Source organism: Pseudochelatococcus sp. B33 (assembly GCF_053570585.1).
In genome coordinates, this window is sequence record NZ_JBSEFH010000005.1 from 114,345 (window position 1) to 172,015 (window position 57,671).

The window sequence follows — 57,671 nt, forward strand, 5'->3', positions numbered from 1 at the left end:
CGCCAGTAGCGCCAGATAGATCCAGCGCGCTCCTGCGCCCGCTTGCCCATCGTCCCGATCCAGAAACCGCCCCAGGGATCGGCGCGCCCGTCGTTCGATCGCAGGTGCGTAAGATCCACCGAAAACGGCGTCAGGAGTTCCCGGCCGCCGCTGGCAAGATCGAAGAGCCAGAGACCGGTTTCCGAGGCGACAAGCAGCCGATCCTTATCGACCCAGCCGGCCGCCGAGACATGCTCGCCAAAGTCCCATTCCCGCGCCGCGCCGTCCTCCTGGGTCAACAGGCGGAACCCCAGGATATCGAACCAGAAGAACTGTCCGCGAAGGGGGTGCCAGAACGCCCCCTCTCCCAGTTCGCAGCGCCGATCATCAAAGACATCCATGCACTCCTCCCCAGCTTATTGCGCGGACTTTACCAAACCGACGCCGACAGCGCGACCGGGGGCATGCTCATGCATGAGGCCGATGCTCCTCCCGTGCCGCCGCCCATACCTGACGAGCCGCGTCCGCATTGAGGGCAGCGATAGCCAGGCCGACGATGAGATCTGGCCATGCCGAAGACCACAGGAAGGCGGTCACGAGGCCGGCCGCGATAATGCCTGTATTGGCCAGCGCGTCATTTCGCGCCGACAGGAAAGCCGCCTTGGCGAGGCTTCCCACATGATGCCGGTAGGCTGCCAGCATGACCGCGCACGCGAGGTTGATCGCCAGAGCGCCGAGGCCAGCCAAGGAAAGCGCAAAGGCATAGGGCGGCACGGGATCGAGGAACTTGTCAAACGCGGTCCACAAGGTCGCCAGCGCCGGGACCAGCAGAATGGCGGCCAGCGCCATGCCAACGCGGGCACGGTTCCTGACCGACCACGCCGCCGCGAAGAAGATCAGCAGATTGACCGAGGCATCCTCAAGAAAGTCGACGCTGTCAGCAAACAGGGACACCGAGCCGATGGCAAGCGCAACAGTGAACTCGACCCCGAAATAGGCAAGATTCAGCAGCGCGACGATCAGGACGATTCGGCGAAATCCCGAATCCGGTTCGCTGTTCACAGGAGGCCCTTTCCGTCGAGCGCTCGGACCAGCCCGAGCCCACCGAAAAGCGCTCCGATGGACAGGACCACCGAAGCGGTCACATACACCGCCGCAAGCAGCGACTGCCCGCGCTCCCAAAGCAACGCCGTCTCCAATGAGAAAGCCGAGAAGGTCGTGAATCCGCCGATGACACCGGTCGTCAGGAACAGGCGGGCAGGCTGAGGCAGCCCGCTTTTGAGCGCCCAATATTCGGCAACGATCCCCATCACGAGAGACCCGACGATATTGATGAAGAGGGTCCCAACGGGAAAATGCGAGCCGAACAACCGGAGCGCGAGCAGGCCAACGCCGTGACGCGCCATGCCGCCAATCCCCGATCCGATAAATATCAGCAGAAAACCCACGCCCGCCTCTTCCTGCGCTCAAGGCGCGAAAGCAGGCGTCATCAGCAACAGCGCGGTTTTGGGGGAGACACCATTCCCTGTGGAGATCAGATAGCAGTTCTTCGGGCCACCTGCAATAAGCGACCGCTGCTCTCCCGCCCCTGCTTCCCCAGGCTCGGCGCTCATTCGTCCAGTGCCACGACGGATCGACCGGCGCGCCGGCTTGATCGTGGCGGAAATGTCTATATCTCTCTGGTGTCATCCTGTCGGGCGAGGCTTCGCCCGTGCCTGCAGATCGCCGAAGATGCCGGATACCGCCTCATGAGCCTCCCCACAGACAGCCGCGCCGCACAGCCCGAGCCCGATCCGTCGCACGAGGCCGGCAGGGGCGGCGGCATCCGCGATACCGTCAAGGTCGTGGTGCAGGCGCTGCTGATCGCCTTCGTCATCCGCACTCTGCTGTTCCAGCCATTCATGATCCCGTCCGGATCGCTGGTGCCGACGCTGCTCGTCGGCGATTATCTGTTCGTGTCCAAATTCTCATACGGCTACTCGCGATATTCGCTGCCCTGGGGGCTCATCCCCTTCGAGGGGCGGATCTGGGGCGCGGAGCCGAAGCGCGGCGACATCGCCGTGTTCGCGTCGCCCAAGGGCGACGGGTCGGACTATATCAAGCGGGTGATCGGCCTGCCCGGCGACACCGTCCAGATGGTCGACAACGTGCTCGTCATCAACGGCGAGCGGGTCGGGCGCGAGCCGGCCGGCACCTATCGCGACACCGACCAGTGGGGCAAGCCCATCGACGCGCCGCTGATCCGCGAGACCCTGCCCGGCGGCGAAAGCCACATCATCATGGAACGCGAGGGGGCCGGAAGCTACTGGGCGAACACGTTCGTCTACAAGGTCCCGGAGGGGCACTACTTCATGATGGGCGACAACCGCGACAATTCGATCGACTCGCGCGATCTCTCTTCCATGGGTTATGTCCCGATCGAGAACTTCATCGGCCGGGCGGACATCATCTTCTTCTCGCTGGACGAGAATACGCGGGCGTGGCAGATATGGAAGTGGCCGACGGCGGTGCGCTGGGAGCGCCTTTTCAAGCTCATCCGGTGACATTTCCGCCCGGCCGCACGGCGTGCGGGGACGACCCCGCTTCCGATGTCCTGCGTCGACGCTTCCCTCAATCCGGCGGGGACGGCCCCGTCACGAACTGACTGGAGGCCCTCATGGGACAGACCGGAATGGCGTGGCTCGTGCTCATCATCGCCGGAATATTCGAAACAGGCTGGGCAATCGGCCTGAAATACACCGATGGCTTCACGCGCCTGATGCCCTCGGTGCTCACCGCGGCTGCGATGATCATCAGCCTCGTGCTGCTCGGCTGGTCGCTGAAGACGCTGCCGGTGGGCACGGCCTATGCGATCTGGACCGGGATAGGCGCGCTCGGCACCGTCATCCTCGGCATCGTGCTGTTCCAGGAGCCGGCGACGGTCATGCGCCTCGTCTGCGTCGGCCTCATTCTGAGCGGCATCATCGGCCTGAAGCTCGCTACTCCCTAGAGCGCCTATCGTTCAAAATCAAAGAGTTAGATCATTTCAGCGTTTCTATGAAATGATCTAGAACGCGCTCACGGCGGCGTCGCGCCGATGAACCACAGCCAGAACGTGACGGTGACGACCGAAATGAGCGTCGTCATCGACACGGCGTTCGACGTCAGCGCCTCGCCGGTGCGCGAGCGGGCGGCCATGAGGTAGGCGTTGATGCCGGTCGGCAGCGCGGCGAAGACGACGGCGACCGCCGCGAACACCGGCGGCATGTCGAAGACATGATAGGCGAGCACCCACGTCAGCAGCGGGTGGACCAGCATCTTCAGCGCGGTGACGACGAGGGTGGGCGCGAGATAGCCGCGCAGCCCATAGCGCGCGCTCGTCATCCCCATGGCGACGAGCGCCACCGGCGCAGCCGCCATCGCCAGTTGGCCGACGATCTCCCGCACCAGGCCGGGCACCGGAACATGCAGCGCGCGCACCACGCCGCCGAGCAGCATCGAGAGGATGATCGGGTTCGTCCCGAGGGAGACCAGGATCGATCGGACGCCGTATCCCGCGCGACCCCTCTGATCGCGCGACAGCAGCACCGCGGCGACGATCATGATGACGGGCAGGTGCACGGCAATCAGCAGGAACATCGGCAGCGCACCGGCCTCGCCGAACACCATGACGACGAGCGGCACACCGAGCTGCACGGTGTTCGCCTGCGCCGCCGCGAAGCCGTGAAACACGGCCTCGGCGTTATCGACCGCGAACAGCCGGCGGGCCAGCACCATCGCCAGCGCCCACACCAGCGCGACGCCGAGAAAATAGGCCGACCAGTAACTCCACGGGTCTGCCTCCGGCACGTCGCCCTCGGACAGGAGGCGGAAGAGGAGCGCCGGTATGGCGAGGGTCGCGACGAAGTCGGAAACGCCGGTCGAGGTGCTGTCGGAGAGCACGCGAAGCCTCGCCGCCAGCCATCCCAGCCCGATAAGGCCGAAAACGGGGAGAACGAGTGTCAGGATCTGGCCCATGGGGAGGAAGACCGGTCTGGGAGGGATCGGAAGTCAGCCGTAGCGCCGGCGCGCTTCGATCGCCAGCCCCGCGCCCACCGCCCCGAAGCGGTCGCCATCGATGGCCGTCGCGTTGGCGAAAGGCGAGAGAATGGCGCTGCGCACGGCGGGTATCAGGCTCGTGCCGCCGGTGAAGAACACGAAGTCGATATCGTCGGGCGACAGCCCCGCGCTGGCGACGCACGCGCGCGCGGTCGCGCCAAGGCGCGCGCGCAGCGCGCCGGTGAACGTGTCGAAGCCCGCGCGCGTCGACTCGATCCCGAAATCGGGAGCAACCCACGAGAGCCGGGTTTCCACCCGCTCGCGGTCCGAAAGCGCGATCTTGGCCTCCTCCACCGCGATCAGCACGCTATGGCCGCGGCGGGTTTCGACGACGTGCATGAGGCGATCGACCAGCGCCGGCTCGCGCGCCCCGAAACGCACTTCCCTGAGTTCGGCCATGCGCCGCGCCTCGTAGAGCTGGTGCACGCTCGACCATGTCGACAGGTCCCAGTAGGGGGCGGAGGGCACCTCGATGTCGCCGCGCTTCATCAGGCTGCGGTAGCCGAACCCGGGCATGAAGGCGTTCATGCTCAGCTGCCGGTCGAAGTCCGTACCGCCCAGGCGCACGCCATCGTTGGCGAGGATGTCGCCGCCCCTCTCCTCCTGCTGCTGCGCTCCTCCCGTCAGGCGTACGACGGTGAAGTCCGACGTGCCGCCGCCAATATCGGCGACGATCGCCACCTTCTCGCCGGACACGTGCCGGCGCTCGAAATCGAGCGCCGCGGCGACGGGCTCGTACTGGAAGCTGACCTCGCCGAAGCCGATGGCCTTCGCCACCGTCCGCAGCGTTTCCTCGGCGTGGTCGTCGGCCTTCGCGTCGTCGTCGACGAAGTGAACCGGCCGCCCCAGGACGACCGCGTCCAGCGACACGTTCTGCGCGGCCTCGGCACGGCGCTTCAATTCCGCCAGAAAGAGGCCGATCACCTCGGAAAACCTGATCCGCCGCCGGTAAACCGCCGTGTGCTCATCGATCAGTGCGGAGCCGAGGATCGATTTCAGCGATCGCATCAGGCGCCCGTTGAAGCCCTCCGTATAGGCCGACACCGCCGCGCGCCCGATCAGCAGGGCGGTATCCGCATCCGCGCCGAAAAAGACCGCGCTGGGCACGGCGGCGTGGTTCGCCTCCAGCGCGATCAGGCACGGCCCCGAGGCACCGTAGACGCCCAGCGTGGAGTTCGACGTTCCGAAATCAAGTCCGCAGGCCAACCGGGGCGTTGCCCGGCCGGACCGGTCCGCATCGCGCTGCATGCTCATGCTCATCTTTGGCGAAACATGCTGCGTGCATCAAAATCGCGCGCATTTCAATCCCACGCACGACATCGCTGACCGGCGTTGCGCGCAACCGTATTATGGCATCGCGCCCGCTGCCGGCGTTCCCGGCCGGTCAAGCCGGCAGGAACAGCGGCCCGGTGGCCTCGTCGAGTTCCGCGTCCCGTAACGCCGCCTCCCGTAACGCCGCCTGCCGGAGATCGCGCTCGCCCCGCTCCTGCCGGGCCATCTGCAGGAGCTGCTGCTGCGCCGCGGCGGAACGGTCTTCCGAACCGGGCGGGGCGGGTGTTCTGCCCTTGTCCCGCAGCAGCGCCTTCTCCTCCTCGTCCAGCAGCGCGAAGGCTTCCGCGACCGATGCCACCTCGACGGCATAGAGATCGCCGCGGACGATGCCGATCTGCTGCCGCGCGTCCGCGCGGGCGGCGGCGAGCGTTTCCTGCTTGAGCACCGGGCTGGCGTCGATATCCATGGTGGAGAGGCCGTTGTGCTTCACGTTGAAGACGTTGGGGCCGAAATCGTGGATCTTCTGCTGGTCGGCGGCAGTGTCTTCCGCCATATGGGGGTTCGAGGCCACCCACCCCATCAGCGCAAACGATATCGACCTGTACAGGCGGTGGAGGAAGCCGCCCCCGGATTTGTCTGCCGGCGGGGCATGCATGATCGCGTCGGTCTCGCCGTCGTTGTCGAACACCATCACCGTCGCGGCGGCCTGCCGGCGCTGCAGCTCGGGCGAGCGAAGACCGGTCGGATCCGAATTCGAGCGCGCGCGCGACAGCGGCGCCGGCGTCCCGATCGGAACGTTGGAGGAAATGCCGCCATCCGAAAACACATGCCGGGCGGCGGGGCCGGTGAATTGGGGAAAGGACACGCCGGTGGCGATCAGCGGATGCGCCATCGACGCGCGGGCGGCATAGGCAACGGGCAGCGACGGCGTGGTGTGCTGGTCGAAGACCACGTTCCTGCCGGTCGTCGCATCGTGAACGGACATGCTGATGTGCCTGAACTTCTCCGGCGCGAGCGCATGCAGCAGCGCCATGTCGGCGAACGTCACCATCCTGCCGGCGCGGCTGCGGGTGAAATCGGGCATTTCGGTGAGCACCTCGAGCCGCGCGAGCGCCTGGTCCACCTCCCGCCGCACCGCCTCGCCGTCCGCACTGCCGGCCTTTCCCGCCTCGGCCCGTCCTTTCAGGACGGTCGCCGCCACATCGCGGCGCAGGGTGTCGGCGTCACGGGTCCGCAGGAACACGCCCGCTTCCTGCGCCGTGATCTCGTCGAGCTTCCTGATCATGCCGGTGGCGGTGTCGTGGCTGGCGCCGAACGGCGCCAGCAGCGCAGCGACGACGCGCGCGGTGGGCCGGAAGCTGATGTCGGGATAGACCGCGTTCAGCGTGTCGTCCGTCGCCAGCAGTTGCCGCAGTCTCCCGGTCAGGATGCCGTTCAGCTCGTCGAGGCTGCGGCCGACGCTGAGCCACGTCGCCACCAGCGCGCCGGCGGAGCTGCCGGCGATGGTGCGCAGGTTATCGAGCTGGCCGGCATCCGCGAGCGCCAGCAGCGCTCCGCCCATGCCGACCCCTTTGGCCCCGCCGCCGGTGAGCACCAGATTTTCAATCGGCGGCACGCGCCGTATCAGGTTGAAGCCGCCATCGGCCTTGCGCACGATCTGCGGCGCCACCGGCGTGTGCACCCGGTCCGCCGCCACGGTCATGAGCCGGTGCATCGTGTCCGCGACCGCCTTGTTGATGGCGGCGACATTGTCGGCGCCGTCACCGCGTTCGATCGCTCCGCCGGTGCCGAGGTATTCCGGCCCCTCCCCCAGCGCCGCGCTCGCGGACGGCAGGTCGTTCAGCCGCTTGTCGAGGTCATGCATCATGCCGGCCTCGAACAGTTCTATGTCCTTGCGATAGCGCCCCAGGGTCCCGCACGGCAGGCATGGCGTGTCGCGATCCGGCGGCGCGCCGGCGGCCGTCGGCGGCTCAGTGGGCAGATAGATATCCGAGAGGCTGAATGCGGACAGTCGGGACCGTTCAATACTGGACATACGGCAACTCCCTGTCGGACGACGGCCGGCTCAAGCCGGACCGCGCTCAGTCGAGCCTTCGCCGATCGCGCCGCGTCGGATGGGGCTCCGCGATTGTTGATGAAGCATTTCTTGTTGAAATGGTTCCGGGAAGATCTTCGATGGGCAATACAAACCGGGCAGCAGGCACGACATGTCTGCTGGAAGAACACTCTCTATGGCTGGAATCGGAGGATGTCGGCGTCAGTATCGAAGTGTGAAAGCTTCAATTCCGCCGTGGCCATCCCTGGCGCTCGGTCTCCATCCCCTTGTCAGACCAGACTCCATGCTTTTAACAAGATATCTGAATACTTTGGCCGACATGAACATGCACCCGCATCAATATTGACAAAGCAACCTATGGCGAGATCGATGACAAATCCCCAGCGCATCTCCGATGCGCCGGCCGGCGCATGAACGGCCGGTATCGTCAATACCCATCGCTCAGCAAGAAAATCAGGATCATAAACAAGCATAAAAATACGCCATTACAGCAAATCCGACATAATCTGGAAGCTCAATAGCCTTTTCTGATGGAATATTCGTGCCTTTTTCTCTCCAAAAAGATCTAAGTTACTTTGAATAAGCTATCCACGGTAACAATGATACGCTGCATGACGGATACGTCAACCAAAAATTTCGTCGTGAAACACTTTCCGGCAAGCGTCATGCCGGCACCCGTGTCAGGGTGCCTTGCGGTCGGACGGAAAACAGCATGAAAGCATCGCGGAGCCCGGTCCGGTCGGCCCACGCGCCGGCGGCAAGAGGGGACGAGGACGATGCATTGCGCCCCGGGGCCGGCGATCACCGATCCGCGTATACCTCTTCAAGGAAGGCGAGCACGCCCTGCTTGTGCACGCGATCGCCGACCGCGAGGTTGTGATCGCGGCCGGGGATGTCGAGGAAGCGGCCGTTGGGGAGAAGCCGGGCGAGTTCCTCGCCCGAGCCGGCGATCGGATCGCGCGAACCCACCGCGACGAGCACGGGGAGCGTGATCGCCTGCACCTGTGCCACGGTGAGGGAGTTGCGCGAGCCGCGAATGCAGGCGGCGAGCGCGCGCAGATCGCCGCGGTTCTGCTCGGCGAAGGCGCGGAACATGCGCTCGGCGGGGTCGGTCAGCGTATCGAGTGACGGCGCCTCCAGCGCATCGGCAATGCGCGGTGGCAGGCCGCCGCCCTCGACGAGATGGATGCCGAGCCCGCCGAGGACAGCGGCGGCGACACGGTCCGGATGCGTCGATGCGAGCTGCGCCGTGTTGCGCGCGCCCATCGAATAGCCGATCACCGCGGCTTGCGCGATGTCGAGATGATCGAGCAGCCGGCGCGCGTCCTCGGCCATCTGCGCAGTCGTATAGGCTTCGGGGTCGTAGAGCTTCTCGCTCTGCCCGTGACCGCGGTTGTCGAGCGCGATCACGCGGTAGCCGGCGCGGCCCAGGGTCGTCGTCCACGCCGTGTTGACCCAGTTGACGGCATGGGTGGACGCAAAACCATGGATCAGCAGCACCGCCCGCCCGCCCGCGAGCGTCGCGGCCGGCGGCGGGAGGTCGACATAGCTGATGCGCACGCCGGCGGAAGAGAAGGATTCCATAGCTTGCTGCCCCGGACATTCGCCCTGCCGCCCGGACCGGGCCGCACTTTCCTGCGGCTCCGGCGAGCGATGCGGTGGTGGGCGGTGAGGGACTCGAACCCCCGACATCCACGGTGTAAACGTGGCGCTCTAACCAACTGAGCTAACCGCCCCGACCCGACCGCTCCGGGCACGAACACACACGCCTCACCCGGCCGGGCAAGGCGCGGCGATATTGGCATCCGCGGCCATGGGAGGTCCAGCAGGAAACACCGGACGCTCCGGACGCGTGGCCTGCAGCCGGAAAGCCGGCCTGCCACCGCGAAGACAGCACACCCGCCAACGCGGCGCAAGCCGCGTCGCGACCGTTGCTTTACGGCAAGCCGCCCCGATTTTCAAGACGACAACGCAGGCAGCGCCGGTTCGCCGGAGCACGGCCTCGGAAAGCGGACACCCCTGCGGGAAAGTGCGATGCTCAGTCAAACGGAGTCGATGGACCGGAATGGCGTTTCGACGAAAAGTCATCCCGATCCCGAGCCAGCCGCGAGTCACCGACTCGCTGAAATTGTCCAGCTTATTGGTCCGGTGCGTCCCGAAACCGGAAAACGGCATCCGTGCCCCTTGAAGACACCATCGGGATCATGCCTTGCCGGTTGCGTGGCCAGCCACTTGGCCGACCGCTTGGCCAACGACCCGGCCGGTCGATCCCGGCCGGCACGTGCCGCCGGGTCACTTGCTGTTGACGGCATCCTTGAGGCCAGCGCCGGCCTTGAACTTCGGCGTGCGGGACGCGGCAACGGCGATGGTCTCGCCCGTGCGGGGGTTGCGAGCCGTGCCGGCGGGACGATCGGCAACCGCGAAAGTACCAAAGCCGATGAGCTTGACTTCGTCGCCCTTGCTGAGCGCCGTGGTGATCGCCTCCAGGGCGGCATCCAGCGCATCGCCTGCCTGTGCTTTAGTCAGGCCGGCCTTGTCGGCGACAGCTGAAACGAGATCACCTTTATTCATTTGGTCCTCCTAAACCCGTCATCGCGAGTCACGGTTAAAATATGATATGAGCGTAATGGCGCTTCACCGGAACATGGCAAGCGTCACCGGATGCCGTAAATTATCAACGAAGGCAATGCCTTCCCACCGCAATTCCGCAAAAAAACCCTCCGGGAAGGTCCCGGAGGGGCGTTTTCAACAACTATTCGGGCGGCGCGCCGGCCTCAGTGGGCGAAGGATACCGCGATATCGCCTTCCTCGGCCGGCAACTGCACCTCCTTGGCGGGCGCGGGCGCGGCGTTCTCGGCCGCTTCCAGCACCTCCGGCTGGCGCACCAGCGCGTGCGCGAGCACCTGATCCATCCGGGAGACGGGAACGATTTCGAGGCCGTTCTTCACGCTGTCCGGAATTTCGACGAGATCCTTGGCGTTCTCCTCGGGGATGAGCACCTTCTTGATCCCGCCGCGCAGGGCCGCGAGCAGCTTCTCCTTCAGGCCACCGATGGGCAGCACCCGGCCGCGCAACGTCACCTCGCCGGTCATGGCGATATCGCGGCGCACCGGAATGCCCGTGACCGTGGAGACGATGGCGGTCGCCATGCCGATGCCGGCGGACGGGCCGTCCTTCGGCGTCGCTCCCTCCGGCACGTGGACGTGGATGTCGTGCGTGTCGAAGAAGGCCGGATCGATGCCGAAATCGCGCGCCCGCGAGCGGACGTAGGACGCCGCCGCCGAGATCGATTCCTTCATCACGTCCCGCAGGTTGCCGGTGACCGTCATCTTGCCCTTGCCGGGCATGGTGATGCCTTCGATCGTCAGCAGCTCGCCGCCGACCTCCGTCCACGCCAGTCCCGTGACGGCGCCGACCTGGTCCTCGGTGTCGATCTCGCCGAAGCGGAACTTGGGCGGTCCGAGGTAGTCGGCGAGGTTCGCCTCCGTCACGTGCGCGGCGTCCGTCTTCTTGAGCACGATCTCCTTCACCGCCTTGCGGATCAGGTTCGAGATCTCGCGCTCCAGGTTACGCACGCCCGCTTCCCGCGTGTAGCGGCGGATGAGCAGCAGCAGCCCCGCGTCGTCGATCTCCCACTCGCCCTCCTTGAGGCCGTGCTTGCGCGTGGCTTCGGGGATGAGGTGCTGGCGGGCGATCTCGAGCTTCTCCTCCTCGGTGTAGCCGGCGATGCGGATCACCTCCATGCGGTCGAGCAGCGGGCCCGGGATGTTGAGCGTGTTGGCGGTCGTCACGAACATCACGTTCGACAGGTCGTAGTCGACCTCGAGGTAATGGTCGTTGAACGCGCTGTTCTGCTCCGGGTCCAGCACCTCGAGCAGGGCCGCCGACGGATCGCCGCGGAAGTCCATGCCCATCTTGTCGATCTCGTCGAGCAGGATCAGGGGGTTGGACGTCTTGGCCTTGCGCATCGACTGGATGATCTTGCCGGGCATCGAGCCGATATAGGTGCGCCGGTGGCCGCGGATCTCCGCCTCGTCGCGCACGCCGCCGAGCGAGAGGCGCACGAACTCACGGCCCGTCGCCCTGGCGAGCGACTTGCCGAGCGAGGTCTTGCCGACGCCCGGAGGCCCGACGAGGCACAGGATCGGACCCGTCAGCTTGTTGGCGCGCTGCTGCACCGCGAGGTACTCCAGGATGCGCTCCTTGACCTTGTCGAGGCCGAAGTGATCGGCATCCAGCACCTTCTGCGCGAGATCGAGGTCCTTCTTGATCTTGGAGCGCTTCGACCATGGAATGCCGAGGATCCAGTCGAGATAGTTGCGCACCACCGTGGCCTCGGCCGACATGGGCGACATCTGGCGCAGCTTCTTCAGTTCGCCGAGCGCCTTGTCGCGGGCCTCCTTGGTGAGGCGCGTCTTCTCGATGCGCTCCTCGATCTCGGAGAGCTCGTCGCGGCCGTCCTCGTCGCCGAGTTCCTTCTGGATGGCCTTCATCTGCTCGTTGAGGTAGTACTCGCGCTGGGTCTTCTCCATCTGGCGCTTGACGCGCGTGCGGATGCGCTTCTCCACCTGCAGCACGGAGATCTCGCTCTCCATCAGCCCGAGCGCCTTCTCCAGCCGCTCGGAGATGGAGCCGGCCTCGAGGATCGCCTGCTTGTCGGCGATCTTCACGGCCAGATGCGACGCCACCGTGTCGGCGAGCTTCGACGGCTCCTCGATCTGCGTCACGGCGGACACGACCTCGGGCGAAATCTTCTTGTTGAGCTTGACGTAGTTCTCGAACTCGGCCACGACGGACCGCGCCAGCGCCTCCACCTCGACGTCGCCGCCGGTGGTTTCGGGCAGGGCCTCGGCCTCCGCCTCATAGAAATCGTCGCTGCGCGTGTAGCCCTTGACGCGGGCGCGCGAGGCGCCCTCGACCAGCACCTTCACGGTGCCATCCGGCAGCTTCAGGAGCTGCAGCACGTTGGCGAGCGTGCCGACCTCGTAGATCGCGTTGGTCGCCGGGTCGTCGTCGGAAGCGTTGATCTGGGTCGCCAGCAGGATGTGGCGGTCGCTCTTGACCACCTCCTCAAGGGCGCGGATGGACTTGTCGCGGCCGACGAACAGCGGCACGACCATATGCGGAAACACGACAATGTCGCGAAGCGGCAGAACAGGGTACGTTCCGATCGTTCCGGCGGGCACCGCCTGACGGGGCTTGGTTGTCGTCATGACCCGTATCCTTTCTCTTGCATCCGCGCCCCCGTTCCGGCAGGCCGCGGATGAATGGCCGGAGGCGCTCATCACTCGCGCAACTGCCTCCGGAGCACCGCTCCCCCCACCCTCAACCGAGGCGTGTCGGGGCTCGCGGCAATGCTGATAAATTGGAGAGCCCTTCGCCGGCTTTCAAGCTCTTCACAAGCAAGAAGTGTGCACAACGGCACCGGCGCATCAGGTCTGCACGAAACGCCAGAGAAAAGGCGCCGTTCCGGGGAAGCGGCGCCTTTCCGAATTTCAGGTGACGGTCCGCTTCGCCGTCATGCGCTCGCCGTCGCGCCCGCGTCCGACCGGTCCGTGTAGATGTAGAGCGGCGTCGCCTTGCCCTCGACCACCTCGGGGCCGACGACGATCTGCTCGACGCCCTCCAGGCCCGGCAGGTCGTACATCGTGTCGAGCAGGATGCCCTCCATGATCGACCGCAGGCCGCGCGCGCCGGTCTTGCGCTCGATCGCCTTGCGGGCGATCAGCGACAGCGCCTCGTCGTTGAAGATCAGCTCGACGTCCTCCATGTCGAACAGGCGCTGGTACTGCTTCACGAGCGCGTTCTTCGGCTCCTGCAGGATGCGCTTCAACGCTGCCTCGTCGAGATCCTCCAGCGTGGCGATGACCGGCAGGCGGCCGACGAACTCGGGGATCAGGCCGAACTTGAGCAGGTCCTCGGGCTCGACCTCGCGGAACACCTCGCCGGTGCGCCGGTCGTCGGGAGCCTGGACGTTGGCGCCGAAGCCGATGGACGTGCCCTTGCCGCGCCCCATGATGATGCGCTCGAGCCCGGCGAAGGCGCCGCCGCAGATGAACAGGATGTTGGTCGTGTCCACCTGCAGGAATTCCTGCTGCGGATGCTTGCGACCGCCCTGGGGCGGCACGCTGGCGACCGTGCCCTCCATGATCTTCAGGAGCGCCTGCTGCACGCCCTCGCCCGACACGTCGCGGGTGATGGACGGGTTGTCCGACTTGCGCGAGATCTTGTCGATCTCGTCGATGTAGACGATGCCGCGCTGGGCGCGCTCGACATTGTAGTCGGACGCCTGCAGCAGCTTCAGGATGATGTTCTCGACATCCTCGCCGACATAGCCGGCCTCGGTGAGCGTGGTGGCGTCGGCCATGGTGAACGGCACGTCGAGGATGCGCGCCAGCGTCTGCGCCAGCAGCGTCTTGCCCGAGCCCGTGGGGCCGACGAGCAGGATGTTCGACTTCGCCAGTTCGACGTCGTTGTGCTTGCTGGCGTGCGACAGGCGCTTGTAGTGGTTGTGAACCGCAACCGACAGCACCTTCTTGGCGTGCGCCTGGCCGATGACGTAGTCATCGAGCACCTTGCTGATTTCCTTGGGCGTCGGAACGCCGTCGCGCGACTTCACCAGCGAGGACTTCGATTCCTCGCGGATGATATCCATACACAGTTCCACGCACTCATCGCAGATGAACACCGTCGGCCCGGCGATGAGCTTACGGACCTCGTGCTGGCTCTTGCCGCAGAATGAGCAGTAGAGCGTGCTCTTCGAGTCGCTGCCGCCTGCCTTGCTCATGGTCCGTCTCCACTCGGTACTGCTCCGACAGCAATCGCCGGAGCGTCATCATGTGTTCATATAGACCCGGGGTATGCAAAAAGTAAGCGGTATCATCACGCCATTTTGACCATCCCCGAGCCGCCCTCTCAAGCCGCCACCGGATATCCCGCATGACGGCGGTTCGCCGGCAATGCACCAAGCGTGCGATCCGTTGGCCACGGACACCACACGCCTCTAGGAAACTACATTGCCGGCCAATTTGTCAATCCATTGAAATTTCTTAACCTTTTCCGACATCCGCGCGGGCGCCGACAGGCCCGGCCCGGCGCCGGTTCAGGCCTCGACCTCGGCGCGCTTCGACAGGACCTGGTCGATGAGGCCGAATTCCCTTGCCGCGTCGGCGGTCATGAAGTTGTCGCGTTCCAGCGCCGCCTCGATCTCGGCGATCTCGCGGCCGGTGTGCTTGACGTAGATTTCGTTGAGGCGGCGCTTCAGCGCCTCGATCTCGCGGGCGTGAATCAGGATGTCGGTGGCCTGGCCCTGGAAGCCGCCGGAGGGCTGATGCACCATGATTCGCGCGTTGGGCAGCGCGAATCGCTGGCCGGCCTCGCCCGCCGTGAGCAGGAGCGAGCCCATGGACGCCGCCTGCCCGACGCACAGTGTCGTCACCGGGCTCCGGATGAACTGCATCGTGTCGTAGATCGACAGGCCCGATGTCACGACGCCGCCCGGCGAGTTGATGTAGAAGTTGATCTCCTTCTTCGGGTTCTCGGCCTCGAGAAAGAGCAGCTGCGCCACCACGAGCGACGCCGAATGGTCCTCCACCGGGCCGGTGAGGAAGATGATCCGCTCGCGCAGCAGGCGCGAGAAAATATCGAAAGCCCGCTCGCCGCGGTTGGATTGCTCCACCACCATCGGAACCAGCGTGCTGTTGTAAACCTCGAAGGGATCTCTCATCACTGACCAAGCCTTGACTGGAGTGCGCACCCGTAGGGCGGCGCAACGGGTTGTGGGCATGTCCCGGACCTATAATCGCGGCAACAAATCTTCAAGACCTCCCGAGCCGGAAAAGCTCACGGCCCGAAAACCGCTTCCACAGGTTCGAAGGCCGGACATCGACCAATAAACGGAAAAAGCGTGATTCGCTCTATCGATCAGCGAACCACGCCTCTTCCTAACATTTAAGCTGTCACGGAGACAGCGGGCCGGCCGGAAGGACCGGAGAGCGTCCGCGCGTTCAGGCGGAAGCCGCATCCGTGCCATTCTCCGCCTGCCCCGCGTCCCCGCCGGTGCCGGCCTCGCCGGCATTGTCGGCGGAAGCCGTCTCGTCGGCCTCCGTGGCCTTCCTGGCGCGGCTCTTTGCCGCCTTCTGCTTCTCGGTGGGCTTGTTCTCGGCGGAACCCGCGCTCTCGTCCTCGTCGTCGGCGAACAGCTCCTCGCGCGTCACCGTCTTCTCCGTCACCGTCGCCTGGGCGAGCAGGTGGTCGACGACCTTCTCCTCGAAGATCGGGGCGCGGATTTCGGCCAGCGCCTGCGGATTCTTGCTGTAGAAGTCCCACACCGCCTTTTCCTGGCCGGGGAACTGGCGCGCGCGCTCCACCACGCCGCGGTTGACCTCGTCGTCCGTCACCGTGACGCCGGCGCGGTCGCCCACTTCCGCCAGCACGAGGCCGAGACGCACGCGCCGCTCGGCGATCCGGCGGTAGTCGGCCTTGGCCTCCTCTTCCGTCGTGTCCTCGTCCTCGAAGGTGCGGCCGGACTGCTTGAGATCGGCGAGAACCTGCTGCCAGACGCCGGCGAATTCCTGATCCACGAGGCTCGGCGGCAGGGTGAAATCGTACTGCGCGTCCAGCGCGTCGAGCAGCTTCTTCTTCACCTTGCGGCGCGCCTGGGCCTTGAAATCGCGCTCCAGCGAGCCGCGGATGACGTTCTTCAGCGCATCGAGCGAATCGAAGCCGATGGTCTTGGCGAGCTCGTCATTGATCGCCGCCTCGCCCGGCGCCTCGACGGCCTTCACCGTGACGGCGAAGCTCGCCTCCTTGCCGGCCAGATGCTCGGCCTGGTAATCCGCCGGGAAGGTCGTGACGATGGTGCGCTCCTCGCCCTTCCTCGCGCCGATGAGCTGCTCCTCGAAGCCGGGAATGAAGCTGCCCGAGCCGATCTCGACCCGGATGTCCTGGCTCGTGCCGCCCTCGAAGGGGGTACCGTCGATGCTGCCGACGAAGTCGATCAGCACGCGGTCGCCCGCGGCCGCCTCGCCGTCCGTCTCGGTGAAGGGGCGGCTGTCGCGGGCGAGGCGCCCGATGGTCTCGTCGACCTCGGACTCCGGCACTTCCGCCACCTCGCGCTCGAGCGTCACACCCTCCAGCGGCTTCAGCTCGAAGGTCGGCAGCAGTTCCAGCGCCACGCTGAACGACAGGTCGCGCTTGGCGGCGATGATGGCGTCGATCTCCTCCTTGTCCTCCGGCAGGGACACCTTGGGCTCGCCGGCGAGACGCAGGGAATTGTCCTCGATGATCTTGCGGTTGGCCTCATTGATGGTGTTCTGGACCACCTCGGCCATGACCGACTGGCCGTAGAGACGACGCAGATGCGCGACCGGCACCTTGCCGGGGCGAAAGCCGTTGATGCGCACGCGCCCCTTGAGGCCCGCGAGCTCGCTCGACAGCTTCGTCTCCAGTTCGGCGGCCGGAACCACCACCTTGAACTCGCGTTTCAAACCCTCTGACAGAGTCTCGGTCGCCTGCATGGTACAGCTTCTCAATCCATATTCGCGTTCAGATCAGCCCGGTGGAGCCAGATTGCCCGGCGGGATCATGGTGCGGGCGGAGGGTCTCGAACCCCCACGACTTGCATCACAGGAACCTAAATCCTGCGCGTCTACCAATTCCGCCACGCCCGCAACAGAAGGTCCGCTGCCGCAGCGAACCCCTCTCCGGGTCGCGGCTCTATATCACGGCCTGCGGCTATTGCAGCAAAAAAATGACAGTTCGTCGATATCTTCGCCCCTCGCGTCCCGCCCGCGTCGTCTGTATGAATGGGGCGTCGATGCCGGCTTGGCGGGCACGCGGCCGCGTCCGTCGCGATGGCGATCCGGCAACCATTTGCAGGGAAAGAGTTTTCGATGACACTCACACGCCGCCGGCTGTTCGCGACCTTCATGGCCACCGCCGCAGCCTCCTGCCTGCCGGGATCGGCGCGTGCCGGGACGGCCGCGCCGGCGCGGCGCCTGCCGCCGGTGCTGAGAGCCGCCGATTCGGCGCGATCCCTCGACGCCGGCGGACCGGCCGCGGACCTGTGGACCTACAATGACAGCTTTCCCGGCCCGCTGCTGCGCCTGCGGCAGGGCGAGACGCTGGCTCTTAGCCTGCACAACGCCCTGCCCCAGCCCACCTCCCTGCACTGGCACGGCGTGCGGATCGAGAACGCCATGGACGGCGTCGCCGGCCTCACGGGCGCAGCGCTCCAGCCGGGCGAGACGCACGACATCGCCTTCACCGCGCGCGACGCAGGCACCTTCCTCTATCGCCCCCTCGTGCCCGAGCATGCGGCGGAGCAGACCGAACGCGGCCTCGCCGGCGTGCTGATCGTCGACGAGGAGGCGCCGGCCTATGCCGACGATTTCGTGCTGATCCTCGACGACATCGCGCTCGACGACGGCGGACGGGTGCGCCCGGATTTCCTCGCCGCCGCCGACATCGGTCTGGCCGGGCGGCTCGGCAATCGCCTGCTGATCAACGGCCGCACGACGCCCGGGGCATTGCGGCGGCCTCCCGGCCACCGGCTGCGCGTGCGCATCGTCAACATCGCCAACGCCCGCCCGCTGACGATCGGCTTCGAGAACATCGCCACCCACATCATCGCCGCCGACGGGCAGCCCGTGGACGACCCCTTCCCGCCCTCCCGCAACCGGCTGACGCTCGCGCCCTTCAACCGGGTCGACGTCGTGCTCGTCGCGCCGCAGGCGGGCGTGACGGGCACGATCGCCGTGCAGCTCGGCGACGGCCTGCCGGTGCTGGAACTGACGGGCGAGGGCGAGCCCGTCGCCGATGCGCCCGCCGGCATCGCGGCGCTGCCCGCAAGCCTGCTGTCCGACGCGCTCGACCTCGCCGCCGCGCGCCGGTTCGACATCGCCATCGGCGGCGGCCTCGACCCGCAGGAGCCGCAGCCCCGGATCGCCGATCCGGCGCGCGTCTGGACGCTGGGTGGGCGGGCATGGGCGGACGCGGCCGGGCGGCCGCTGTTCAACGTGCCGCGCGGCACGCCCGTCGTGCTGGCGCTGGAGAACACGACGCCGTTCCTGCAGGCGCTGCACCTGCACGGGCACCACGCGCGCCAGCTCCACCGGCTCGATGATGGCTGGGAGCCCTACTGGCTCGACACCATCGCCATCCCGCCGGCGCAGACGGTGCGCGTCGCCTTCCTTGCCGACAACCCCGGCCGATGGATGATCGGCTCCGCCATTCTCGACCGTCTGGGCACGGGCCTTGCCGGCTGGTTCGAGGTCGGCTGAGCGTGCCTGACGGCATTTTCAAGAAAAACGATCTATATTTCCGATAGTGTCCCGGTTTGAAATTTCAGATTCTGCCTCATCCCGGTCGTTCAGACAAAACAGTTCGGCTCGCGCAAGCAGCCGACATTACGATGTCGCCGATGGTCTGGCGAGAGGCATGATCGTTGCGGATTTTGATGACTTTATCGCTATATCGGCCGAGCTTTTCAAACAGCATGGATCGCTCATGCCCATAATAGTCACTGGACCAGCGTATTTCCTCTCTCAGTGCACCCCACGTTGCGCGAGGATTGTCTTTCGAGAAGCGGCGTCGGCCTGCAAAACGCCGCAGGATACGCCTGATGTTGCTCCATCGAGGGAGGTCCAGAACGACAATCCTGTCAGCGCGATCCAGTGCGGCGTCGGCCCATTTGAACTGAACCCCTTCAATAACCCAGCGGCTCTGTTCCGTCAGCGGTGCAAGAAGAGCCAGACGCTCAGCCGGCGGACGCCGTCGATCGCCTTTCGGATCTCTGATCCAGTGAATATCGTCCAACGAGTATAGCGGCAGCGCCGCCTCCTTCGCCACTCCGGCTGCGAATGTCGTCTTACCGCTACCGGTGGGACCAGTCACGAACAGACGCACGGCTCTTCCTCTCGAACGACTATCAATCGTAGCAATCTTATAAGGCAGCTTTTGCATCGAAGCAGCCGCGAATCTGCCTTTCGCCCTCCCCGCCATGCCGGAAATTCAAACTGGGACACTACCGCCATTCTCTATAAAATGAGGCCCTTCAGCACCTGCGGCAACGCTTCCGGCAGATCCTCGGCGATGAGGCCCGGCCCCAGCCGCTGTCCGGCCGCGCCATGCAGCCAGACGGCCGCGCATGCCGCGTCGTAGGCGGGCAGCCCCTGCGCCAGCAGGCCGGCGACGAGGCCGGCGAGCACGTCGCCGGAGCCTGCCGTCGCCAGCCACGGCGTGCCGTTATCGTTGATGGCCGCGCGCCCGTCGGGCGCGGCGATCACCGTATCCGCGCCCTTGAGCACCACGACGGCGCCGGTCAGTGCCGCCGCGCGCTGCGCCCGCACGAGCTTCGACGGACCGGCCGCGATATCGGGCACGTTGGCGAACAGGCGGGTGAACTCGCCGTCGTGGGGCGTCAGCACCACGCCTTTCTCCCGCGCCGGGGCGATCGCCGCCGTGAGCGCCGGCGCATCCCCGGAAAAGCTCGTCAGGACGTCGGCGTCCAGCACCAGGGCGCGTTCCGCCGCGGCCGCCGCGCGCGCGAGGGCGATGGTGCGCTCGCCGACGCCGGCGGCCGGGCCGACGGCGACGGCGTTGAAACGCGCATCGGCCAGCAGCTCGCCGAATGCCTCCGGTGTATCCGCCTCGCGCAGCATGACCGCGGTCAGGTGCGCCGCGTTCTCGGCCAGCGCGTCGCGGGGCGAGGCCACGGTCACGAGCCCCGCGCCGACCCTGAGCGCCGCGCGCGCGGCCAAGCGCGCCGCGCCCGTGTGCGTCGCCCCGCCCGAGGCGACGAGGGCATGGCCGCGTCCATATTTATGCGCCGTGGCGGCGGGCAGGAGCGCCGTCCTGATGAGCGCCTCGGGCCGGTTGACGACGAGCCCCGCCGAGAGCTCCTCCACAAGGGCGCTGGCGATGCCGATGTCGTCGACGTGCAGCACGCCGCAGTGGGCCCGGCCCGGATAGAGATAATGGCCCGGCTTGGCGCGCGCGAACGTGACCGTGACGTCGGCCATCACCGCCGCGCCACGCACCGCGCCGCTGTCGCCGTCGATGCCGGTCGGCGTGTCCACCGCCACCACGGGCGCGGGCGCGTCGTTGATGCGCTGCACCAGGTGCTGCAGCTCCGGCGGCAGATCACGGTCGAGCCCCGCGCCGAGCAGCGCGTCGACGATCACATGGGCATCGCCGAGGTCCACGTCCGCGGTGGCGAGCACATCGCCGGACCAGTCGGCCGCCGCCTCGGCCGCGTCGCCCTTCAGCGCTTCGAGGGAGCCGAAAAGCCCCAGCCGGACGGTGAAGCCGCGCGCCGCCAGCACCCGTGCCGCCACGAAGCCGTCGCCGCCGTTGTTGCCCGGTCCGCACAGCACGGCGGCGATCCGCCCGCCCGCATCCCCGGGGCGGAACGGGGATGTCTCGGCGCGCGAGAGCTCCGTCCGCGAGATCTCCGTCCGCGAGATCTCCGTCCGCTTGGCCAGCAGTTGCACGGCCCGGTCCGCCACCGCGTGCCCCGCCCGCTGCATCAGCGTATAGCCCGGCGTGCCCGCCTCGATCGTGCGCCGGTCTGCCTCGCGCATCCTGTCCGTGGTCAGCAGCGATACCGCCATCTTCCCCCCCGTCCCGATCCCTCTTCGGTCGCGGAAAGGATGACCAGTTCGGCGTGCGGGCGCAAGAGGACGCCGTAAAACAGGCGTCCGTTACAATGAATCGGCAGTTGATTAAAATATAGGCAAATATTGCCTATAAACTAGGCAAACACGGGGAGAGGCACGCATTTTCGCCATGTCCGGCCGGAGGCTTTGATGTTAATCATCGTATCGGTTCAAGGCGAGCAGCCGTTCAAGCCACGGGAGGCTTCCGGTATGAAGAAAATCGAGGCGATCATCAAACCCTTCAAGCTCGACGAGGTGAAGGAAGCGTTGCAGGAGATCGGCCTGCAGGGCATCACGGTGATCGAGGCGAAGGGCTTCGGGCGCCAGAAGGGTCATACCGAACTGTATCGCGGAGCGGAATATGTCGTCGATTTCCTGCCGAAGGTGAAGATCGAGATCGTCCTTGGCGACGAGCTGGTCGACCGCGCCATCGAGGCCATCCGCAAGGCCGCGGCGACCGGGCGGATCGGCGACGGCAAGATTTTCGTATCCCCCGTCGAGGAGGTTATCCGGATCCGAACCGGCGAAACGGGCCCGGACGCCATCTGAACACCCCACGCTTTCCAGCCACTCCGGCGTTCCGGACAGTCTGGAAAGCGTCCGCATGGCCGCAACACCGCGCCAGCCCCGTCCGCGCGGTCCCAGGAAGCAACCCCTTGGCGGCCGCAAACCCATCCCGCCGGCGAACGACAGGAGCCAATGTCGCAATCCGCCCGGCCTGACGCACCGAGAAACAAGGAACGTTACCCATGACGACCGCCCAGGATGTCCTCAAGCAGATCAAGGACAATGACATCCGTTACGTCGACCTGCGCTTCACCGACCCGCGCGGCAAGTGGCAGCACGTCACTTTCGACGTGTCGTTCGTCGACGAGGACTTCTTCTCCGACGGCACGATGTTCGACGGCTCGTCAATCGCCGGGTGGAAGGCCATCAACGAATCCGATATGCTGCTGCTGCCCGACCTCTCCACGGCGCACCTCGATCCCTTCTTCTCGGCGCCGACGCTGTCCATCGTCGCGGACGTGCTGGAACCCACCACAGGCGAGCCCTATGAGCGCGATCCGCGGGGCATCGCCAAGAAGACGGAAGCCTATCTGAAGTCCACGGGCATCGGCGACACGCTCTATGTCGGTCCGGAAGCGGAGTTCTTCCTGTTCGACGACGTGCGTTTCTCGGCGACCCCCTACAACACCGGCTTCAAGCTGGACGCGGCGGAACTGCCGAGCAACGGCGACACGGAATACGAGGGCGGCAATCTCGGCCACCGCATTCCCACGAAGGGCGGCTACTTCCCCGTGCCGCCGCTCGATGCCGGCCAGGACATCCGCAGCGAGATGCTGACGGCGATCGCCGCCCTCGGCGTGACTGTCGAGAAGCACCATCACGAGGTGGCTTCGGCCCAGCACGAACTCGGCATCAAGTTCAACACGCTCGTCGCCACCGCCGACGCTCTGCAGGTGTACAAGTACGCCATCCACAACGTCGCCGCGAGCTACGGCAAGACCGCGACCTTCATGCCCAAGCCCGTCTACGGCGACAACGGCTCGGGCATGCACGTGCACCAGTCGATCTGGAAGGACGGCAAGCCGCTGTTCGCCGGCAACAAGTATGCCGACCTCAGCCAGGAATGCCTGTGGTACATCGGCGGCATCATCCGGCACGCCAAGGCGCTGAACGCCTTCACCAACCCGTCGACGAACTCCTACAAGCGCCTCGTGCCGGGCTTCGAGGCCCCGGTGCTGCTCGCCTATTCGTCGCGCAACCGCTCGGCCTCGTGCCGTATTCCGTGGACGACGAACCCGAAGGCCAAGCGCCTCGAGGTGCGCTTCCCCGACCCGTCCGCGAACCCCTACCTCGCCTTCTCGGCGCTGGCGCTCGCGGGCATCGACGGCATCCTCAACAAGATCGATCCCGGCGAAGCGATGGACAAGGACCTCTACGACCTGCCGCCGCGCGAGCTGAAGGAGATCCCGACGGTGTCGGCGAGCCTGCGCGAGGCGCTCGCCGAACTCGACAAGGACCGCGCCTTCCTGAAGGCCGGCGGCGTGTTCACCGACACGTTCCTCGACAGCTTCATCGAGCTGAAGATGCAGGAAGTGATCCGCTTCGAGCACACGCCGCACCCGGTCGAGTTCGAGCTGTACTATTCCGTCTGACGGCGGCTGACGCATAAAGAGGGGAAGGGCTCCGGCGGTCGCAAGGCCGCCGGAGTTTTTTGTGCGAGAGGGAAGCGGGCGGACAAAAAAGGCGGCCCGACGGCCGCCCTTCGTTTCCAACCGGGGCTCCCGACTTCGCAGCCGGCGAGCCCCCAAAGTCCAAAATCAACGCTTCGAGAACTGGAAGGAACGGCGGGCCTTGGCGCGGCCGTACTTCTTGCGCTCCACCGTGCGGCTGTCGCGGGTGAGGAAGCCTTCCTTCTTCAGCGCGCCGCGCAGTTCCGGCTCGTAGTGCGTCAGCGCCTTGGAGATGCCGTGGCGCACCGCGCCCGCCTGGCCGGAAAGGCCGCCGCCGGTGACCGTGACGTTGACGTCGTACTGGGTCTCGCGGCCCACCAGCACCAGCGGCTGGCGCAGGATCATGCGCAGCACCGGGCGGGCGAAGTAGGTCTCGACCGGGCGGCCGTTGACCACGATGTTGCCGGCGCCGGGCTTGATCCACACGCGGGCGATGGCGTCCTTGCGCTTGCCGGTCGCGTAGGCGCGGCCATAGGCGTCGAGCTTCTGCTCGTAGCGCGGCGCTTCGGCGGCGTCGGGAGCGACGCCGGCGATCTGGCCGAGATCGGCGAGGCTCTGGATGGTGTCGGACATGATCAGACGCTCCTCACGTTCTTGCGGTTGAGGGCGGCAATGTCCAGCACCTCGGGCTGCTGAGCCTCATGCGGATGTTCGGCGCCCCCGTAAACGCGCAGGTTGCCGAGCTGGCGGCGGCCGAGCGGGCCACGGGGCAGCATGCGCTCCACCGCCTTCTCCACGACGCGCTCCGGGAAACGGCCCTCGAGAATCGTCTTGGCCGTGCGCTCCTTGATGCCGCCGGCATAGCCGGTGTGATGGTAGTAGCGCTTGTCGTCGTACTTGTTGCCGGTGAAGACAACCTTCTGCGCGTTGATGACGATCACGTTGTCGCCGTCATCGACATGCGGGGTGTAGGTGGGCTTGTGCTTGCCGCGCAGGCGAAGAGCGACGAGCGACGCAAGACGGCCGACCACAAGGCCGGACGCGTCGATGATCACCCATTTCTTTTCGACTTCGGCGGGCTTGGACACGTGGGTCCGGGCCGTCAGGGTCGTCATGCTGGATCTTCTTCACGTTCTGGGCTCCCGGTCGCGGTACGCCGATCAACGGCCCGAACGAGAGCAGGAAAAGAAACGAGCCACCCTCCCCCCTGGCTCGAACCCAGAGCGTTTTCCGATTTCACAAAATCGGAAAACGCTCTGCGGATTCTTTGAGTTGAGCGAATTCCGATCGATCAGACGATTCCGTCTGATCGGAAAGCGCTCCAGGGGCAGGGCGGCGCGCGATGGCGGATCACTAAGCCACCGCCGCCGCGCTGTCAAGAGATCGTTATATTCCGGTACGGCAGAAATATATTATATTACAATGCGTTATGGATTGATGTATTCAGATACCGTCATTTTCTATCGCTCGCCGCTCAATTCACGCCGGCGTTTGTCGAGTTCGAGGGCGTAGCGCCGCAGCGCGTAGGCTTCCGTCACGTAGCCCAGCACCACCCGGCATTGCGGGTCGTCGACCACGGCGAGCACCTCGGTTTCCGCGCGCTCGAACGCTTGCAGAATCTGGTTGATGTTCTGGCGCGGCAGCAGGAACACGTCCGGCGCGTGGCGCAGGTCGCGCACCGGCATCGTCTCCGCCGTCCCGTCGTTGCCGATGGAATGCACCTCGGCGGTGATGACGAAGCCGGCATAGCCGCCGCCGTCATCGACCAGGAACACCCGTTCCGTCGATCCGATGGGAAAGCGCTTGCGGAAGGCCGCGACCGTCATGTGCTCGCCCGCCGTGCGTGCCTCACGGCGCATCAGCTTGACCACGGTGAGGTCCCTCACCCAGCTTATGTCGAAGGCGCTGCGGATGGCCTCGCCGCGGATGTGGAAGCGCCAGGTGGCGAAGGAGTAGCCGAAGACCCGCCGCACGAGCAGCGAGGCGATCACCGCGCCGATCATCACGCCGCTGGCGATGGCGATGTTGCCCGTCTGCTCGAACACCAGGAAGATCATGGTGATCGGCGCGCCGATGATCGCCGCCGCCACCGACGCCATGCCCACGAGCGCGTAGACGATGCGGTCCACGGGCAGTTGCGGGAACAGCCCCATGATGCCGAGCCCGACGACGTCGCCGAGCAGGATGCCGACGAACAGCGAGGTATGGAACAGGCCGCCGCGAAACCCGGTGCCGACCGAGAGCGCCGCCGCCAGCACCTTGGCGATGAAGAGGCCAAGCAGCACCATGAACCCATGGGCGTGCACCAGGTAGTACTGCATGGCGCCGTGCCCCGCCCCCAGGACCGCGGGCGAATAGAGCGCGAGGACGGCCACGCCGAGCCCTCCCAGCGCCGGGCGCAGGTACTCCGGCAGCCGCACCTTGCGCAGCATGACCTCGCCCGTCGTCGCCATCTTCATGATGCCGATGCCGGCAAAACCGGCGATCACGCCGATGCCGACGAAGACGCCGATGTCGTAGGGCGAGAAATAGAGATCGATGTTGAGCAGGGGGCTCGACAGATCGTCGGTGATCAGGCCCGCCACGGCCGGCGCGGTGAGCGCGGCCAGCATCACCGGCGCCAGCGTCACCACGGCATAGGCGCCGAGCACCAGTTCGAACGCGTAGAACGCGCCCGCCATCGGCGCATCGAAAGCCGCCGCGATCCCCGCCGCGGCGCCGCAGGCAACGAGCGTGCGCAGATCGGCGCGGCGCAGGTTGAACTGCCGCCCCAGCCACGACGCCACGCCGGCGCCGAACTGCGTATAACCGGCCTCCATGCCGACCGCCGCCCCGCAGCCGCTGGAGAGCACGGTGCCGCCGGTCAGCAGCACGCTGTCGGTCACCGACATGCGCCCGCCGTAGAGCGCGTTGGCCTCGATGGGATCGACCGCCTCCCGCTTGCGCCAACGGCGCACGCCCCAGGTGTAGAGGCCGACGACGAGACCGCCGGCAATCAGCGCCACGAACACGCGCACCGGATCGAGCGACTGCGAGGCGCTCAGATAGGCGCCGCGGTCGAGCCCGAACAGCACCTCGTGCAGCCACTGGACCGTGTTGTGGGCGAGCGCGACCCCGACCCCCGCCACCGAGCCGATGACAACGCCGAAAACCGAGAGGGACAGTTCCTCCGCCCGCGCGAGCGCCTTGATCCGCCACCACAGACTCTCAAGCATGGCAGACTGTTCCGAACATGGCGGCGAATACTCCAAGCAGCATGACGGTGGTATCCGCTGGCCACCCGCCGGTCAATCGGGCCGCGCATCGAACCGGAAAGTGTGCGCCGGCGAAGGCGCACCGGCGAATCGGACTATTGACCGCACGATGCGTTCGTTATATCGAATTACAGTATGTCCGGCCTTGTCGATGGCGTCTTTGGCAACCATCGGAGACGGAACCGATTGACGGCCCGCCGCCGGGCGGGAACTATAGCATCAAACCGGAAAGCGTGCGCACTTTCCGGACGAATCCGATGCGTCGACAAAGAGATAGAGCGGCGGAGCGATTCCGGTTGCATATCCGCCGCTCCACCGCCGACCGGCCGCTGCCAGGCCGCCCGAACGAACCGGAAGGTATCCGCCTTGCTGCATTCCCGCCCCAACCCGTCCCCGCGCTGTCGCCGTCTGGTGGAGAAAAGCGATTATGTCATCTGACTGTAGAAACCGTTTTGCGACCCTTGCCGTCCATGCCGGCGCGGCTCCCGACCCGGTGACGGGCGCGCGCGTGACGCCGCTCTATCTGTCCAACGGCTTTGCCTTCGAGACGCCCGAGGCTGCCTCCGACATCTTTGCCCTGCGCAAGAGCGGCTATTCCTATGCACGTGGCGGCAACCCCACGGGCGCGGTGCTGGAGAAGCGCATCGCGACGCTCGAGGGCGGCACCAACGCCGTCGCCATCGCCTCGGGGCAGTCGGCGCTTCTCGTCATTCTGCTGACCCTGCTGCAGTCGGGGGACGAATACGTCTCCGCCAACCGCCTCTTCGGCGGCTCGCTCGGGCTGATGCGCCGCCTCGAGGAGCGGCACCAGCTCAAGGTCACCTTCGCCAACCCGCTGGAGCTCGACCGGTTCGAGCAGGCCGTGACCGAGGCTACCCGGGCGATCGTCATCGAATCGATCGTCAACCCCACCGGCGACGTGGTCGATCTCGCCGCGATCTCCGACATCGCCAAGCGGCGCAACATCCCGCTCATCGTCGACAACACGCTGGCGACGCCCTACCTCATCCGCCCGATCGAACACGGCGCGGATATCGTGTTCCACTCGCTGTCCAAATTCATCGGCGGCCATGGGCAGGTGATCGGCGGCATCATCGTCGACGGCGGCACGTTCAACTGGGCCGGCGACAAGCGCTATCCGCTGCTCTCCCAGCCATGGGAGGATTACGGCGGCGTGGTGCTGGCCGAAAAGTTCCCGCAGACGGCCTTCGGCGTCGCCTCGCGCGTCTACGGCATGCGCGATCTCGGGCCGGGGCTGTCGCCCTTCAACGCGTTCCTGGCGCTCACCGGCACGGAAACGCTGCACCTGCGCATGCCCCGCCACGTCTCCAACTCCCAGGCGATCGCGCGGCATCTGGCGAGCCACCCCGGCGTCGCGGAAGTCAGCTATCCGGGGATCGAGGGCCACCCGAACCATCCCCTCGTCCAGCGCTATACGCCCGAGGGGCCGGGCGCGGTGTTCACGGTGCGCCTCAAGGGCGGCGAGGCCGCGGTGAGGCGCTTCATCAGCAATGTGAAGATCTTCTCGCACCTCGCGAATATCGGCGAGACGCGCTCCCTCGTCATCCATCCGGCGAGCACGACGCACCGGAACATGCCCCCCGAGGAACGCCTCGCGGCGGGCCTGGGGCCGGACGTGGTGCGCCTGTCGATCGGCCTCGAGGACCCGCAGGACCTGATCGACGATCTCGACCAGGCGCTCAGGGATTGAGCTTTTCATCCGGCGGCGTCAGTAGCGCCGCCGGCGTTGTCCTGAGATGATCCGCAAGCGCGGCGATCAGCGTCAGCGACGGATTGCGCCGGGCACGCTCGATGCCGCTGATATAGGTGCGGTCGATTCCGGTGCCGAAAGCGAGCACCTCCTGCGACAGCCCGAGCGACTTGCGCGCTGCTTTCACGTTCTCCGCAAAGACTTTTTTATAGTCAGGCATGCGGCCATAGCGCCGGCATGTAGACAGATCGTCCACCGACTTATCGTCACATTGATAATGCGCTTTTTAGTAATGTCGATTATAGTCGACATTATGGACACCTTTGAAATGATCACCTTGTGGGCCTGCTTTATGAATGCCGCATGGTATGGAGCGGCAGTCGTCCGCGGCGCCATGATAATCTTGGCAAAATGGTGCGGTCGTGAACATCAGCCGACTGATAAAGATGTCTGGCACGCGGTCGAGCTATACCGCCAGTTTTATGGCGACGCGGCTCATAGGATCATTGGCGATCACATGCTCGCTGCCTCGTTTGCACCAGACGGCAGGCATCGCCGCTTCCTGAAGCGGGTTTCTGCTGAACTTCTCCAAGACCAGCGTCGGCCCGTCCCCCCTTCGGAATCGTAGAGTCGAACGGGCTCACTCCCGCAGCGTCAGCCGGGCCGGCGACAGCATCCGCCGGTGCGCCACCGCGTGCCCCAGCATGAGCACCGCCATGGCCTGATGCAGCAGCGCGGCCCACAGCGGCACCACGAGCAGCAGCGTCGTGATGCCGATGGCCGCCTGTCCGACGACGAGCATCGCCAGCACCCGCGCCATGCGCGCCGCCTTCGAGCCGGGCGCGAGCCGGTGCGCGTCCCACGCATGCCATAGCGCCAGCGCCAGCAGGACATAGGCGCCGATGCGGTGGTTGAACTGCACCAGCGCGATCGACTCGGCGAAGTTGCGCCACCAGGGCGATTCCTGCAGCAGGAGGTGGCCCTCGGGCACGAGCCGCTCGGCCATCAGCGGCCAGGTGTTGTAGGACAGCCCCGCGCCGAGCCCGGCGACGAGGGCGCCGAGCGCGATCTGGAACAAGAGCGCAGCGATCAGCAGCGTCGCCGCCGTGCGCAGGCGGCGCGGCGCCGCCACCTGCGGCCACGGCCCGCGCAGGCCGACCATGATCCACACCACCGCGACGAACAGGCCGCAGGCCGCGACGAGATGCAGCATCAGCTTGACCGGCGCGACCGCCGTCATGCCCGGCGTCAGGCCCGAGGCCACCATGATCCAGCCGATGCCGCCCTGCGCGCCGCCGAGGAGCCCGATGGCGACGAGGCTCGCCAGAAACCCGCCCCGCACCACGCCCCGCAACGCGAACCACACCAGCGGCAGCAGGTAGACGAAGCCGATGAGCCGCCCGAGCTGCCGGTGCCCCCATTCCCACAGGTAGATGAACTGGAACTCGGCCAGCGTCATGCCGTGGTTGAGCAACTGATATTGCGGCGTGGCGCGGTATTTCTCGAATTCGGCCATCCACGCGGATTCGCTCAGCGGCAGCAGCGCGCCCGTCACCGGCCGCCATTCGGTGATGGAGAGGCCCGAACCCGTCAGCCGCGTCGCGCCGCCGACGATGACCATCAGCACGATCAGCGCCGCGACGGCCGCAAGCCACAGCCGGACAGCGCGGCGGTCGCCGTCCGACGCGCCGGAGGAAGCGAGGGGCGAGGGAAATGCGTGTGCGGTCATCGGGTCCGGCGGGTTGAAGGGGCGACAACGGCTCCCGTCCGAATACCGCCTTGACGGCGGCGCGATTACGGGTATCGATCGCGCCATTCATAATGCGCCCCGCCAGCCAGCGCAAACGCCATGGGGTCGCAGGTCATTTGCCGGACGGGATCTCATGAGGCGGCGGACACGCAAATTCATCGGCACGATCGTCATTCTGACGTTCTGCATCTTCTACGCGCTGCTGATCATGGCCTTTGCCCACTCGCGCGTGCCGGAATGGCCGCGACTGGCGCAGCTCGTGTTCTACATCGTGTTCGGGCTCGGCTGGATCGTGCCGATCATCCCGCTCATCCGCTGGATGGAGAAGGTGACGCCGGGCGAGGAGACCTGATACCCGCTCTCGATGAACGCGGCGCCCGCGCCCGCATGAGCGCCTCAGCGCCCGGAGAGGCCGACGACGATGTTGCTGATGCCCTTCTCGCGCAGGCCCTCGTAGACGGCGAACGCGCCGACGTCGAGGGCGTTGCCGTTCGCCACCAGCACGACCCCCTGCGCCCTGGCGAGCAGCTTTCCGGCGAGCTCCCCGTTGCCCGGCGCCGGCACGATCTCGACGATCCAGTCATAGGTCTGGTCGAGGGCGGCCAACGCCAGCAGCGTGGTGTCGCCGATCTGCGCCGCGTCGAGGGAGGCGCGGCCGCGCGCGACATTGTGCAGCCGCGCCCCCGGCTCGCGGGTGATGATCTCCGAAAAGGACGCCCTGCCGGCGATCAGATCGGCAAAGCCCGGAGCCTCTCCGCCGGACGTGGCGAGATCGAGCAGCACGACCCGCTCGCGCCGGGCGAGGTGCTGCGCCAGCGCCCGCGCGACCGATACGGAGGCGCCGTCGTCCTCGGCCCCGACCACGGTGAGGTGGCGGCCGCCACCGGTACGGGGAGCGACCGCAAGCCGCGCCAGCAGCGCCTCCAGGGCGCGGTCGCCGGCCTCGCCGACCCGGACGGAGACGAGCGGGGAACCCGGCGCGGCCGGCAACGGCGGCGGCGCCGCACCTGCGGCGGATGCGCCGGGGGAAGCCGGGGTCGGGGAATCGGGATGGGGATCGGGACGGGGGCCGGCGTGCGGCTGGCGCGCCGCGCCGTCCGGAACGGAATCCCTGCCGCTGCGCCCGCGGCCGAGCAGCCGCCATGCTGCGAGCCCGGTCAGCAGCGCCGCCGCGATGCCGGCGATCGTCGGGCGATCGGCATCGGGACGCGCCGGCGCATCGGCGACGGTCAGCACCCGCGCGGCGGCGGCGCGGTCGCGCACCCGCTCCGATTCGTCGCGCAGCCGCTCGCGCTCCAGCGCCAGCCGGTCGCGCGCGGCACCGATGGCATGATCGAGATCGCCCTGGCGCCGTTCGTTGTCGGCGGCGGCGGCGATGATCGCCTGACGCAGGTGGATCGCCCCATCCACGCCGGCGATCCGCTGGCTGAGGTGATCGCGTTCCGATATCAGCCAGCCGTGCGCCGAGCCGGTCGCGGCCGCGATCTGGCTGTCGAGATCGTCCGCCCGCGCCGTGAGCGCGCGCACGCGCCAGTCGCGCGCCTCGCGGATGCGGCGTTCGGCGGCGAGCTCGGCGCGCAGCGTCAGGCGCTGCTCCACGAGATGGCGCAGCAGATGCACCCCCTCGAACGGCGCATCGAAAAGATCGCCCGAGCCGCGCAGGGTCTCCACCGACATGAGACGGCGCGCGATCGCGTCCCGTTCCGCCAGCAGCGCCGCGCGCTCGGCCACCAGCAGCGACAGGTCGGCCGCCGCCGCCTGCGCCCGGCGCGCCGTGTCGGACGCGGCGGGGTCGCCGCGAAACGCGGCCGCCTTGTCGATTGCCTGCCGCAGTTCCTGCTGCGCCCGCGCGACGCCCTCCGCTGCCGCGGCGAGCGCCTGGTCCCGCTCCGTCAACGCGGCAGCGCGCCGTTCGAGATAGACCTGCGCCGCGATATTGGCGGTGCGCGCGGCGACGTCCGCCGAGCCGGCGGCGACGCCGACGGTCAGAACGCCCGCGCCGTCACGCGGTTCGAGATCGAGCGCCCGGCGATAGGCGTCGGCGGCCCGCATCTCGGCGCTTTCCAAGGGCCGCGCGGACACGAGGCCGACGGAGCCGAGCCAGCGGGCGATGCCGGGCGGCAGGCGCGGCGTGCCGATCTCCGCGGCCGGGCCCGGGCCGAGACGCGCGACCACCTCGCGCGCCAGGTCGGGAGAGGCGATGACCGCAGCCGCCGCGGAGGGCGAATCGCCGACCGGCGCGAGCCCCCGCCCCTCCGCGAGCGCCAGCACCGTGCTTGCGGTGTATCTGTCGGGAACGAACGAGGCGGCGAGAAGCCCGGCCAACGCCGCCGCGAGCAGGATGACCAGCCAGCGGGAGACGAAGCGAAGTCCCTCGAACACGCCGGAGCCGCCGGATGACCGAACGACCGGCGCAGCGTAAAGAACTCCCGACGACTGCTGCATGACTCAACTCACCCGTCACCCTCCGGCTGCCGGGCCGGCATCCGCGATCCTTGCCCGTCCCGGGCAGCGCGGTGCGCTCGGGCGAGCGCAGGATCGTGCAATCAGGAAACCGCGTTAAGGTTGAGGTCCGGTTAACGGCACCCGCGCGGGCGCCCACGGGCGCCGCCGGCACCGCGGCTTTGGTCGGGCGAACAAAAAAGCCCCGGCGCGGATGCGCCGGGGCCTCTCGGGATGCGATGGAGGGCGGATCAGAAGTCGCGCTGCAGACGCAGGCGGGTCTGGATCTGATCTTCCGAACGCTTGACGTAGAAGGGCTGGTTGAAGTCGACCGCACGGAAGCGGTCACGCTCCAGACGGCCGTACAGCACTTCCACACCGATGTCGAAGTTGCGGACCGGCGACCAGATGAGGGCCGAACCGAGCTTCCAGACGTTGAAGTCGCGGTAGTTGGCGTTGTCCCACTTCACGGCCGAGCTGTAGCTCACGTCCGTGTACGAACCCCAGAGGGTCGAGCGGACGGACGGGGTCCAGTAGTGGACGCCGGCGGCGGTGATGTTCCAGCCGGTGGTCGTCTTGATGTCGCCGTTGATGATGTAGCCATCGGTCACGGTGTTGAAGACGCGGCCGACCTGGGTGCTGCCGCTGAGACCGAGGTAGTTCAGAGCGCCGTCGGCGTAAGCCGCCTGCAGCCACAGCACGTCACCCGCGCCGAGAGCCGGAACCTTGAAGCGCAGACCACCCTGGATGGCCCAGCCGTACTCGGTGTCGACGCGCTGGCCCCAGTTGCCGACGCCGCTCGAGAGCGACGAGCTGCTCGGGTAGGTAACGCCCGTCAGGGGATCATAGATGGAAGCGGAGCTGAGCTCGTGGAAGGCACCGGACAGCTGGGCCGAACCCCAGTCCTGATCGACCCGCAGGTTGGCGACGATGTCAGGCAGGCGCTGACCGGCCGTGTCCCACACGCCCGGGTTGAGCTGACGGGTGTTGCGGTCTTCGAGCGAGATGGTGGCCGAGAAACCGGAACCGAACGTCGCGGTGTAGGCGAACAGGTTGATGTTGGTATCCGAACCGGCCGAACCGGCGAAGTCACCCCAGTTCAGGTCGGACGCGTAGAAGTCGAAGAACGACTGCGTACGACCGGCGGTGAAGCCCGCGAACTGGATGAACGCACGGTCAAGCAGCGCGCCCGTGCCGGTGCCGACCACGCCGCCCGTGTTGCGGTCGATCTGGTAACGGATGAACGCGCGCACCGTGCCCCAATCGGTGGGCGTGCGCACGTCGAGGTCCAGACGGCCACGAGCGCGGAAGCCGATGGCGTCCTGCCGACGGCCAGTACCGGTCAGGTTGCCGGTGCTGCCGAAAGCGATCGTGTTCTGCGTCTCGCCGTAGACGAGTTCTGCACGGACGCGACCACCGATCTTGATGCAGGTGTCGCTGCCAGGAACATAGAAGAATCCGCTGCCGTAGGTGGAGCAGACACGGACGTATTCGACGGGTTCTGCCTTCGCGATGGGAAGATCCGCAGCCTGAGCGCCGGTAATGGCGGCGAAGCCGGCTGCGGTTCCGAGGAGAAGGCTCTTCACGAGCTTCATTGTGTGACCTCCAGAGAGATATCGAGACCCTTTACGAGAGCAGGCCGTCCCCCGATGCCGCCTTCACAGAGACCGGCCGATGAAGCGCCTTTGTCTTCCGAAAACCAGTTTCGCCCCACGATCTACAAACGCAAAACGGTCAATACGCGGCTCGTCTGATTGTCCGGTTGCCCCCGACAGCGTGACCATGACTTAGAGAACCGGCTCATTCAATAATTATGGAACGATTATGCTGCGTTTTGACCGCAGTGTTGCGAAAACGCCACGCGTATATAAGCCAAATTCTTGATATCGCCGCGCAATCTGGCATATATTACATATCTACAATCGAATATTCGGCAATATGTGTCCAAATGTATATATCCATCTGCGGCTACTTTTCGTTAAATTGTTATTAATCATATATAATAATTAGGCATCGTGACTTGTCGTTGCTTGCGTCGTAATGAGATCATCCGCGCGCTCAAGCGCGATTTAATATGAAATTAGACTTATCATAAGATTTGAATCAACGGGATGTCGGTTCCGGGCGAGGACTGTACGGAAGCCGGCTTCCGACAGCGCGGAGAGCCCCGACAATGAAAAACAGCGCGCCCAACGGGACGCGCAGTCAACATGCCACCATCTGGCTTGATTGGCCGTGCGAATCAGCACCGCCACGTCACCTTTCCGGCGCGCCTGCCGTTCGCTCGGCAAACCCGGATCGGCCGTCGCGGACGCGGGGCTTGGAAGGCTCATTGTTTCACGGAAATGGCGAAACCGTCCCGCTTCTTTCTTCCGAGCGGATTCCGATCGATCAGACGATCCCATCTGATCGGAAAGCGCTGCTGGCGACAGAGGGAAAACCGCCATCGCACCGCCGCGCCATCTTTTTGATGCATTTGGATCTAGCCCCCCTGACAAAACCTCGCGGGGCCGGCTGACCGGGGATTCTGGCCCCCTGATGCGTTGCCGATCCTCGCCGATGCAACCGGCATCGACCGCAGTTGGTGCCAAAGGAAGGCAGATTGGCAGGATGACCAGGTCCCTCGGCCATCCCCAACCCCTGAGTTTCTGTTAGAGGTTCTTCTCCAACAAACGGTGCCGTTTGTTGGCCTGACGCTCCAGCCGGCCGGACCTGTTCGGCCCGATCGGCGAATCTTTGCTCTCCGGCGGGCCGGCTCGTCGGCCGTGCCGCCATCCCGCTGCCGACACAACACACTTCCGGAAAGCGGGCGCCGCTTTCCGGGGGACGTGTGTTTCAGGGATCAGTCGAGGGCGATATTGGAGGCTTCCCGCCCCTTGGCCCCGGCCACCACGCCCATCTGCACCCGCTGGCCCTCGGCGAGGTCAGTCAGGCCGGCGCGCTGCAGCGTGGAGGCATGGACGAACACGTCGCGTCCGCCATCGTCCGGCTGCACGAAGCCGAAGCCCTTGTCGCGGTTGTACCACTTCACGGTGCCGTTGACGTCTTCGGCCGGACCGTCGATGCGGGGCGGATACCCGCCGCCGAAGCCACCCGACCGCGACGGGCGCGCGGGGCGCTCCTGCGGGGGCAGATCCTCCAGCTCCACGACCTCGGCGACCTGCGGTCCCTTCGGACCGTCGCGCAGCCGGACGATGGCGCGCGCGCCCGACTCGGCGCCGCTGTGACCGGCGGCCTCGAGCGTCCGCAGGGACAGGAAGGCGTCACCCGAGCCGTCGGCCGCTGCGACGAAGCCGAAGCCCTTGCTCGGGTTGAACCATTTGACCGTTGCTTCAATAGCGGGACCGGCGGGAGCACTCACCGGCGAGTAATAGCTGTCGCGGGAATCGTTGTCGTGACGGCTGGAATGGCCATACCCGCCATCGCGCGGCTCAAAACCGTCTCTACGGGCGCCCCGCCGGCGCGCGTCACGGGAATCGTCATATCGGTTCATACAGAAAGATCCAACTACAGGTAGTCAAGGTTATCCGATCAGGCCACCGCCACGCGAACCATTCGCGCGCACGGCCCCGCTCATCGCAGTATACCGGCGACGAGACATCATACCCTTGTTTTGGTCCATGTGCGAGAACGATAATGCGAGAAATTCAGTAAACCGGATAATAAGAGGCCGTTAGTGACCATAGAGAGGGGCTGGATGAGGTGAAACTGCCCGAACTGCAAGGAGCATCCCGCAGCCGATACTGGTTGTATCGGCAAGCGGTGCGACGCTGCAGTCGGGCAGTTTCACCTCACCGCCAGTTCGTTTCATTGGAAGTGGCTTGCCGAGCCGGCCGCGCCGCAATCGGACAAAATCGCCGACGTCCGGACCTATCGACGGTCACTAACCGCCTCTAATCTCTATTCGAGCGTAATCAGCAGGTCTTTCGCATCCACCGGACTGCCGGCACTGACCAGGACCTCGCCGACAATGCCGTCGCGCGCCGCCCTGAGCGCCGTCTCCATCTTCATCGCCTCGATGGTGACGAGGACGTCGCCGGCCTTCACCGCCTGTCCCTTCTGCACCGCGAGGGTGGCGATGATGCCGGGCATGGGGGCCGCGACGTGCGCATCGTTGCCGTCCTCCGCCTTGCGGCGCGCCGGCAGGTCCGCGACGGCCGCCCGATTCGGCACCTTGATGATGCGCGGCTGACCGTTCAGTTCGAAAAACACCCGCACGAGCCCGTTCTCGTCGGTCTCGCCGATCGCCTGCAACTGGATGACCAGCGACTTGCCGCGCTCGATCTCGACCGAGATCTCGTCACCCACCTGCATGCCGTAGAAGAAGTTGGGCGTCGGCAGCGCCGAGACCGGGCCGTATTTCCAGCTCGTCAGGGCGAAGTCGGTGAATACCTTGGGATACATCAGGTAGGAGGCGAGCTCGGTGTCGGCGACCTGCCGGTCGAGCTTCTCCGCCACCCTGCGCCGCTCGGCCTCGAGATCGGCGGGGGCGATGAGCGAGCCCGGACGGACGGTCGACGGCTTCTCGTCCTTCAGCACCTTCTTCTGCAGCGCCTCGGGCCATCCGCCGGGCGGCTGGCCGAGATCGCCGCGCAGCATCTCCACGACCGAGGCCGGGAAGGCGATCTCGCGGCTGGGGTCGAGCACGTCGGCGGGGGTGAGCTCCTGCGCCACCATCATCAGCGCCATGTCGCCGACCACCTTGGACGAGGGCGTGACCTTGACGATATCGCCGAAGAGATCGTTGGCATCGCGATAGGCGCGCGCCACCTCGTGCCAGCGGGTGTCGAGGCCGAGCGCCCGTGCCTGCTCCTTGAGGTTGGTGAACTGGCCGCCGGGCATCTCGTGCAGGTAGACCTCGGACGCCCCCGCCCTGAGGTCGCTCTCGAAGGCGGCGTACTGCGCGCGCACCGCCTCCCAGTAGAAGCTGATGCGGCGGATGGCGTCGGCGTCGAGGCCCGTCGCCCGCCCGCCGTTGGCAAGCGCCGCCACGATCGAACCCAGGCACGGCTGCGAGGTGAGCCCGGACATCGCGTCCATGGCCGCGTCGATGGCGTCGACGCCCGCCTCCACCGCGGCCAGCACGCTCGCCGCCGAGATGCCGGACGTGTCGTGCGTATGCAGGTGGATCGGCAGCCCGACCTCCTGCTTCAGGGCCGACACGAGCTTGCGCGCGGCGGCAGGGCGCAGCAGCCCCGCCATGTCCTTGATGCCAAGGATATGGCAGCCCGCCGCCTCCAGCTGCTTCGCCAGATCGACGTAGTATTGCAGCGCGTATTTCGGCCGCGCCGGATCGTCGAGATCGCCGGTGTAGCAGATCGCGCCCTCGACGATCTTGCCCGCCTCGCCCACGGCATCGATGGCGACGCGCATGTTCTCGACCCAGTTGAGGCAGTCGAACACCCGGAAGAGGTCCATGCCGGCACCGGCCGCCTGCTGGACGAAATAGCGCACCACGTTGTCGGGATAGTTGGTGTAGCCGACGCCGTTGGCGCCGCGCAGCAGCATCTGCAGCAGCGTGTTGGGCGCACGCTCGCGCAGCGCCGCGAGGCGCTCCCACGGATCCTCGGACAGGAAACGCATGGCGACATCGAAGGTCGCCCCGCCCCAGCATTCGAGCGAGAACAGCCCCGGCAGGCCCTGGGTATAGGCGTCCGCCACCGAGACGATGTCGAAAGTGCGCATGCGCGTCGCGAGCAGCGACTGGTGCGCGTCGCGCATCGTGGTGTCGGTGACGAGCACGCGGCCCTGCTCTTTCATCCAGTCGGCGAGGCCCTTGGCGCCGAGCCGCTCGAACACCTGCTTCGAGCCCTCGGGCAGCCTGTCGCGCCGGAACTCCGGCGGCTCGGCGAGCCGCGCCTCCCGCGGCGGCCGCGCCCGCCCGCGCGTCTCCGGATGGCCGTTGACCGTGACATCCGCCAGATAGCCGAGCAGCTTCGTCGCCCGGTCGCGCTTGCGGGCGAAGGAGAACAGCTCCGGCGTCTCGTCGATGAAGCGGGTGGTGTACTGGCCGTCGAGGAAGTGCTCGTGGCTCAGCAGCGCCTCGAGAAACGTCAGGTTGGTGGCGACGCCGCGGATGCGGTATTCGCGCACGGCCCGCAGCATGCGCGCCACCGCCTCCTCGGGCGAGGGCGCCCAGGCGGTAAGCTTTTCCAGCATCGGATCGTAGAAGCGCGTCACCACCGCCCCCGAATAGGCCGTGCCGCCGTCGACGCGGATGCCGAAGCCGAACGCGCCGCGATAGGCGGTGATGCGGCCATAGTCCGGAATGAAGTTGTTCTCCGGGTTCTCGGTGGTGATGCGGCATTGCAGGGCGTGGCCGTTGAGCCGGATCGCCGGCTGCTCGGGAATGCCGGTCTCGGCGACGTTGCCGATATGCCCGCCCTCACTGATGCGGATCTGTGCCTTGACGATGTCGAGGCCGGTGACCGTCTCCGTCACCGTATGCTCGACCTGGATGCGCGGGTTGACCTCGATGAAGTAGAAGGCGCCGGTGTCGGAATCCATCAGGAACTCGACCGTGCCCGCGCCGACATAGCCTGTGGCCTGGCCGATCCTCAGCGCCGCCTGGCACAGTTCCTCGCGGGTCTTGTCGTCGAGGTAGGGGGCGGGCGCGCGCTCGATCACCTTCTGGTGGCGGCGCTGGATGGTGCAGTCGCGCTCGAAGAGATGCACCAGCCCGCCGTGGGTGTCGCCGAGCAACTGCACCTCGACATGGCGGGCACGGCGCACGAGCTTCTCGAAATAGACCTCGTCCTTGCCGAACGCGGCCTTGGCCTCGCGCCGCGCCGTCGTGACCGTGCTGATGAGATCGTCCGGCCCGTCGATGGGGCGCATGCCGCGCCCGCCGCCGCCCCAGCTCGCCTTGAGCATGAGAGGATAGCCGATCTTTTCGGCAATTGCCTTCACCTCCTCCGGATCGTCGGGCAACGGATCGGAGGCCGGCATCACCGGCACGTTGACGGAGACGGCGAGATTGCGCGCCGAGACCTTGTTGCCGAGGGTGCGCATGGTCTGCGGCCGCGGGCCGATGAAGATGATGCCGTTCGCGGCGCAGGCCTCGGCGAATTCCGGGCTCTCCGACAGGAAGCCGTAGCCGGGATGGATCGCATCGGCCTTCGCCTCGCGCGCCACGCGGATGACCTCGTCGATGGACAGATACGCCTCCAGCGGCCCGAGCTGGCGCCTGCCGTCGTGCGCACGGCCGACCTGATACGCCTCGTCCGCCTTGAAGCGGTGAAGGGACAGCTTGTCCTCCTCCGCGTAGACGGCGATGGTCTCGATGCCGAGTTCCGCCGCCGCGCGAAACACACGGATGGCGATTTCCGACCGGTTGGCAACGAGCAGACGGCGTATGGTCATTCAATCCCCCAACATCCCGGCGCTGTCTTTCATGCAAGCAACGCGAACCGGCCAACGCCTATACAGCAAACGTCGCTTATGTACAGATTTTCCCCGAGATGCAAATAGCATGCCGATAACATGCAGGCCGTCAGCCGATGGGATCGACTTCCCAGCCGACGCTCTCCCCGCCACGGTAGACGTGGATCGACCCGCCGCCGTCGATCGGCTGATCCTCGGCCACGAAGCGTTCGGCGCGGCGCAGCGTGATGCGGCGCCCGTTCACCGGCAGGCCGTAGTGGCGCGGGCCGTTGAGGCTGGCGAAGGCCTCGAGGCGGTCGAGCGCCCACTCCTCGGCGAACACCTGCGCATAGGTTGCGAGCGCGACCGGCGCGACATAGAGCCCGGCGCAGCCGCAGGCCGCCTCCTTGGCGGCGCGCAGATGCGGCGCGGTATCCGTGCCAAGGAAGAAACGCGGACTGCCCGATGTCGCCGCCCGGCGCAGCGCCAAGCGATGGTGCTCACGCTTGGCGACGGGCAGGCAGTAATAGTGCGGCCGGATGCCGCCCCGGAAGATGGCGTTGCGGTTGAACATCAGGTGATGCGGCGTGACCGAGGCGCTGACGCCCGCGCGCGCGGCGAGGACGAAATCGACCCCCTCCTGCGTCGTCACGTGCTCCAGCGTGACGGTGAGACCGGCGAACCGGCGCAGCAGCGGATCGAGCACCCGCTCCAGAAACACCGCCTCGCGGTCGAAGATATCGACCTCGGGATCAGCGACCTCGCCGTGGACCAGCAGCGGCACGCCCGCCTTCTCCAGCCGCTCCAGCACCGGGTGGATGCGCGCGATGTCGCTGACGCCGAAATGCGAATTCGTCGTGGCGTGCTGCGGATAGAGCTTGACCGCCGTTACCGCGCCCGCCCGATGCCCGGCGACGACGTCGTCGGCATCGGTATCGTCGGTGAGGTAGAGGGTCATGAGCGGCTGAAACCCGCTGCCGGGCGGCAGCGCCGCCAGAATCCGCGCCCGATAGGCTTGCGCCTGCGCCGTGGTGACGACCGGCGGCACGAGATTGGGCATGATGATGGCGCGGCCGAAATGCGCGGCGGTCGCAGGCGCAACGGCGCGCAGCGTCTCGCCGTCACGCAGATGGACATGCCAGTCGTCGGGCTGGCGAATGGTCAGGACGTCAGTCATTCTTCAACGGATTCCGCGCATTGCAACCGGCCTCGCTCCCCTGGGGCGCGCGCCGGGCCGCGTTGTAGCAGGCGCGCCCCGCCGCGCCTAGAGTGCTTTCCGGTCAATATGGAATCATTTGACCGGAAAGCGCCTCCGGGAGCGCCAGCCGGGGAGCGCGCAAAGGCCGGCAGTCTTGCCCATCGGCCTTTGGTCAAGCCCGCGCGGCGCGGGAATCGATCCGTTCCGCGGTCCGTTCGGCTTCGGCCGGCGACCGGGCCGATGGCGTCAGATGACCGGCGGCAGGCCGCCGGGCGCCGAGGGCTGCGTGCTGGCAAGCTTGACCAGGGATTCGCCGCACTGCGCCAGCGTCTGGTCCTCAAGCTGCAACGTGATGCCGATGCCGCCGGGGAGAACGACCGAAATCAGCGGCAGGCCGTTGCGGTTCGACCGCGCCGCCACCCAGCGCAGCACGGGGAACTGGCAGTCGTCGACCGGCGTGCCCACCGGCGGGCGCGACGCGCCGGCCCGCAACGCCACGGACGCCGTGAGCAGCGCGCGGCCAAGCAGCGCTGCCTGTTCGCCCGAAAGCGGCAGCGCGGTCTCGCCATGCGAGGAGCGCGCCTTCAGCAGCACCTGATCGTCCTCGCCAACCACAGCCGCAAACGACAATCCGGGGACGCCCCCGGAATCGCCGGTGTGGGTATCGTTGTTGTTACCCGAATTTCCGTCTGTCATCTCAACCATCCCTGTTTGATTCGCTTGCACCATACATGAACATCAATAGAGGATGAACCGCTCGGCACAATATACATGATGATCACCCGCACCGCCCAACGGCGCAAGGCCGCGACCGCCTAAAGCATGCGCCGGCCATTGCGAAGCATCTTAAAAGAAAATCAGGAGTCAGTTATAATGACGTCGGCGCCGGACAGCAATCATGACACAACAATGACTGTTCCATGCCTGCACTATTCGAAAATTATAAAGTAACATTTATTGCATACCGACTTCCCGTCGAGGCCGGAAATGTGCGCCGGTGGGCGTTTTTCTGCCATTGAAGGGTATCAATGGGCGCGTGTACGTGATATGTTCCGACCCGTGTCTCAAATAGCATGGACGGGAACCGATACATGTCGTTGATCTCGAACGTTCGAACCGTGCTGGCCGGCGCCCTGCTTCTGATGGGCGCGCAGATTGTCACCGGACCGTCGGCGCCGGAGCGGGAGGCATCGGGGCCGGGCCCTGCGCACGCCGGCGTTCTCGCGTGGCTCGTCCCGGCGGCGCAGGCGGCCGAGCCGCTGCGCCTCGCCGACATCCGGATCGGCAACGACGCGGTTTCCGTCGAGATCCCGCAGGCGAGCGTCGAGGGATCGAACCTGACGCAGCCCGAGCTGCAGTCGCTGTTCGACGATTCGGCCCAGACAACGCCGGCCGGGCGTTCCGTGGCCGAGCGTCTCGCCGCCTTCTCGGCGGCGCTCGTCACCATTCCCGAGCTCACCGTGACCGTGATGGGCGGCGGCACGACGCAGATCACCCGGTATTTCGACGTCGAGCTGCGGGATATCGCAAGCGGCGTGATCGGCCGGGCGACCGCCGGCCGCGCGTCCAGCTCCGTGACTGCGGAGCGGAAGGACGAGAACGGCGACACCAACGAGGAGGAGAGGTTCTCCGGCACCATCGGCCGGATCGCCGTGGAGGCCGTCGACACCGTCTTCACCGCGCGCCTGCTGACGGGCGATGCGTCCGGCTCCGCCTCCGGCGAGCGCCCGACACAGCCGCTCCACGGCCCGTTCACGATCAGCGACTACCGCTTTACGCAACATGCCTCGGACGAGAACGACGAGCTCACCGTGGAGGTGACGATCGACACCATCGCGGGCGAGGGCGTCTCGGCCCGCCAGCCGCGCACGCCGCTGTCGCAGCTTTTCGGCATGCTCGACGCGACCGGAGACGATCTGGACGATCTGCCCCCCGAAAAGCTGCGCATCCTGCTCATCGGCTTTGCCGACCTGCTGTCCTCGTTCGATTTCGGCAAGACCACGGCCAGCGACGTGAACATCCGCAGCGAGGGCACGGCTGACGGCGTCGACTTCACGGTGCGCATCCAGTCGATCGCCTCGCACTATGGCGATCAGCAGCTCGGCCTTGTCTTCAACGACATCGCCGCCTCCAGCCAGCCGAAGGCAAAGGCGGACGGGAAGACGGAGCCGGACACGGTGTCCATCGGGCGGTTCGCGGTCGAGAACCTGTCGTTCGGATCGACGATCACGGCGCTCGAGGAGGCGGCCAGATCGGACCTGACCGGGAAGGACGGGAACAGCGCGCTGCTCGACGGCGCGCGGTTTGCCCCCACCGGCGGACGGCTGATGGTCGCCGACGTCGACGTCGATGTCGATATCAGCGACGAAGAATCCAAACAGGCGGATCGCTTCGCCTTCTCGATCAGGACGTTCGAGACCACCACCGGCGGCAATGTCGCCGGTGGCCGGTCCCATTTCGAGACGGTGCTGACGGATCTGCACGCGCGCCTGCCGGACACGGACGCGGACGGGCTGCGCGAATTGCGCGCGCTCGGCTACGAGGAGCTGACCATCTCCTCCGTCTTCCGCGGCAACTGGGACGAGGCCACGAACCAGCTCGCGATCGACACCCTGTCCCTGTCGGGGGTGGACATCGGCAGCATCGCGGCCGGCGCGCGTTTCGGCAATGTCGGGCGGGATGCGTATTCGGGCGACATCAGCCTGATCCTGCAGGCGCTGGAACAGTCGTCGCTGCACGACCTGACGTTGACGCTGGAGGACGGCGGCCTGTTCGAGCGGTTCGTCAAACAGCAGTCGGCGGCAGGCGCCGGCAGCGAGGACGAGCTCAGGCAGCAATATGCGGCGCTCGCCTCCATCGGCATCCCGGCGCTGATCGGCGAGACGCCGGCGGCCCGCAAGATCGCCAACGCCGTGTCGCGCTTCGCGACCGCGCCCGGCAAGCTCACTCTCACGGCGAAGGCGCGTGACCCGCAGGGCGTTCCGCTCAGCACGCTGGATCTCGACGCAGCGCCAGCCAAGCTCATGGAACACTTCGACATCACCACGTCGAACTGACCCATCCACGCCGGGCGACGGCCGGAGGCGGCCTCTCCACGCGCATCCCGATCCGGCGGGAGCCGGCTCCCCTCACCCGGCCGGAATGGCGAGCGAGGTGCCGGCCTGCGCTTCCACCACCGCAACGGCAGTCATGTTGACGATGCCGCGCGCGGTGACGGTCTCGGTGAGAATGTGCGCCGGTTTCGCCTGCCCGAGCAGGATCGGCCCGACCGGCAACGCATCGGCCAGCACGCGGGCGAACTGGAAGGCGATGTTGGCCGCGTCGAGCGTCGGCAGGACGAGCACGTTGGCCGCGCCCTTGAGGTGGGACGACGGCAGCGAGCGGTCGCGCACGAGCTGCGACAGCGCCGCGTCGGCCTGCATCTCCCCGTCGACTTCGAGATCCGGCGCGCGCGCGCGCAGCAGCGCCAGCGCCTGGCGCATCTTGCGGGCCGAGGCCGAATCGGCGGAGCCGAAGTTGGAATGCGACAGCAGCGCCACCTTGGGCTCGATGCCGAAGCGGCGCACATGGGCGGCGCAGGAGACCGCCGTATCCGCCAGTTCCTGGGCGGTGGGATCCTGGCGGATGTGGGTGTCGGCGAGGAAGTAATGCCCCTTGGAAGTGATGATGAGGCTCATGGCGGCGAAATCGTCGACGCCCGGCGCGGTGCCGATGATGTTGCGGATGTGGCGCAGGTGCGAGTCGAACCGCCCCTCCACGCCGCAGATGAGCGCGTCGGCGTCGCCGCGCAGCAGCGCCACCGCGGCGATGACCGTCTGGTTGGTGCGCATCAGCGTGCGGGCGAGGTCAGGCGTGATGCCCTGGCGCCCCGCCGCCTCCAGATAGCTGGCGACATAGTCGCGATAGCGCGGATCGTCGTCCGGGTTGATGAGGTCGAAATGCTCGCCCGGCTCCAGCGACAGACCGAAGCGCTTCAGGCGCGCCTCGACGACGGTGGGACGGCCGATGAGAATGGGACGGGCGATGCCTTCCTCGACCACGGCCTGCACCGCGCGCAGCACGCGCTCGTCCTCGCCCTCGGCGTAGATGACGCGCCTGGGCTCGGCCCGCGCCTGGCTGAACAGCGGCTTCATGATGAAGCCGGAACGGAACACGAAGCCGTTGAGCGAGTCGGCGTAGGCGTCGAAATCCTTGATCGGCTTGCGCGCCACGCCCGATTCCATCGCCGCCTTCGCGACGGCCGGCGCGATGCGCAGGATGAGGCGCGGATCGAACGGATTGGGAATGACCGAGTCCGGGCCGAAGTTGCGCGCCTCGCCGCCATAGGCGCGGGCGACGACATCGGAGGGCGCCTCGCGCGCCAGTTCCGCGATGGCCTTGACGGCGGCCGCCTTCATCGCCTCGTTGATGGTGGAGGCGGCGACATCGAGCGCGCCCCGGAAGATGAAGGGAAAGCACAGGACGTTGTTGACCTGGTTGGGATAATCGGAACGCCCGGTGCAGATGATGGCGTCCGGCCGCACCTCGCGGGCCGTCTCGGGCGGGATCTCGGGGTCGGGATTGGCGAGCGCAAGGATGAGCGGCCGGTCGCCCATCTTCTTGACCATCTCGGGCTTCAGCACGTTGGCGGCGGAGAGGCCGAGGAAGATGTCCGCTCCCTCGATGACGTCGCTGAGCGTGCGCTTGTCCGTGTCCTGGGCGTAGATCGCCTTCCAGCGGTCCATCAGCGTCTCGCGCCCCTTGTAGACGACGCCCTCGATATCGGTCACCCAGATGTTTTCGCGCCTGGCGCCGAGCGACACCAGCAGGTTGAGGCATGCAAGCGCCGCAGCGCCCGCCCCGGAGGCGACGATCTTGACCTTGTCGATGCGCTTGCCGCCGAGCAGCAGCGCGTTGGTGACCGCAGCCCCCACGATGATGGCCGTGCCGTGCTGGTCGTCGTGGAACACCGGGATGTTCATGCGCAGCTTCAGCCGCTCCTCGACCTCGAAGCACTCGGGGGCCTTGATGTCCTCAAGGTTGATGCCGCCGAAGGTGGGCTCCAGCGCCGCCACGACATTGACGAGGCGATCGACGTCGGTCTCCGCCACCTCGATGTCGAACACATCGATGCCGGCGAACTTCTTGAACAGGACCGCCTTGCCCTCCATCACGGGCTTGGACGCGAGCGCGCCGATGTTGCCGAGGCCGAGCACCGCCGTGCCGTTCGACACCACGGCGACGAGGTTCTGGCGGATGGTGAGAGTGTCGGCCTCGCCGGGCTCGGCGACGATGGCCTCGCAGGCGGCGGCGACGCCGGGGGAATAGGCAAGCGCGAGGTCGCGCTGGTTGCCGAGCGGCTTGGTCGGCTTGATCTCAAGCTTTCCCGGGCGGGGATTGCGGTGATAGAAGAGAGCTCCTGCCTTGAGGTCCTGAGAAATGTTGCCGGTCATAGGTGCGTCGCCCCCTATACTTTTTGCTGAGAATGGCCGTGGCTGCCCGATATCCGTTTTCGCTTCCGGGCAGAGGTTCGTCAATGGCGCGATCGACGCCAGGATTGCATTTCAGGAATAGCTGATGTTTCCTTTCGGCCTGATGAAACGCTGGCGCAATCCGCGCAACGAGACGCGGATATTTCTGGCGCGTCAGATCCGCCGCCATGGCTTTTCCGTTGGCGCGCACAGCTATGGCCACCCCAAGGTGCGCTTCGCCGACCAGGGACACACGCTCGTCATCGGGCGCTTCTGCTCCATCGCCGACAAGGTGGAGATCCTGCTCGGCGGCGGGCATCATATGCACTGGACGTCGACCTTCCCCTTTTCCGCCTTTCCCGACGCGTGGCCAGGGAGCGAGCGCCTGGCCGATTACCGGGCGGGCGGCGGCAACGTCGTCATCGGCTCCGACGTGTGGATCGGCTCGGGGGCGATGATCCTGCCCGGCGTCACCATCGGCCACGGCGCGGTGATCGCGGCGCGGGCGGTGGTGACGCGCGATGTCGCGCCCTACACGCTCATGGCCGGCGTGCCGGCGCGCGCGGTGCGCACGCGCTTTCCCGACGATCTCGTCGCGGACCTGCTGGAGGCGGCATGGTGGGAGTTGCCCGATGCTGCCCTCGTGCCGCTGCTGCCGCTGCTGCAGGGCGAGCGGGCGCGGGAGCTCGTCGCGGCCGTCAGGCTTTTGCGGGCAGGCGCCGCACCGCCATCAGCCGGCCCTTGAGCGCCAGCGCCGGCTGCTCGACCGCGTACCACGACAGCGCGGCGACGACGGCCGAGACGGCGATCGCCGGGGCGAGCATGACCGCCGCCGGCACGGCCGGGAAGAAGGCGAACAGCACCTGCTGCACCGGCCAGCCGTAGAGATAGAGGCCATAGGACAGATCGGCGCGGGGCGCGCGCAGCGGCACCGGCGCGCCGAGCGCCAGCCACAGCACACCGTAGGCCGAAGCGATGAAGAGCAGCGTATGGTAGAGCGGCGTCCCGGCGCCGAGCCAGGCGGCGAGAACGAGCCCCGCCACGATCACCGGGCTCGACGGCACGCGCTCGCGATAGAGGTAGAGCACGCTGCCGGTCAGGAAGATCAGCGGCAGGCGGATCGATGTCTGCAGGCCCTTGCCCGCCTCCGGATGGAAGACATCGAGGCCGAGGCTCGCCGCGACCAGCCCGCCGACGAGGACGAGTACCGCCACGCGGTGGCGCAGCGCGCCGACGACGCCGAGGCCAAGCACCACAGCATAGCAGATGACCTCGTATTTCAGCGTCCACACCGTGCCGAGCGGAAAGCGGAACGGATTCTCGGTGAACACGCCCGGCAGCGGCGCGGTGCTTTTCAGCGTCGTCAGCGTCGCCTCGACGAAGCGCCACAATTGCGGATCGCGGAAATAATCGGCGAGCGGCAGTGCGGTTAGCGCCGGCCCGAGCAGAAACGCGCACGCCAGCACGGCGGCAATGAGCGCCGGCGCGATGCGCAGCGTGCGCGCCACCGCGTAGTCGAGCGGACCGCGGCGCACGAAACTCATGGTGACGAGAAAGCCGGAGATGGCGAAAAAGCCGTTCACCGCATGCTCGCCGAGCGAAAAGCCGGTCAGGGTATGGAGCGGCTCGTCACCGGGCGCGCCCGTGCCGACGCTGAAGGCATGCGAGACGATCACGGAGAGCGCCAGCAGGTGGCGCAGCAGGCTGAAATTGTCGCCGCCACGCCGGGTCGATGCCGCCATGGACGCCTCGATCATGGATGGTTGCAGAAACGCCTTCATTCACCCCCCGGACCGTTGCGGGACAAGCCTTGCCGGGACAGCGCATCGCGCCCGAAAAGCCACGCCAGCGCGCCCATGCATGAACCGCCGTAGCGCACGGCAAGCCGGCGATTGAGAATGAGGCAGCTTCCGAGCGCCTTCAAGCCGTTGACGAGCGCCATGCCGAGCGCCGGGCTTCTCAGCCCGTACTTATGGCTGATATAGGCGCGCGACCAGGCGAGGTGCCAGCGGGCGGTCAGGACGCGCGCCAGCGAGGGCGCGCTCGATCCGCCGCGCTGGTGGCGCGCCACGGCTGCGTGAACGTGAACGAGCGAATGGCCGGCGTCGATGACGCGCCGGCACAGGTCGTCGTCCTCGAAGAACAAAAAAATGTTGTCGTCGAAGCCGCCGATCGACAGCAGGGCGTCGCGGCGCGCCAGCAGGACCGCGCCGGACAGGAACGGCGCGCAGCAGTCGCCCTCCGGAAAACGGCGCACGCCGGAGGGGTTCGGCAGGTAGGGCGACAGCAACGAGCGGAACTGGAAGAAGAACCGCCCGTCCCGCTCCACGATGCGCGGCGCGAGGAGCGCGGCGTCGGGATAGGCTTCAGCGGCCCGCAGCAATTCGGCGAGCGCGCCCTCCTCCAGCTCGGCGTCCGGGTTGCAGATCAGCACGAGCGGACGGCGGGCCGCGCGCATGCCGACGTTGTTGGCGCGCCCATATCCCTCGTTCCGGGCGTTGCGGATGACGCGCGCGCCGCGGTTTTCGGCGAGCTCCGCCGAGCCGTCGGTGCTGGCGTTGTCGACGACGATGACCGCCGCGCCCTCGCGGGTCAGCGCCGCGAGGCAGGCCGGCAGCACACCGGCGCTCTCGAAGCTGACGACGACCGCCTCCACCGCTGGAACCGGCGGCGCCTCCCCTGTCCCGGCCGTGCCCGCCGGCATGCCGTCACGCGGGCTTTTCGGGCAGGTTGAGGCGGATGTGCAGCTCGCGGAGCTGCTTGGCCGTCACCTCCGAGGGCGCGCCCATCAAGAGGTCCTCGGCGCGCTGGTTCATGGGGAACAGCACCACCTCGCGGATGTTGGGCTCGTCGCACAGCAGCATCACGATGCGGTCGACGCCGGGCGCGATGCCGCCGTGCGGCGGGGCGCCGAAGCTCAGCGCCCGCAGCATGCCGCCGAACTTCGCCTCCAGCACATCCTCGCCGTAGCCGGCAATGGCGAAGGCCTTGCGCATGATGTCCGGCCGGTGGTTACGGATGGCGCCCGACGACAGCTCGATGCCGTTGCAGACGATGTCGTACTGGAAGGCGGTGATGCCGAGGATCGTCTTCTCGTCCGCGGGGTCGAGCGCCAGAAAGGCGTCGTGGTCGAAGTTCGGCATGGAGAACGGGTTGTGGGAGAAGTCGATGCGCTTCTCGTCCTCGTTCCATTCGTACATCGGGAAATCGGTGATCCAGCACAGATCGAAGCGGTCCTTCACCGAGAGCCCGAGTTCGTCGCCGATGCGCAGGCGCGCCGCGCCCGCGAGCTTCGCCGCCTTCAGTTCCTCGCCGGCGGAGAAGAACACCGCATCGCCCGCCCCCACACCCGCCTTTGCCGCGATGGCTGCCTGCACGTCGGCGGGGATGAACTTGGCGATCGGCCCCTTGCCGACGAGCGCGCCGCCCTCCTCCTCGAACACGACATAGCCGAGCCCCGGCGCGCCCTCGCCGCGCGCCCAGTCGTTGAGCTTGTCGAAGAACGAGCGCGGCTGGCTCGCGGCGCCGGGCGCCGGGATGACGCGCACCACGCCGCCCGATTCCACCACGCCGCGGAACGCCTTGAAGGTGACGCCCTCGGCGACGAACTCCTGCGACACGTCGGCGATGACGAGCGGGTTGCGCAGGTCGGGCTTGTCGGAGCCGTATTTCAGCAGCGACTCGGCATAGGGGATGCGCGGGAAGGTTTGCGTGACCGGCTTTCCGTCGGCGAATTCCTCGAACACGCCGCGCAGCACGGGTTCCACGGCCTGGAACACATCCTCCTGGGTGACGAAGCTCATCTCGATATCGAGCTGGTAGAACTCGCCCGGCGAGCGGTCGGCGCGGGCATCCTCATCGCGAAAACAGGGCGCGATCTGGAAATAGCGGTCGAAGCCCGCGATCATGGTGAGCTGCTTGAACTGCTGCGGCGCCTGCGGCAGGGCATAGAACTTGCCCGGATGCAGGCGGCTCGGCACCAAGAAGTCGCGCGCGCCCTCGGGCGAGGAGGCGGTCAGGATCGGGGTCTGGAACTCGAAGAAATTCTGTTCCCGCATGCGCCGGCGCAGCGAATCGATCACCTGCCCGCGGCGGATGATGTTGCGGTGCAGCTTCTCGCGGCGCAGGTCGAGAAAGCGGTACTTGAGGCGCGTCTCTTCCGGATAGGTCTGGTCGCCGAACACCTGCAACGGCAGCTCGGCCGCCGGGCCGAGCGCCTCAAGGTCGGTGACGTAGACCTCGACCTGGCCAGTCGTGAGATCGGGGTTTTCGGTGCCGGCCGGGCGGTGGCGCACCTTGCCATCGATGCGGACCACCCATTCGGAGCGCACCTGCGACACCGCCTCGAACGCAGGCGAATCGGAATCGGCCACCACCTGCGTCAGGCCGTAATGGTCGCGCAGGTCGATGAACAGCACGCCGCCGTGGTCGCGGATGCGATGGCACCAGCCGGACAGGCGCACGTCGGCGCCGATGTCGGATTCGCGCAGAGCGCCGCAGGTATGGGAACGGTAGCGATGCATGACGGAAAGCCAGTCTCGTGTGACGGAAGAAGCGAAGCGCGCCGCCCTCTGAAACGGCCGGCAGGCCGGGAGAAGTCCACGGCGGACACCGCTTGTCAAGCATCAGCCGCAAAAAGTGCCCCAAAGGTCGCGTAAATCGTCCGCGCCGCGGCGACAAGCGCCGCGCGCTCGGCTATGGAGCGGCGGGCACTCAAGCTGAACCGTTCCGCCGCTCCATCTTTTTATTCCCGCATCAAATTTTTCCGAAAAATGCGCACATTTTCCGGTTTGATGCTATAGCGGGCATCATGGACCTGATATCGACCACCGACGCCCTCACAGCCGCCTGCGCGCGCCTCGCCCATCACCCCTTCGTGACCGTGGACACCGAGTTTCTGCGCGAGACGACCTTCTATGCCAAGCTCTGCCTCATCCAGATGGCGAGCCCGGAGGAGGCCGTGCTCGTCGACCCGCTCGCGCCCGGCATCGACCTTGCCCCGTTCTTCGCGCTGATGGCCGATGAGGCCGTGGTCAAGGTGTTTCATTCCGCCCGCCAGGACGTCGAGATCATCTGGCAGCGCGGGCAGGTGATCCCGACGCCGCTGTTCGATACCCAGGTCGCGGCCATGGTATGCGGCTACGGCGACTCGGTCTCCTACGAGCAGCTGACCAACGACCTCGCCCACGCGCGCATCGACAAGTCCTCGCGCTTCACCGACTGGTCGCGCCGGCCGCTCGACAACCAGCAGCTCACCTACGCGCTCTCCGACGTCACGCATCTGCGCACCATCTATGCGGCCCTTGCCGCCGATCTCGCCGCCTCGGGCCGGTCCGGCTGGCTGGAGGAGGAAATGGCCATCCTCACCAGCCCCGCCACCTACGAGCTCCACCCGGAGGACGCGTGGCAGAAGCTGCGCGGGCGGGTGCGCAAGCAGCGGGAACTGGCGGTGCTGATCGAGGTCGCGGCGTGGCGCGAGCGCGAGGCGCGCGCGCGAGACGTGCCCCGCTCGCGGGTGATGAAGGACGATGGCATCGTCGATGTCGCGGTCAACGCGCCGCATTCCGCCGAGGCGCTGGGGCGGCTGCGCTCCATCCCGAACGGCTTCGAGCGCTCGCGCGCCGGCGCGGATATCCTCGAGGCGGTGGAGCGGGCGCTGGCGCGCGACCCCGCGAGCCTGCCGGCGCTGGAGCGCCCGCGCGGACGCGCCAACACGGGCGCGGTGCTCGAACTGCTCAAGGTGCTGCTGAAAAGCGTGGCGGAGACGGCCCGCGTCGCACCCAAGATCCTCGCCACCGTGGACGACCTCGAAGCCATCGCCGTGGACGACAACGCGGACGTGCCGGCGCTCCACGGCTGGCGGCGCAACATCTTCGGCGAGCAGGCGCTCAAGCTCAAGCACGGCAAGCTCGCCATCGCCATCGACGGCAACAGGGTGATCCTGATCGAGCGCTAGGCTGAATCGACATTCAGCCCAGGGTGCGATGGAGTGCCCGGAGACGGCGGCCCGGTCAGGCCGCCGATCCGGTCGCGTGGTTCGGCACGGTCACCACGGCCGGGTCGCGGCCGACGATGCGGGCGAGCTGACGCAGCCGGCCCACGAGACGCTCGTTGGCCAGCGGCTCCAGATCGGCGGGCAGCGACAGCACCAGACGATCGCCGCTGCCGACCACCGGTGTGCGCGCCAGCGTGCCGGGCATCGCGGCCGACAGCAGATAGGCGACCCGCATCATGCCGCCGAGAATGCGGGCGCGGTTCAGCATGCGCGGCGTCACCAGCTCCCGCATGCGGGAACTCGCGCCTTCGAGCGACAGCCCCTCGTGCCGGAAGAACGCCGCCAGCGCGATGAACGCCCGGCCCGGATGGTCGACGCCGGTCAGCGAGGCATGCGCGATCAGGCTGAGGCTCTGCTCGCCGCGGTAGTCGGGATGGGCGCGCCAGGCAAGATCGGACAGCAGGCACGCCGCCTCGCGCTGACGGCGTTCGTCCTCGTTCTCGTCGAGATGCAGCGAGGCGCTCAGGCGCGCCGTCCAGTCGATGAGATCCGCCGCATGGGCAGGATTGCGCGACATCAGCCGGTTGAGTTCGGCAGCGCCCGCCAGCAGCGGGTCAATGCGCCGCTCCTGCTCGCCGAGCAGCTCGTACAGCAGCCCTTCGCGCACGCCCAGCGCCGACAGCACGACGGCGCTCGGGCGCCCGCGCCGGATGATCTCGTCGAGCAGCAACGCGCCGTAGCCGAGCAGCGGGCGGCGCGCCTCGGACACGGAATCGATCGATTCGAGCACGTCCGTATCGGCGCGCTCGACGATCTTGCTGAACTCCGCCGCATCCCGCGCCGGGATGGTGTAGCCGTGCATGACGTGCATCGGGTAGGCTTTTTGAGCCATGTGCAGCGCCGCCAGCGCCCGCCACGTGCCGCCGACCGCGTAGAACGCGCGCCCGCGCAGCGCATCGAGCGGCGCGGCTTCGGCGAGTGCGTCGCGGATGACCCGGACCGCTTTCTTGAGCGACCCGCCGGTGACATCCTGCAGCGCGAGGCCGCCGAGCTTGGTGGTGATGCCCTGGGCCACGGTGTTGCCGATGACGTCCACCAGCTCTAGGCTGCCGCCGCCGAGATCGCCGACGACGCCGTCGGCGCGATGGAAGCCCGAGAGAATGCCGTAGGCGGAGAGCTGCGCCTCGCGCCGGCCGGACAGAAGCTCGATCTTGCGGCCGAGGATGCGTTCGGCCTCGGCGATGAAGTCGGGACCGTTGGCCGCGTCGCGCGCGGCCGCCGTGGCGACGATATGGATGGTCTCGACCCTGGCGGCCTCGCACAGCAGGCGGAAGCGCGTCAGCGCCCTCAGCGCCTTGTCCACCGCCTCCTCGGCGAGCCGGCCGGTGGAGACGACCGCGCGGCCGAGGCCGCAGAGCACCTTTTCGTTGAAAAGCTGGGCGGGGGCGCGGCTCAGCGCCTCGTAGATCACGAGGCGGATCGAGTTCGAGCCGATGTCGATGATGGCGACCGGGGCCGTAACGTCCGGTCGCCTCACCGGCTGCGGCCTTTCAGCCGCGCCGGCATCGGATATTGGCGCATCATATGTCCGGAGGCTCCGGTCAACCGTCGCACCCCCCTCAATTGTGCCCTTTGGCGAGGCTGCGAGGGCGAGAGTTCCTGAGAGACTTTCCACGGCCTGACAAACTCGGGTTGGTCATGAAGTAGGCATGGGCGTTGAACGGCTCCTCACCCTCGGCAGGCGTGACGCGCGTGCTCTTCCCATCCGGAAGGATGGTCCAGCTCTGCTCGTTATCGAGCATGTTGGCAAGCATAATCTGGTCAAGAACCTGTTGATGAACCGTGGGATTGGAAATCGGACACATCGCCTCCACGCGCCGGTCGAGGTTGCGCTGCATCAGGTCGGCGGACGAAATATACAGATGCGCCTGCGGGTTAGGCAGTTCCTGGCCGTTGCCGAAGGCGTAGATGCGGCTGTGTTCGAGGAAGCGACCGACGATCGACTTGACGCGGATATTTTCCGACAGGCCGGGAATGCCGGGACGCAGGCAGCAGATGCCGCGCACGACGAGATCGATCTGCACGCCGGCGCGACTCGCGTCGTAGAGCGCGTCGATGATCTCGACGTCGACGAGCGAGTTGCACTTCATCCACACCGAGCCTGGGCGGCCGGCCTTCACGTGCTCGATCTCCTCCTTGAGGTGCTGCAGGATGCGCGGCTTGATGGTGAGCGGCGACACCGCCATGCGCTCCAGCTCCGCGGGCTCCGCATAGCCGGTGATGAAGTTGAAGATGCGGCTGACGTCGCGCGCGATCGCCGGATCGGCGGTGAAGAACGACAGGTCGGTGTAGATGCGCGCCGTGATCGGGTGGTAGTTGCCGGTGCCGACGTGGCAGTAGGTGACGAGCTGGCCGTTCTCGCGGCGCACCACCGACGACAGCTTGGCGTGGGTCTTCAGCTCGATGAAGCCGAACACCACCTGCGCCCCGGCCCGCTCCAGATCGCGCGCCCAGCGGATGTTCGCCTCCTCGTCGAAGCGGGCCTTGAGCTCCACGAGCGCGGTCACCGACTTGCCGGCCTCCGCGGCTTCCGCCAGCGCCTTGACGATAGGCGAGTCCGAGGAGGTGCGGTAGAGCGTCTGCTTGATGGCGACGACGTCCGGATCGCGCGCCGCCTGCTGCAGGAACTGCACCACGACGTCGAACGATTCATAGGGGTGATGGACGATCAGGTCCTTCTCGCGGATCGCCGAGAAGCAGTCGCCGGCGTGCTCGCGGATGCGCTCGGGATAGCGCGGGTTATAGGGCTCGAACTTGAGGTCGGGCCGGTCGAGGCCGACGAGCTGCGACAGCTCGTTGAGCGCCAGCATGCCCGGCGAGATGAAGATCTCGTCCGGCAGCACGTGCAGCTCCTTGGCGACGAACTCGCGCAGGTTGTCGGGCATCGCCCCCTCGAACTCGAGCCGGATGACGACGCCGCGCCGGCGCTGCTTGAGCGCCGATTCGAACAGCCGCACCAGATCCTCCGCCTCTTCCTCGATTTCGAGGTCCGAGTCGCGCACCACGCGGAAGCTGCCCTGCCCCTGCACCGAATAGCCCGGGAACAGGCGGTTGACGAACAGCACCAGCACCTGCTCCAGCACGATGAAGCGCGCGGCGCCGGTCTCGGCGAAGTCCGGCAGCTTGATGAAGCGCTGCACCTTGTTGGGGATGCGGATCAGCGCGTTGAGCGACTTGTTGTCGCTCTGGCGGTGGAGCGCCAGCGCTAGCGAGAAGCCGAGATTGGGGATGAAGGGGAACGGGTGCGCCGGGTCGATGGCGAGCGGCGTCACCACCGGGAAGACATAGTGCAGGAAATAGTCGTCGAGCCAGTTCAGCTCGGCGCGGGTCAGCTCGCTGCTGTCGATGAGCACGATGCCGTTCTCGACGAGCTCCTCGCGCAGCTCCAGCCAGCGCTTCTGCTGGTCGCTGGCGAGCTCGCTCACCTCGGTGCTGATGCGCGCGAGCTGCTCGGCCGGCGACAGCCCGTCCTGGGAGACGACGGAGACGCCCGAGCGCAGCTGCCCGCGCACGCCCGCCACGCGGACCATGAAGAACTCGTCGAGGTTGTTCGCCGAGATGGACAGGAAGCGCAGCTGCTCCAGCAGCGGATGGCGCTTGTTGGAGGCCTCCTCCAGCACGCGCCGGTTGAACTGCAGCCACGACAGCTCGCGGTTGATCAGCCGGTCGGGGGAATGACGCAGGTCAGCGCCCCCGGGGGCGTCGGCGGTCACTTCCGGCGCGTTTTCAACCACTTCTTCCTGCGAATCCAGAGTCGATGCGACTTGCGTCATGGCCAAATCCCCGCGTTGATCTGCGGCGTGCGCGAAAGCCCCGCCAGTGCTTGTATTCATGCCGGTTTTCGCAACGTTGTGCGACAATTCCACGACGAACGGCCGCAAAAAAGAAAGATGCGCCAAAGCCTGGGGCAGAGTCTGACACGACGGCCGGTCGCGGTCCAGCGCCTCACCCCCGCTCGTCGGGGCTCGGGCTCTGCGGCGCGGAAGCCTCCGGTTCCTGATCGCGATCCGGATCGTGCGCCGCCTCCCACCGGTCCAGGACGCCGAGCGCGAAGGTGCGCGTGATCCGCCGGCCGTCGCTGAGCGACTCTCGGTCGAGGAGCTCGACCAGCGCACGCGCGGCGGCGAGAGAGCGCTCCATGCGCCGCGCCAGCGCTTCCACGACGGTGATATCGACCACGAGCTGCCGGTCCGCGAACAGCTTCACCAGCACCGCCCGCAGCAGCGCATCGTCCGGCGCGTCGATGGCGACCGACGGCGACAGCCGCATGCGCGACAGCAGGTCGGGCGTCGCGAGCCCCCATTCGTCGGGGCCTGAGCGCGCGGTCACCAGCATAGACGCTCCCCCGGCAAGGCCCCTGCGCCGCAGCGCGTTGACGAGGTGGAACAGCGCGTGCTCGTCACGCCCGCCCGTATCCGCATTCTCGATGACGACGGCGCCGTGCGCCGCCAGTTCCTCCACGGCCTGTGCCGTCACCGCCTCCACGGGCACGATGCGCGCGCCGGCGCGGCTCGCCCAGATCGCGGCCAGATGCGTCTTGCCGGCGCCCTCGGGGCCGATGAGGCGCAGCAGCGGATCGGGCCACTCCGGCCAGTTGCCGATCATGGAGAACGCCTGCGCGTTGGCAGGGCTGACGAGAAAGTCCTCCGCCGCCAGCCGGGTGTCGACCGGCAGCTCCAGCGGCAGTTGGCGGGGAACCCCCGGCCGCCGTGCGGGCGGGGGCGGACGGCTGTCAGACATCGACGTGGATCCTGGGTCTCGCCTCCTTCTCCGGCCCGCGATAGAGCGAGCTCGACAGATAGAGCTGCAGGGCGAAGCGCGTGAGCACGCCGATGGCCGCCGCGATCGGCACCGCCAGCAGCAGGCCGACGAAGCCGAACATGGAGCCGAACGCCACCAGCGCGAACATCAGCCACACGGGATGCAGCCCGACCGCGTCGCCGACCAGCTTGGGCGACAGGAAGTTGCCCTCCACGAACTGGCCGAACAGGAACACGCCGACGGTGACGGCGACCATCGTCCAGTCGGGCCAGAACTGCACCAGTGCCACGCCGGCCGACAGCACGAAGCCGGTGAAGGAGCCGACATAGGGGATGAACGTGAGCGCCCCGCTGACGAGGCCGATGAGCAGGCCGAAGTTCAGGCCGATGAGGCTGAGCGAGACCGCGTAGAACGTGCCGAGGATGAAGCAGACCAGCGCCTGGCCACGGATGAAGCCGGCGATCGCCTT

General features: G+C 67.0%; 45 protein-coding genes, 2 tRNA genes and 1 riboswitch (2 of these 48 cut by a window edge). Of the genes, 11 read left to right on the forward strand and 36 right to left on the reverse strand.

Features of this window, described 5'->3' with window-relative positions; all coding sequences use genetic code 11:
* From ACUSIJ_RS06930 to crcB, 3 genes are all read right to left on the reverse strand, one after another.
* Nucleotides 1-380: the 5' end (the start) of an SMP-30/gluconolactonase/LRE family protein gene (locus tag ACUSIJ_RS06930; RefSeq protein WP_449307652.1), read on the reverse strand. 484 nt of this gene lie to the left of the window's left edge; 380 of the gene's 864 nt are visible here — the first part of the coding sequence; its start codon is at nt 378-380; its stop codon lies off the left edge, out of view.
* A gap of 67 nt (nt 381-447) precedes the next feature.
* Nucleotides 448-1,041, reverse strand: a complete 594-nt coding sequence (locus ACUSIJ_RS06935; RefSeq protein WP_449307653.1) for a cation transporter — start codon at nt 1,039-1,041, stop codon at nt 448-450.
* A complete protein-coding gene (crcB, locus tag ACUSIJ_RS06940; RefSeq protein WP_449307654.1) occupies nt 1,038-1,427 on the reverse strand; it encodes a fluoride efflux transporter CrcB in 390 nt (129 codons plus the stop codon). The genes ACUSIJ_RS06935 and crcB overlap by 4 nt, the downstream gene beginning before the upstream one ends.
* Nucleotides 1,428-1,452: 25 nt before the next feature.
* Nucleotides 1,453-1,514, reverse strand: a riboswitch (Fluoride riboswitch).
* A 213-nt stretch (nt 1,515-1,727) separates the two neighbouring features.
* Here crcB and lepB point away from each other — a divergent pair.
* Together lepB and sugE are read left to right on the forward strand one after the other, a co-directional pair.
* Nucleotides 1,728-2,522, forward strand: coding sequence for a signal peptidase I (lepB, locus tag ACUSIJ_RS06945; protein WP_449307655.1), 795 nt, complete (start codon nt 1,728-1,730; stop codon nt 2,520-2,522).
* Nucleotides 2,523-2,650: 128 nt separating this feature from the next.
* Nucleotides 2,651-2,968: a quaternary ammonium compound efflux SMR transporter SugE gene (sugE, locus tag ACUSIJ_RS06950; RefSeq protein WP_449307804.1), complete on the forward strand. Its 318-nt coding sequence runs from the start codon at nt 2,651-2,653 to the stop codon at nt 2,966-2,968.
* 68 nt (nt 2,969-3,036) lie between these two features.
* Here the strand turns inward: sugE and ACUSIJ_RS06955 are convergent, their stop codons facing one another.
* The 12 genes from ACUSIJ_RS06955 to ACUSIJ_RS07010 form a co-directional block, all read right to left on the reverse strand.
* Entirely contained in the window at nt 3,037-3,975 is a 939-nt protein-coding gene (locus ACUSIJ_RS06955; RefSeq protein WP_449307656.1) for an AEC family transporter, read from the reverse strand.
* Between the two features lie 33 nt (nt 3,976-4,008).
* On the reverse strand, nt 4,009-5,304 hold the full coding sequence (locus tag ACUSIJ_RS06960; RefSeq protein WP_449307657.1) for an Hsp70 family protein: 1,296 nt from the start codon (nt 5,302-5,304) through the stop codon (nt 4,009-4,011).
* 136 nt (nt 5,305-5,440) lie between these two features.
* A complete protein-coding gene (locus ACUSIJ_RS06965; RefSeq protein ID WP_449307658.1) occupies nt 5,441-7,363 on the reverse strand; it encodes a patatin-like phospholipase family protein in 1,923 nt (640 codons plus the stop codon).
* Nucleotides 7,364-7,653: 290 nt separating this feature from the next.
* Nucleotides 7,654-7,857 carry a hypothetical protein gene (locus ACUSIJ_RS06970; RefSeq protein WP_449307659.1) on the reverse strand — a complete coding sequence of 68 codons (204 nt, stop codon included), beginning with the start codon at nt 7,855-7,857 and terminating at the stop codon, nt 7,654-7,656.
* Nucleotides 7,858-8,185: 328 nt separating this feature from the next.
* On the reverse strand, nt 8,186-8,968 hold the full coding sequence (locus tag ACUSIJ_RS06975; protein WP_449307660.1) for an alpha/beta fold hydrolase: 783 nt from the start codon (nt 8,966-8,968) through the stop codon (nt 8,186-8,188).
* A gap of 75 nt (nt 8,969-9,043) precedes the next feature.
* Nucleotides 9,044-9,120, reverse strand: a tRNA-Val gene (locus ACUSIJ_RS06980).
* A 556-nt stretch (nt 9,121-9,676) separates the two neighbouring features.
* Nucleotides 9,677-9,955: an HU family DNA-binding protein gene (locus tag ACUSIJ_RS06985; RefSeq protein ID WP_449307661.1), complete on the reverse strand. Its 279-nt coding sequence runs from the start codon at nt 9,953-9,955 to the stop codon at nt 9,677-9,679.
* Between the two features lie 203 nt (nt 9,956-10,158).
* Nucleotides 10,159-12,597: an endopeptidase La gene (lon, locus tag ACUSIJ_RS06990; RefSeq protein ID WP_449307662.1), complete on the reverse strand. Its 2,439-nt coding sequence runs from the start codon at nt 12,595-12,597 to the stop codon at nt 10,159-10,161.
* Between the two features lie 305 nt (nt 12,598-12,902).
* Nucleotides 12,903-14,171 carry an ATP-dependent Clp protease ATP-binding subunit ClpX gene (clpX, locus tag ACUSIJ_RS06995; protein WP_449307663.1) on the reverse strand — a complete coding sequence of 423 codons (1,269 nt, stop codon included), beginning with the start codon at nt 14,169-14,171 and terminating at the stop codon, nt 12,903-12,905.
* 315 nt (nt 14,172-14,486) lie between these two features.
* Nucleotides 14,487-15,110, reverse strand: coding sequence for an ATP-dependent Clp protease proteolytic subunit (locus tag ACUSIJ_RS07000; protein WP_449307664.1), 624 nt, complete (start codon nt 15,108-15,110; stop codon nt 14,487-14,489).
* Nucleotides 15,111-15,390: 280 nt separating this feature from the next.
* Nucleotides 15,391-16,902, reverse strand: a complete 1,512-nt coding sequence (gene tig, locus ACUSIJ_RS07005; protein WP_449307665.1) for a trigger factor — start codon at nt 16,900-16,902, stop codon at nt 15,391-15,393.
* Nucleotides 16,903-16,970: 68 nt separating this feature from the next.
* Nucleotides 16,971-17,055 (reverse strand) — tRNA-Leu (locus ACUSIJ_RS07010).
* Between the two features lie 222 nt (nt 17,056-17,277).
* Here ACUSIJ_RS07010 and ACUSIJ_RS07015 point away from each other — a divergent pair.
* On the forward strand, nt 17,278-18,666 hold the full coding sequence (locus ACUSIJ_RS07015) for a multicopper oxidase family protein (protein WP_449307666.1): 1,389 nt from the start codon (nt 17,278-17,280) through the stop codon (nt 18,664-18,666).
* Nucleotides 18,667-18,742: 76 nt separating this feature from the next.
* Here the strand turns inward: ACUSIJ_RS07015 and ACUSIJ_RS07020 are convergent, their stop codons facing one another.
* Together ACUSIJ_RS07020 and ACUSIJ_RS07025 are read right to left on the reverse strand one after the other, a co-directional pair.
* A complete protein-coding gene (locus ACUSIJ_RS07020) occupies nt 18,743-19,291 on the reverse strand; it encodes a hypothetical protein (protein WP_449307667.1) in 549 nt (182 codons plus the stop codon).
* A 131-nt stretch (nt 19,292-19,422) separates the two neighbouring features.
* On the reverse strand, nt 19,423-20,997 hold the full coding sequence (locus ACUSIJ_RS07025; protein ID WP_449307668.1) for an NAD(P)H-hydrate dehydratase: 1,575 nt from the start codon (nt 20,995-20,997) through the stop codon (nt 19,423-19,425).
* Between the two features lie 255 nt (nt 20,998-21,252).
* On the opposite strand from ACUSIJ_RS07025, the gene ACUSIJ_RS07030 reads away from it, so the two are divergent.
* Nucleotides 21,253-21,591: a P-II family nitrogen regulator gene (locus ACUSIJ_RS07030; RefSeq protein WP_449307669.1), complete on the forward strand. Its 339-nt coding sequence runs from the start codon at nt 21,253-21,255 to the stop codon at nt 21,589-21,591.
* A gap of 200 nt (nt 21,592-21,791) precedes the next feature.
* Complete coding sequence (gene glnA / locus ACUSIJ_RS07035; RefSeq protein ID WP_449307670.1) at nt 21,792-23,201, forward strand: type I glutamate--ammonia ligase; 1,410 nt, start codon at nt 21,792-21,794, stop codon at nt 23,199-23,201.
* Between the two features lie 165 nt (nt 23,202-23,366).
* On the opposite strand, the gene rpsI is transcribed toward glnA, so the two are convergent.
* The 3 genes from rpsI to ACUSIJ_RS07050 form a co-directional block, all read right to left on the reverse strand.
* The gene (gene rpsI / locus ACUSIJ_RS07040) at nt 23,367-23,852 is read right to left on the reverse strand and encodes a 30S ribosomal protein S9 (RefSeq protein ID WP_449307671.1); all 486 of its coding nucleotides are present in this window, start codon (nt 23,850-23,852) and stop codon (nt 23,367-23,369) included.
* A gap of 2 nt (nt 23,853-23,854) precedes the next feature.
* Complete coding sequence (gene rplM, locus ACUSIJ_RS07045) at nt 23,855-24,334, reverse strand: 50S ribosomal protein L13 (protein WP_449307672.1); 480 nt, start codon at nt 24,332-24,334, stop codon at nt 23,855-23,857.
* Nucleotides 24,335-24,679: 345 nt separating this feature from the next.
* Nucleotides 24,680-26,434, reverse strand: a complete 1,755-nt coding sequence (locus ACUSIJ_RS07050) for a chloride channel protein (protein ID WP_449307673.1) — start codon at nt 26,432-26,434, stop codon at nt 24,680-24,682.
* 466 nt (nt 26,435-26,900) lie between these two features.
* Here ACUSIJ_RS07050 and ACUSIJ_RS07055 point away from each other — a divergent pair, with 466 nt between their 5' ends.
* Nucleotides 26,901-28,184, forward strand: coding sequence for an O-acetylhomoserine aminocarboxypropyltransferase/cysteine synthase family protein (locus tag ACUSIJ_RS07055; RefSeq protein ID WP_449307674.1), 1,284 nt, complete (start codon nt 26,901-26,903; stop codon nt 28,182-28,184).
* Here the strand turns inward: ACUSIJ_RS07055 and ACUSIJ_RS07060 are convergent.
* Complete coding sequence (locus ACUSIJ_RS07060; protein ID WP_449307675.1) at nt 28,174-28,404, reverse strand: helix-turn-helix domain-containing protein; 231 nt, start codon at nt 28,402-28,404, stop codon at nt 28,174-28,176. The two genes, ACUSIJ_RS07055 and ACUSIJ_RS07060, sit on opposite strands and share 11 nt — an antisense overlap.
* Before the next feature lie 108 nt (nt 28,405-28,512).
* On the opposite strand from ACUSIJ_RS07060, the gene ACUSIJ_RS07065 reads away from it, so the two are divergent.
* Entirely contained in the window at nt 28,513-28,812 is a 300-nt protein-coding gene (locus tag ACUSIJ_RS07065; RefSeq protein ID WP_449307676.1) for a hypothetical protein, read from the forward strand.
* Nucleotides 28,813-28,824: 12 nt separating this feature from the next.
* Here the strand turns inward: ACUSIJ_RS07065 and ACUSIJ_RS07070 are convergent, their stop codons facing one another.
* On the reverse strand, nt 28,825-29,913 hold the full coding sequence (locus ACUSIJ_RS07070) for a COX15/CtaA family protein (protein ID WP_449307677.1): 1,089 nt from the start codon (nt 29,911-29,913) through the stop codon (nt 28,825-28,827).
* Between the two features lie 154 nt (nt 29,914-30,067).
* On the opposite strand from ACUSIJ_RS07070, the gene ACUSIJ_RS07075 reads away from it, so the two are divergent.
* Nucleotides 30,068-30,286 (forward strand): DUF2842 domain-containing protein, encoded by a 219-nt coding sequence (locus tag ACUSIJ_RS07075; RefSeq protein WP_449307678.1) that lies wholly within the window; start codon nt 30,068-30,070, stop codon nt 30,284-30,286.
* 44 nt (nt 30,287-30,330) lie between these two features.
* Here ACUSIJ_RS07075 and ACUSIJ_RS07080 read toward each other — a convergent pair whose 3' ends face one another.
* The 6 genes from ACUSIJ_RS07080 to ACUSIJ_RS07105 form a co-directional block, all read right to left on the reverse strand.
* Nucleotides 30,331-32,379 carry a hypothetical protein gene (locus tag ACUSIJ_RS07080; RefSeq protein ID WP_449307679.1) on the reverse strand — a complete coding sequence of 683 codons (2,049 nt, stop codon included), beginning with the start codon at nt 32,377-32,379 and terminating at the stop codon, nt 30,331-30,333.
* A 248-nt stretch (nt 32,380-32,627) separates the two neighbouring features.
* The gene (locus ACUSIJ_RS07085) at nt 32,628-33,971 is read right to left on the reverse strand and encodes a porin (RefSeq protein WP_449307680.1); all 1,344 of its coding nucleotides are present in this window, start codon (nt 33,969-33,971) and stop codon (nt 32,628-32,630) included.
* 1,247 nt (nt 33,972-35,218) lie between these two features.
* On the reverse strand, nt 35,219-35,869 hold the full coding sequence (locus ACUSIJ_RS07090) for a cold-shock protein (RefSeq protein ID WP_449307681.1): 651 nt from the start codon (nt 35,867-35,869) through the stop codon (nt 35,219-35,221).
* Nucleotides 35,870-36,276: 407 nt separating this feature from the next.
* Nucleotides 36,277-39,738: a pyruvate carboxylase gene (gene pyc, locus ACUSIJ_RS07095; protein ID WP_449307682.1), complete on the reverse strand. Its 3,462-nt coding sequence runs from the start codon at nt 39,736-39,738 to the stop codon at nt 36,277-36,279.
* 130 nt (nt 39,739-39,868) lie between these two features.
* Nucleotides 39,869-40,915, reverse strand: a complete 1,047-nt coding sequence (gene pyrC, locus ACUSIJ_RS07100; RefSeq protein WP_449307683.1) for a dihydroorotase — start codon at nt 40,913-40,915, stop codon at nt 39,869-39,871.
* A 267-nt stretch (nt 40,916-41,182) separates the two neighbouring features.
* Nucleotides 41,183-41,632 carry a hypothetical protein gene (locus ACUSIJ_RS07105; protein ID WP_449307685.1) on the reverse strand — a complete coding sequence of 150 codons (450 nt, stop codon included), beginning with the start codon at nt 41,630-41,632 and terminating at the stop codon, nt 41,183-41,185.
* A gap of 395 nt (nt 41,633-42,027) precedes the next feature.
* On the opposite strand from ACUSIJ_RS07105, the gene ACUSIJ_RS07110 reads away from it, so the two are divergent.
* Nucleotides 42,028-43,992, forward strand: coding sequence for a hypothetical protein (locus tag ACUSIJ_RS07110; RefSeq protein ID WP_449307686.1), 1,965 nt, complete (start codon nt 42,028-42,030; stop codon nt 43,990-43,992).
* 72 nt (nt 43,993-44,064) lie between these two features.
* Here ACUSIJ_RS07110 and ACUSIJ_RS07115 read toward each other — a convergent pair whose 3' ends face one another.
* The gene (locus ACUSIJ_RS07115) at nt 44,065-46,368 is read right to left on the reverse strand and encodes an NADP-dependent malic enzyme (RefSeq protein WP_449307687.1); all 2,304 of its coding nucleotides are present in this window, start codon (nt 46,366-46,368) and stop codon (nt 44,065-44,067) included.
* A 124-nt stretch (nt 46,369-46,492) separates the two neighbouring features.
* Here ACUSIJ_RS07115 and ACUSIJ_RS07120 point away from each other — a divergent pair, with 124 nt between their 5' ends.
* Nucleotides 46,493-47,131, forward strand: a complete 639-nt coding sequence (locus ACUSIJ_RS07120) for a CatB-related O-acetyltransferase (protein WP_449307688.1) — start codon at nt 46,493-46,495, stop codon at nt 47,129-47,131.
* On the opposite strand, the gene ACUSIJ_RS07125 is transcribed toward ACUSIJ_RS07120, so the two are convergent.
* Genes ACUSIJ_RS07125 through aspS form a run of 3 tightly spaced genes read right to left on the reverse strand, consistent with a single transcriptional unit; the run spans nt 47,085 to nt 50,909 of the window.
* Complete coding sequence (locus ACUSIJ_RS07125; protein WP_449307689.1) at nt 47,085-48,167, reverse strand: acyltransferase family protein; 1,083 nt, start codon at nt 48,165-48,167, stop codon at nt 47,085-47,087. The genes ACUSIJ_RS07120 and ACUSIJ_RS07125 overlap by 47 nt on opposite strands.
* A complete protein-coding gene (locus tag ACUSIJ_RS07130) occupies nt 48,164-49,090 on the reverse strand; it encodes a glycosyltransferase family 2 protein (protein ID WP_449307690.1) in 927 nt (308 codons plus the stop codon). Before ACUSIJ_RS07130 ends, ACUSIJ_RS07125 begins: the two co-directional genes overlap by 4 nt.
* Before the next feature lie 4 nt (nt 49,091-49,094).
* Nucleotides 49,095-50,909 (reverse strand): aspartate--tRNA ligase, encoded by a 1,815-nt coding sequence (gene aspS, locus ACUSIJ_RS07135; RefSeq protein ID WP_449307691.1) that lies wholly within the window; start codon nt 50,907-50,909, stop codon nt 49,095-49,097.
* A 287-nt stretch (nt 50,910-51,196) separates the two neighbouring features.
* Between aspS and rnd the strand changes: the two genes are divergently transcribed.
* Nucleotides 51,197-52,342 carry a ribonuclease D gene (gene rnd, locus ACUSIJ_RS07140; RefSeq protein WP_449307692.1) on the forward strand — a complete coding sequence of 382 codons (1,146 nt, stop codon included), beginning with the start codon at nt 51,197-51,199 and terminating at the stop codon, nt 52,340-52,342.
* A 55-nt stretch (nt 52,343-52,397) separates the two neighbouring features.
* Here rnd and ppx read toward each other — a convergent pair whose 3' ends face one another.
* The 4 genes from ppx to ACUSIJ_RS07160 all read right to left on the reverse strand — a co-directional run.
* On the reverse strand, nt 52,398-53,918 hold the full coding sequence (gene ppx, locus ACUSIJ_RS07145) for an exopolyphosphatase (protein WP_449307693.1): 1,521 nt from the start codon (nt 53,916-53,918) through the stop codon (nt 52,398-52,400).
* Between the two features lie 82 nt (nt 53,919-54,000).
* The gene (locus tag ACUSIJ_RS07150; RefSeq protein WP_449307694.1) at nt 54,001-56,274 is read right to left on the reverse strand and encodes an RNA degradosome polyphosphate kinase; all 2,274 of its coding nucleotides are present in this window, start codon (nt 56,272-56,274) and stop codon (nt 54,001-54,003) included.
* A 112-nt stretch (nt 56,275-56,386) separates the two neighbouring features.
* On the reverse strand, nt 56,387-57,181 hold the full coding sequence (locus tag ACUSIJ_RS07155) for a hypothetical protein (protein ID WP_449307695.1): 795 nt from the start codon (nt 57,179-57,181) through the stop codon (nt 56,387-56,389).
* Nucleotides 57,174-57,671, reverse strand: the 3' end of a protein-coding gene (locus ACUSIJ_RS07160; RefSeq protein ID WP_449307696.1) for an AI-2E family transporter. The gene runs 612 nt beyond the window's last position; 498 of the gene's 1,110 nt are visible here — the last part of the coding sequence; its start codon lies off the right edge, out of view — the gene reads right to left on this strand; it ends in the stop codon at nt 57,174-57,176. The genes ACUSIJ_RS07155 and ACUSIJ_RS07160 overlap by 8 nt, the downstream gene beginning before the upstream one ends.

What these genes read in the sequence shown, in the direction of transcription:
- ACUSIJ_RS07155 (WP_449307695.1), bottom strand. Translation starts at nt 57,181, where the DNA reads ATGTCTGACAGCCGTCCGCCCCCGCCCGCACGGCGGCCGGGGGTTCCC.
- lon (WP_449307662.1), bottom strand. Translation starts at nt 12,597, where the DNA reads ATGACGACAACCAAGCCCCGTCAGGCGGTGCCCGCCGGAACGATCGGA.
- sugE (WP_449307804.1), top strand. Translation starts at nt 2,651, where the DNA reads ATGGCGTGGCTCGTGCTCATCATCGCCGGAATATTCGAAACAGGCTGG.
- ACUSIJ_RS07080 (WP_449307679.1), bottom strand. Translation starts at nt 32,379, where the DNA reads ATGCAGCAGTCGTCGGGAGTTCTTTACGCTGCGCCGGTCGTTCGGTCA.
- lepB (WP_449307655.1), top strand. Translation starts at nt 1,728, where the DNA reads ATGAGCCTCCCCACAGACAGCCGCGCCGCACAGCCCGAGCCCGATCCG.
- rnd (WP_449307692.1), top strand. Translation starts at nt 51,197, where the DNA reads ATGGACCTGATATCGACCACCGACGCCCTCACAGCCGCCTGCGCGCGC.
- ACUSIJ_RS07030 (WP_449307669.1), top strand. Translation starts at nt 21,253, where the DNA reads ATGAAGAAAATCGAGGCGATCATCAAACCCTTCAAGCTCGACGAGGTG.
- ACUSIJ_RS06955 (WP_449307656.1), bottom strand. Translation starts at nt 3,975, where the DNA reads ATGGGCCAGATCCTGACACTCGTTCTCCCCGTTTTCGGCCTTATCGGG.
- ACUSIJ_RS07150 (WP_449307694.1), bottom strand. Translation starts at nt 56,274, where the DNA reads ATGAATACAAGCACTGGCGGGGCTTTCGCGCACGCCGCAGATCAACGC.
- tig (WP_449307665.1), bottom strand. Translation starts at nt 16,902, where the DNA reads ATGCAGGCGACCGAGACTCTGTCAGAGGGTTTGAAACGCGAGTTCAAG.
- ACUSIJ_RS07130 (WP_449307690.1), bottom strand. Translation starts at nt 49,090, where the DNA reads ATGCCGGCGGGCACGGCCGGGACAGGGGAGGCGCCGCCGGTTCCAGCG.
- ACUSIJ_RS06970 (WP_449307659.1), bottom strand. Translation starts at nt 7,857, where the DNA reads ATGCTTGTTTATGATCCTGATTTTCTTGCTGAGCGATGGGTATTGACG.
- aspS (WP_449307691.1), bottom strand. Translation starts at nt 50,909, where the DNA reads ATGCATCGCTACCGTTCCCATACCTGCGGCGCTCTGCGCGAATCCGAC.
- ACUSIJ_RS07090 (WP_449307681.1), bottom strand. Translation starts at nt 35,869, where the DNA reads ATGAACCGATATGACGATTCCCGTGACGCGCGCCGGCGGGGCGCCCGT.
- glnA (WP_449307670.1), top strand. Translation starts at nt 21,792, where the DNA reads ATGACGACCGCCCAGGATGTCCTCAAGCAGATCAAGGACAATGACATC.
- rpsI (WP_449307671.1), bottom strand. Translation starts at nt 23,852, where the DNA reads ATGTCCGACACCATCCAGAGCCTCGCCGATCTCGGCCAGATCGCCGGC.
- ACUSIJ_RS07110 (WP_449307686.1), top strand. Translation starts at nt 42,028, where the DNA reads ATGTCGTTGATCTCGAACGTTCGAACCGTGCTGGCCGGCGCCCTGCTT.
- pyc (WP_449307682.1), bottom strand. Translation starts at nt 39,738, where the DNA reads ATGACCATACGCCGTCTGCTCGTTGCCAACCGGTCGGAAATCGCCATC.
- ACUSIJ_RS07125 (WP_449307689.1), bottom strand. Translation starts at nt 48,167, where the DNA reads ATGAAGGCGTTTCTGCAACCATCCATGATCGAGGCGTCCATGGCGGCA.
- ACUSIJ_RS07105 (WP_449307685.1), bottom strand. Translation starts at nt 41,632, where the DNA reads ATGACAGACGGAAATTCGGGTAACAACAACGATACCCACACCGGCGAT.
- ACUSIJ_RS06985 (WP_449307661.1), bottom strand. Translation starts at nt 9,955, where the DNA reads ATGAATAAAGGTGATCTCGTTTCAGCTGTCGCCGACAAGGCCGGCCTG.
- ACUSIJ_RS07070 (WP_449307677.1), bottom strand. Translation starts at nt 29,913, where the DNA reads ATGACCGCACACGCATTTCCCTCGCCCCTCGCTTCCTCCGGCGCGTCG.
- ACUSIJ_RS07015 (WP_449307666.1), top strand. Translation starts at nt 17,278, where the DNA reads ATGACACTCACACGCCGCCGGCTGTTCGCGACCTTCATGGCCACCGCC.
- ACUSIJ_RS07025 (WP_449307668.1), bottom strand. Translation starts at nt 20,997, where the DNA reads ATGGCGGTATCGCTGCTGACCACGGACAGGATGCGCGAGGCAGACCGG.
- ACUSIJ_RS07120 (WP_449307688.1), top strand. Translation starts at nt 46,493, where the DNA reads ATGTTTCCTTTCGGCCTGATGAAACGCTGGCGCAATCCGCGCAACGAG.
- ACUSIJ_RS06975 (WP_449307660.1), bottom strand. Translation starts at nt 8,968, where the DNA reads ATGGAATCCTTCTCTTCCGCCGGCGTGCGCATCAGCTATGTCGACCTC.
- ACUSIJ_RS06960 (WP_449307657.1), bottom strand. Translation starts at nt 5,304, where the DNA reads ATGCAGCGCGATGCGGACCGGTCCGGCCGGGCAACGCCCCGGTTGGCC.
- clpX (WP_449307663.1), bottom strand. Translation starts at nt 14,171, where the DNA reads ATGAGCAAGGCAGGCGGCAGCGACTCGAAGAGCACGCTCTACTGCTCA.
- ACUSIJ_RS07065 (WP_449307676.1), top strand. Translation starts at nt 28,513, where the DNA reads ATGATCACCTTGTGGGCCTGCTTTATGAATGCCGCATGGTATGGAGCG.
- ACUSIJ_RS06965 (WP_449307658.1), bottom strand. Translation starts at nt 7,363, where the DNA reads ATGTCCAGTATTGAACGGTCCCGACTGTCCGCATTCAGCCTCTCGGAT.
- pyrC (WP_449307683.1), bottom strand. Translation starts at nt 40,915, where the DNA reads ATGACTGACGTCCTGACCATTCGCCAGCCCGACGACTGGCATGTCCAT.
- ACUSIJ_RS07115 (WP_449307687.1), bottom strand. Translation starts at nt 46,368, where the DNA reads ATGACCGGCAACATTTCTCAGGACCTCAAGGCAGGAGCTCTCTTCTAT.
- ACUSIJ_RS07060 (WP_449307675.1), bottom strand. Translation starts at nt 28,404, where the DNA reads ATGCCTGACTATAAAAAAGTCTTTGCGGAGAACGTGAAAGCAGCGCGC.
- ACUSIJ_RS07055 (WP_449307674.1), top strand. Translation starts at nt 26,901, where the DNA reads ATGTCATCTGACTGTAGAAACCGTTTTGCGACCCTTGCCGTCCATGCC.
- rplM (WP_449307672.1), bottom strand. Translation starts at nt 24,334, where the DNA reads ATGACGACCCTGACGGCCCGGACCCACGTGTCCAAGCCCGCCGAAGTC.
- ACUSIJ_RS07050 (WP_449307673.1), bottom strand. Translation starts at nt 26,434, where the DNA reads ATGCTTGAGAGTCTGTGGTGGCGGATCAAGGCGCTCGCGCGGGCGGAG.
- ACUSIJ_RS07075 (WP_449307678.1), top strand. Translation starts at nt 30,068, where the DNA reads ATGAGGCGGCGGACACGCAAATTCATCGGCACGATCGTCATTCTGACG.
- ACUSIJ_RS07085 (WP_449307680.1), bottom strand. Translation starts at nt 33,971, where the DNA reads ATGAAGCTCGTGAAGAGCCTTCTCCTCGGAACCGCAGCCGGCTTCGCC.
- ACUSIJ_RS07000 (WP_449307664.1), bottom strand. Translation starts at nt 15,110, where the DNA reads ATGAGAGATCCCTTCGAGGTTTACAACAGCACGCTGGTTCCGATGGTG.